General features: G+C 73.4%; 48 protein-coding genes and 2 tRNA genes (1 of these 50 only partly in view). 24 read left to right on the top strand and 26 right to left on the bottom strand.

What is annotated here, in order from left to right:
- Both KGD83_RS06470 and KGD83_RS06465 read left to right on the top strand, forming a co-directional pair.
- Positions 1-13, top strand: partial view of a DUF58 domain-containing protein gene (locus tag KGD83_RS06470; RefSeq protein WP_212642975.1) — the 3' end only. 1,292 nt of this gene lie to the left of the window's left edge; the window shows 13 of its 1,305 coding nt (coding positions 1,293-1,305); its start codon lies off the left edge, out of view; its stop codon occupies positions 11-13.
- A gap of 65 nt (positions 14-78) precedes the next feature.
- Complete coding sequence (locus KGD83_RS06465) at positions 79-2,172, top strand: tetratricopeptide repeat protein (RefSeq protein ID WP_212642974.1); 2,094 nt, start codon at positions 79-81, stop codon at positions 2,170-2,172.
- A gap of 9 nt (positions 2,173-2,181) precedes the next feature.
- On the opposite strand, the gene KGD83_RS06460 is transcribed toward KGD83_RS06465, so the two are convergent.
- The gene (locus KGD83_RS06460) at positions 2,182-2,361 is read right to left on the bottom strand and encodes a DUF397 domain-containing protein (protein ID WP_212642973.1); all 180 of its coding nucleotides are present in this window, start codon (positions 2,359-2,361) and stop codon (positions 2,182-2,184) included.
- A gap of 99 nt (positions 2,362-2,460) precedes the next feature.
- On the bottom strand, positions 2,461-3,465 hold the full coding sequence (locus KGD83_RS06455; protein WP_212642972.1) for a stage II sporulation protein M: 1,005 nt from the start codon (positions 3,463-3,465) through the stop codon (positions 2,461-2,463).
- A gap of 162 nt (positions 3,466-3,627) precedes the next feature.
- Here KGD83_RS06455 and KGD83_RS06450 point away from each other — a divergent pair, with 162 nt between their 5' ends.
- Complete coding sequence (locus KGD83_RS06450) at positions 3,628-4,485, top strand: RDD family protein (protein WP_212642971.1); 858 nt, start codon at positions 3,628-3,630, stop codon at positions 4,483-4,485.
- A gap of 58 nt (positions 4,486-4,543) precedes the next feature.
- The gene (locus KGD83_RS06445; RefSeq protein ID WP_212642970.1) at positions 4,544-4,810 is read left to right on the top strand and encodes a type II toxin-antitoxin system HicB family antitoxin; all 267 of its coding nucleotides are present in this window, start codon (positions 4,544-4,546) and stop codon (positions 4,808-4,810) included.
- Here the strand turns inward: KGD83_RS06445 and ahcY (KGD83_RS06440) are convergent.
- Positions 4,786-6,048, bottom strand: coding sequence for an adenosylhomocysteinase (gene ahcY / locus KGD83_RS06440; protein ID WP_212642969.1), 1,263 nt, complete (start codon positions 6,046-6,048; stop codon positions 4,786-4,788). The two genes, KGD83_RS06445 and ahcY (KGD83_RS06440), sit on opposite strands and share 25 nt — an antisense overlap.
- 230 nt (positions 6,049-6,278) lie before the next feature.
- The gene (gene ahcY, locus KGD83_RS06435; RefSeq protein WP_212642968.1) at positions 6,279-7,715 is read right to left on the bottom strand and encodes an adenosylhomocysteinase; all 1,437 of its coding nucleotides are present in this window, start codon (positions 7,713-7,715) and stop codon (positions 6,279-6,281) included.
- 345 nt (positions 7,716-8,060) lie between these two features.
- Between ahcY (KGD83_RS06435) and KGD83_RS06430 the strand changes: the two genes are divergently transcribed.
- Both KGD83_RS06430 and KGD83_RS06425 read left to right on the top strand, forming a co-directional pair.
- Positions 8,061-8,471, top strand: coding sequence for a MerR family transcriptional regulator (locus tag KGD83_RS06430; RefSeq protein WP_212642967.1), 411 nt, complete (start codon positions 8,061-8,063; stop codon positions 8,469-8,471).
- A 95-nt stretch (positions 8,472-8,566) separates the two neighbouring features.
- A complete protein-coding gene (locus tag KGD83_RS06425; protein WP_212642966.1) occupies positions 8,567-9,712 on the top strand; it encodes a hypothetical protein in 1,146 nt (381 codons plus the stop codon).
- Positions 9,713-9,740: 28 nt separating this feature from the next.
- On the opposite strand, the gene KGD83_RS06420 is transcribed toward KGD83_RS06425, so the two are convergent.
- The 4 genes from KGD83_RS06420 to KGD83_RS06405 form a co-directional block, all read right to left on the bottom strand.
- Positions 9,741-11,108: a serine/threonine-protein kinase gene (locus tag KGD83_RS06420; RefSeq protein WP_212642965.1), complete on the bottom strand. Its 1,368-nt coding sequence runs from the start codon at positions 11,106-11,108 to the stop codon at positions 9,741-9,743.
- 141 nt (positions 11,109-11,249) lie between these two features.
- Entirely contained in the window at positions 11,250-11,426 is a 177-nt protein-coding gene (locus KGD83_RS06415; RefSeq protein WP_013154764.1) for a Trm112 family protein, read from the bottom strand.
- Positions 11,427-11,475: 49 nt separating this feature from the next.
- Entirely contained in the window at positions 11,476-12,837 is a 1,362-nt protein-coding gene (locus KGD83_RS06410) for a phosphomannomutase/phosphoglucomutase (RefSeq protein WP_212642964.1), read from the bottom strand.
- 151 nt (positions 12,838-12,988) lie between these two features.
- Entirely contained in the window at positions 12,989-13,390 is a 402-nt protein-coding gene (locus KGD83_RS06405) for a DUF3499 domain-containing protein (RefSeq protein ID WP_150252010.1), read from the bottom strand.
- Positions 13,391-13,661: 271 nt separating this feature from the next.
- On the opposite strand from KGD83_RS06405, the gene KGD83_RS06400 reads away from it, so the two are divergent.
- Positions 13,662-14,057 (top strand): metallopeptidase family protein, encoded by a 396-nt coding sequence (locus tag KGD83_RS06400; protein ID WP_013154767.1) that lies wholly within the window; start codon positions 13,662-13,664, stop codon positions 14,055-14,057.
- A gap of 35 nt (positions 14,058-14,092) precedes the next feature.
- On the opposite strand, the gene KGD83_RS06395 is transcribed toward KGD83_RS06400, so the two are convergent.
- The 4 genes from KGD83_RS06395 to KGD83_RS06380 all read right to left on the bottom strand — a co-directional run bounded on the left by KGD83_RS06395 (position 14,093) and on the right by KGD83_RS06380 (position 21,505).
- A complete protein-coding gene (locus KGD83_RS06395) occupies positions 14,093-15,727 on the bottom strand; it encodes a DUF5719 family protein (RefSeq protein WP_212642963.1) in 1,635 nt (544 codons plus the stop codon).
- A 93-nt stretch (positions 15,728-15,820) separates the two neighbouring features.
- A complete protein-coding gene (locus KGD83_RS06390) occupies positions 15,821-19,219 on the bottom strand; it encodes a glycosyltransferase family 2 protein (RefSeq protein WP_212642962.1) in 3,399 nt (1,132 codons plus the stop codon).
- A 419-nt stretch (positions 19,220-19,638) separates the two neighbouring features.
- Positions 19,639-19,926 (bottom strand): WhiB family transcriptional regulator, encoded by a 288-nt coding sequence (locus tag KGD83_RS06385; RefSeq protein ID WP_013154770.1) that lies wholly within the window; start codon positions 19,924-19,926, stop codon positions 19,639-19,641.
- A 238-nt stretch (positions 19,927-20,164) separates the two neighbouring features.
- Positions 20,165-21,505, bottom strand: coding sequence for a hypothetical protein (locus KGD83_RS06380; protein WP_212642961.1), 1,341 nt, complete (start codon positions 21,503-21,505; stop codon positions 20,165-20,167).
- 240 nt (positions 21,506-21,745) lie between these two features.
- Between KGD83_RS06380 and cofD the strand changes: the two genes are divergently transcribed.
- The 4 genes from cofD (at position 21,746) to KGD83_RS06360 (ending at position 27,370) form a co-directional block, all read left to right on the top strand.
- Positions 21,746-22,735: a 2-phospho-L-lactate transferase gene (cofD, locus tag KGD83_RS06375; protein WP_212642960.1), complete on the top strand. Its 990-nt coding sequence runs from the start codon at positions 21,746-21,748 to the stop codon at positions 22,733-22,735.
- Positions 22,732-24,027 carry a coenzyme F420-0:L-glutamate ligase gene (locus tag KGD83_RS06370; RefSeq protein WP_212642959.1) on the top strand — a complete coding sequence of 432 codons (1,296 nt, stop codon included), beginning with the start codon at positions 22,732-22,734 and terminating at the stop codon, positions 24,025-24,027. The genes cofD and KGD83_RS06370 overlap by 4 nt, the downstream gene beginning before the upstream one ends.
- A 113-nt stretch (positions 24,028-24,140) precedes the next feature.
- Positions 24,141-25,724, top strand: coding sequence for a Na+/H+ antiporter (locus KGD83_RS06365; protein ID WP_212642958.1), 1,584 nt, complete (start codon positions 24,141-24,143; stop codon positions 25,722-25,724).
- 383 nt (positions 25,725-26,107) lie between these two features.
- Complete coding sequence (locus tag KGD83_RS06360) at positions 26,108-27,370, top strand: glycosyl hydrolase family 18 protein (protein ID WP_212642957.1); 1,263 nt, start codon at positions 26,108-26,110, stop codon at positions 27,368-27,370.
- A 328-nt stretch (positions 27,371-27,698) separates the two neighbouring features.
- On the opposite strand, the gene KGD83_RS06355 is transcribed toward KGD83_RS06360, so the two are convergent.
- Positions 27,699-30,326 carry a bifunctional FO biosynthesis protein CofGH gene (locus tag KGD83_RS06355; protein WP_212642956.1) on the bottom strand — a complete coding sequence of 876 codons (2,628 nt, stop codon included), beginning with the start codon at positions 30,324-30,326 and terminating at the stop codon, positions 27,699-27,701.
- A 237-nt stretch (positions 30,327-30,563) separates the two neighbouring features.
- Between KGD83_RS06355 and KGD83_RS06350 the strand changes: the two genes are divergently transcribed.
- On the top strand, positions 30,564-31,520 hold the full coding sequence (locus tag KGD83_RS06350) for a lysylphosphatidylglycerol synthase transmembrane domain-containing protein (RefSeq protein ID WP_212642955.1): 957 nt from the start codon (positions 30,564-30,566) through the stop codon (positions 31,518-31,520).
- A 236-nt stretch (positions 31,521-31,756) separates the two neighbouring features.
- Here the strand turns inward: KGD83_RS06350 and KGD83_RS06345 are convergent, their stop codons facing one another.
- The 3 genes from KGD83_RS06345 to KGD83_RS06335 are packed head-to-tail and all read right to left on the bottom strand — an operon-like array spanning position 31,757 to position 35,911.
- Positions 31,757-32,875 carry a glycosyltransferase family 4 protein gene (locus KGD83_RS06345; RefSeq protein ID WP_212642954.1) on the bottom strand — a complete coding sequence of 373 codons (1,119 nt, stop codon included), beginning with the start codon at positions 32,873-32,875 and terminating at the stop codon, positions 31,757-31,759.
- On the bottom strand, positions 32,872-33,807 hold the full coding sequence (locus tag KGD83_RS06340; RefSeq protein ID WP_212642953.1) for a glycosyltransferase family 2 protein: 936 nt from the start codon (positions 33,805-33,807) through the stop codon (positions 32,872-32,874). Before KGD83_RS06340 ends, KGD83_RS06345 begins: the two co-directional genes overlap by 4 nt.
- Before the next feature lie 52 nt (positions 33,808-33,859).
- Positions 33,860-35,911, bottom strand: a complete 2,052-nt coding sequence (locus KGD83_RS06335) for a hypothetical protein (protein WP_212642952.1) — start codon at positions 35,909-35,911, stop codon at positions 33,860-33,862.
- Between the two features lie 96 nt (positions 35,912-36,007).
- Here KGD83_RS06335 and KGD83_RS06330 point away from each other — a divergent pair, with 96 nt between their 5' ends.
- Entirely contained in the window at positions 36,008-36,832 is an 825-nt protein-coding gene (locus KGD83_RS06330) for a TIGR03089 family protein (RefSeq protein WP_212642951.1), read from the top strand.
- 154 nt (positions 36,833-36,986) lie between these two features.
- On the opposite strand, the gene KGD83_RS06325 is transcribed toward KGD83_RS06330, so the two are convergent.
- Positions 36,987-38,195: an amidohydrolase gene (locus KGD83_RS06325; RefSeq protein ID WP_212642950.1), complete on the bottom strand. Its 1,209-nt coding sequence runs from the start codon at positions 38,193-38,195 to the stop codon at positions 36,987-36,989.
- Between the two features lie 65 nt (positions 38,196-38,260).
- The gene (locus tag KGD83_RS06320) at positions 38,261-39,073 is read right to left on the bottom strand and encodes a helix-turn-helix domain-containing protein (protein ID WP_212642949.1); all 813 of its coding nucleotides are present in this window, start codon (positions 39,071-39,073) and stop codon (positions 38,261-38,263) included.
- Positions 39,074-39,351: 278 nt separating this feature from the next.
- On the opposite strand from KGD83_RS06320, the gene KGD83_RS06315 reads away from it, so the two are divergent.
- Positions 39,352-40,038, top strand: a complete 687-nt coding sequence (locus KGD83_RS06315) for a peptidylprolyl isomerase (RefSeq protein ID WP_249352178.1) — start codon at positions 39,352-39,354, stop codon at positions 40,036-40,038.
- Positions 40,039-40,232: 194 nt separating this feature from the next.
- Here the strand turns inward: KGD83_RS06315 and KGD83_RS06310 are convergent, their stop codons facing one another.
- Positions 40,233-41,408, bottom strand: coding sequence for a cysteine desulfurase family protein (locus tag KGD83_RS06310; RefSeq protein WP_212642948.1), 1,176 nt, complete (start codon positions 41,406-41,408; stop codon positions 40,233-40,235).
- A 165-nt stretch (positions 41,409-41,573) separates the two neighbouring features.
- On the opposite strand from KGD83_RS06310, the gene aroA reads away from it, so the two are divergent.
- Genes aroA through KGD83_RS06295 form a run of 3 tightly spaced genes read left to right on the top strand, consistent with a single transcriptional unit; the run spans position 41,574 to position 44,222 of the window.
- Positions 41,574-42,920: a 3-phosphoshikimate 1-carboxyvinyltransferase gene (gene aroA / locus KGD83_RS06305; protein WP_212642947.1), complete on the top strand. Its 1,347-nt coding sequence runs from the start codon at positions 41,574-41,576 to the stop codon at positions 42,918-42,920.
- On the top strand, positions 42,917-43,942 hold the full coding sequence (rsgA, locus tag KGD83_RS06300) for a ribosome small subunit-dependent GTPase A (RefSeq protein WP_212642946.1): 1,026 nt from the start codon (positions 42,917-42,919) through the stop codon (positions 43,940-43,942). Before aroA ends, rsgA begins: the two co-directional genes overlap by 4 nt.
- A gap of 37 nt (positions 43,943-43,979) precedes the next feature.
- A complete protein-coding gene (locus KGD83_RS06295; RefSeq protein WP_212642945.1) occupies positions 43,980-44,222 on the top strand; it encodes a hypothetical protein in 243 nt (80 codons plus the stop codon).
- A 9-nt stretch (positions 44,223-44,231) separates the two neighbouring features.
- On the opposite strand, the gene KGD83_RS06290 is transcribed toward KGD83_RS06295, so the two are convergent.
- Entirely contained in the window at positions 44,232-44,588 is a 357-nt protein-coding gene (locus KGD83_RS06290) for a winged helix-turn-helix transcriptional regulator (RefSeq protein WP_212642944.1), read from the bottom strand.
- Between the two features lie 96 nt (positions 44,589-44,684).
- On the opposite strand from KGD83_RS06290, the gene KGD83_RS06285 reads away from it, so the two are divergent.
- Positions 44,685-45,575 (top strand): NAD(P)-dependent oxidoreductase, encoded by an 891-nt coding sequence (locus KGD83_RS06285; RefSeq protein ID WP_212642943.1) that lies wholly within the window; start codon positions 44,685-44,687, stop codon positions 45,573-45,575.
- A gap of 62 nt (positions 45,576-45,637) precedes the next feature.
- Here KGD83_RS06285 and KGD83_RS06280 read toward each other — a convergent pair whose 3' ends face one another.
- Both KGD83_RS06280 and KGD83_RS06275 read right to left on the bottom strand, forming a co-directional pair.
- Positions 45,638-45,928: a DUF2087 domain-containing protein gene (locus tag KGD83_RS06280; RefSeq protein ID WP_019608133.1), complete on the bottom strand. Its 291-nt coding sequence runs from the start codon at positions 45,926-45,928 to the stop codon at positions 45,638-45,640.
- A gap of 12 nt (positions 45,929-45,940) precedes the next feature.
- Positions 45,941-46,525: a TetR family transcriptional regulator gene (locus tag KGD83_RS06275; protein WP_212642942.1), complete on the bottom strand. Its 585-nt coding sequence runs from the start codon at positions 46,523-46,525 to the stop codon at positions 45,941-45,943.
- A 379-nt stretch (positions 46,526-46,904) separates the two neighbouring features.
- Between KGD83_RS06275 and hisN the strand changes: the two genes are divergently transcribed.
- From hisN to KGD83_RS06250, 5 genes are all read left to right on the top strand, one after another.
- Complete coding sequence (gene hisN / locus KGD83_RS06270; protein ID WP_212642941.1) at positions 46,905-47,711, top strand: histidinol-phosphatase; 807 nt, start codon at positions 46,905-46,907, stop codon at positions 47,709-47,711.
- Positions 47,712-47,774: 63 nt separating this feature from the next.
- On the top strand, positions 47,775-48,290 hold the full coding sequence (locus KGD83_RS06265) for a hypothetical protein (protein WP_212642940.1): 516 nt from the start codon (positions 47,775-47,777) through the stop codon (positions 48,288-48,290).
- A 199-nt stretch (positions 48,291-48,489) separates the two neighbouring features.
- Positions 48,490-49,743: an ABC transporter permease gene (locus KGD83_RS06260; protein WP_212642939.1), complete on the top strand. Its 1,254-nt coding sequence runs from the start codon at positions 48,490-48,492 to the stop codon at positions 49,741-49,743.
- Between the two features lie 10 nt (positions 49,744-49,753).
- A complete protein-coding gene (locus KGD83_RS06255) occupies positions 49,754-50,773 on the top strand; it encodes an efflux RND transporter periplasmic adaptor subunit (protein ID WP_212642938.1) in 1,020 nt (339 codons plus the stop codon).
- Positions 50,774-51,493, top strand: a complete 720-nt coding sequence (locus KGD83_RS06250; RefSeq protein ID WP_212642937.1) for an ABC transporter ATP-binding protein — start codon at positions 50,774-50,776, stop codon at positions 51,491-51,493.
- An 86-nt stretch (positions 51,494-51,579) separates the two neighbouring features.
- Here the strand turns inward: KGD83_RS06250 and KGD83_RS06245 are convergent.
- The 3 genes from KGD83_RS06245 to KGD83_RS06235 form a co-directional block, all read right to left on the bottom strand.
- Positions 51,580-51,656 (bottom strand) — tRNA-Met (locus tag KGD83_RS06245).
- A gap of 249 nt (positions 51,657-51,905) precedes the next feature.
- Positions 51,906-51,982, bottom strand: a tRNA-Met gene (locus KGD83_RS06240).
- Between the two features lie 229 nt (positions 51,983-52,211).
- Complete coding sequence (locus KGD83_RS06235; RefSeq protein ID WP_212644293.1) at positions 52,212-55,175, bottom strand: UPF0182 family membrane protein; 2,964 nt, start codon at positions 55,173-55,175, stop codon at positions 52,212-52,214.
- A 297-nt stretch (positions 55,176-55,472) separates the two neighbouring features.
- Here KGD83_RS06235 and KGD83_RS06230 point away from each other — a divergent pair, with 297 nt between their 5' ends.
- The gene (locus tag KGD83_RS06230) at positions 55,473-55,994 is read left to right on the top strand and encodes a PPA1309 family protein (RefSeq protein WP_249352176.1); all 522 of its coding nucleotides are present in this window, start codon (positions 55,473-55,475) and stop codon (positions 55,992-55,994) included.
- Positions 55,995-56,115: 121 nt separating this feature from the next.
- Here KGD83_RS06230 and KGD83_RS06225 read toward each other — a convergent pair whose 3' ends face one another.
- A complete protein-coding gene (locus tag KGD83_RS06225) occupies positions 56,116-57,174 on the bottom strand; it encodes a YlbL family protein (RefSeq protein WP_212644291.1) in 1,059 nt (352 codons plus the stop codon).
- Positions 57,175-57,274 lie beyond the last annotated feature (100 nt).

Genomic DNA, 57,274 nt, shown 5'->3' with positions numbered 1-57,274 from the left:
GGGCAGGCTGTAGGCCCGGGCCTCCCCGCCCTCACCCTCCGGGTGCCGCCCGGACGGGGCGGCGCCCGGACGTGCAGTATGGAGGGCATGGTCCCTCCCCCCGAAGCCCATGACAACGCCTCCACCGGCGCCGTCCACGGCCAACTGCTCCAGGTGCGCGACATCCACGGCGGCGTGACCCTCCACGCGCCCGCTCCCGCGCCGCCGCCGCTCGCCGACGTGTCCCTGGACCCGCCGCGTCCGGCGACGGCCGTACGGGGACGTGGGGAGCTCCTGGAGGCCCTCGGCGGGGCGATGGAGGCCGGTGCGCCGGTTCCGCACGTGCTGACCGGGCCGGGCGGGTTCGGCAAGACCACGGTGGCGGCGGCGCTGGCCGAGCGTGCGCGGCGCGACGGGTGGACGGTTTTCTGGGTGCGGCCCGGGAGCGTGGCGTCGAGCATGGTCGAGGCCGCCGTGGAGGTGGGCGGCTCCCGGCAGGAGGCCGAACGGGTGAAGGGGGCGCGGCGCCAGGCGGCCCGGTGGGTGTGGCGGCACCTGGACGCGGCGGCGCGGCCGTGGCTGCTGGTGATCGACAACGCCGACCGGCCCGAGGAGCTGGACCCGGAGAACCGGCCCGGTGACCAGCTGGGGTGGATGCGGGCGAGTCCGGGCGGGTTCGTGCTGGTGACCAGCCGGGTGGACGACCCCGCGCAGTGGGCGCCCGCGCGGGTGCACCGGATCGGGGAGCTGGGGGGATCGGCGGCGTCCGAGGCGCTGGCCGACCACGCGGGGGCGGGCGGTGCGTCCGGGCTCGCGGGCGCGGAGGAGCTGGCCCGGAGGTTGGGCGGGGTGCCGCTGGCGCTGTCGCTGGCCGGGCGGATCCTGGCCACGCACCGGGTGCTGTTCCCGGACGCGCACGCGCTGTTGGCGCGCCTCGGCGAGGGCGTCGGGGCCCTGGACGAACTGGCTGCGCCCCTGGTCGGAGGCGTCGGAGCGGAGCGGGGGCTGCTGTCGGGGGTGTGGGAGCTGTCCCTGCGTCTGGTGGAGGAGCGCGAACCCAGGGCGGCGCCGCTGTTGAAGCTGTTGGCGGTGCTGGGTCCCGACGCCGGTGAGGTTCCGCTGCGCAGGCTGCCGCTGTCGGAGCTGGACGGCGGGGTGCTGGGCTCCCCGACCGACGCGGACCTGGCCAGGGCGGTCAACGCGCTGGTGGTGCACGGGCTGGTCTCGGTCGTCTCACCGCGGGGGGAGGCCGCGCTGCGGCTGCACCCGCTGGTGTCGGAGACCGTGCGCGCGGGGTTCACAGAGGCGGACCTGGGGCTGGTGGACGAGGCGGAGCGGCTGCTGGCCTGGAACCGCGACCGGGACCTCCGGTTCGAACTCAGGGTCCTCTACGAGATCGTCCGGCTGCGTAAACGTCTGCACTCCCACGACGAGGGCGCGGCCACGGTGACCGTGGGGAAACTGGCGGTGGCCACAACAGCCGTTCATCGAAAGGCATTCGTTTCTCTTGTGGCGGCTGCCCGAGCGCTGCTCCGCCTCGGTGCCTTTGAGGAGGCCGAAGAAACCCTCTCCGCCCTGATGGCGTTCGCCGAGAAGCAGTTCGGCCGGTACGACCGCGCTGTGTTCTCGGCCAAGCACTACCTCGCCGAGTCCCGGCTGTACCAGGGCCGGGTGGAGGAGGCGGACGAAGCTTTCCGCGCTCTGCACGAGGACAGGAGCAGGGCTCTGGGACACGAGCACGTCGAAACCCTGGATTCCCTCTACCAACTGGGCCTGATCGCACTCAGGCAGGAGCGTTGGAGCGAGGCAGCGGCCACTTTGGAGGAAGTCGGGGAGACACGGGTACGCGTTGCAGGGGAGGAGGACCCCCTGGCTCTGCTCGCCTTGCAGAACAGGGCGTACGCGACCATGCGCCAGGGTGACCCCGCCACGGCTGAGGTCGGGTTCCGGCGTGTTCACGCAGTACGGCGACGTGTCCTGGGCGCCGACCACCACATGACGGCTGACGCCGCTTTCTATGTGGCCAGAGCCGCCCAGGAAAAGGGTGACGCCACCGCAGCTCTCAGAGGATTCACCGAGGTCCTACGGGTCTGGATCATGCAACTGGGACAGGAACACCCGCAGGTGGCCATGATCGAGCAACGCATCACAGAGGCCAAGGAAATGATCGAACGAGGGGAAGCATCCTCGTGACGGGCATTCTCAACTGCGGGTCGTCGTAACCAAGAAAGCCATCCATTCCGGCGCCGCGAACTCGATAGGGCCCTCCGGGCGTCGCGAGTCACGAACTCGAACTTCGGCGGTGCTGACGGTGACCTCTAAACAGCACGTCTCAGCAGCGCTGTGACTGCTCTTGAACCAACGCGGGGATTCGATCTCCATATCCCGGATGATGGCACCGCACCGCCCACCGGAACAGCCGGTGACCGCAGGCGGCCACGCCCCCGGTCCTCGGCCCTCCGCGCTCGCGGGGACAGGCCCTCAGGCCACCGGGACGGCGGCGGGGGCGTTCTCCAGGTCTCCGGTCTCGCCCTCCTGGTAGGCCTTCTTCCCCACCGTGAACACGTAGACCAGGAACAGCGCCTCCGCCAGCACGCCGATGCCCAGCGCCACCGGGATCGGGATGACCCCGGCCGCGGCGTTGCCGGTCACCACGCCCTCGATGATCCCGGAGACGAACAGCACCGCCACCAGTCCCAGGGCCACCGCGATGGCGGCGCGCCCCTCCTCCCCCAGGGCGCGCATGCGGGTGCGGTCGCCGGGCGCGATGATCGTCCACCCCAGCTTGAGGCCCACCCCGCCCGCGACGAAGACGGCGGTCAGCTCCAGCAGCCCGTGCGGCAGCAGCAGACCGAAGAACACGTCGCCCTGGCCGTGGGCGAGCATGATCCCCGCGGCGACGCCCACGTTCACCGCGTTCATCAGCAGCACAGCCAGGGTCGGCAGCCCCAGGGCCACGCCGTAGATGATGGCCTGCGCCGACACCCACGCGTTGTTGGTCCACACCTGGGCGGCGAAAGAGCCCCGGGGGTTCTCCATGTAGTAGTTCGCGAAGTCGTGGTCGACGTACTGGGCCATGAAGTCCGGCGTACCCAGGGCGTGCAGCACGTCGGGCTCGGACACGATCCACAGGGCGGTGACAGCCGCGATCGCGACCATGCCCGCGCTGGTACCGATCCACCACCACCGCAGCCGGTACAGGACCGCCGGGAAGACGCGGGTGAAGAACCCGCCGACGTCGCGCCACGCGGAGGCGTGCGCGCCGGTCACCGCGGAGCGGGCCCGGGCCACCAGCGCGGACAGCCTGCCCACCAGCGCCGGGTCCTGCCCGGAGGAGCGCACCACCGACAGGTGGGTGGAAACCCGCTGGTAGAGCTCGACGAGTTCGTCGATCTCCTCACCGTCCAGCGAGCGGCGCCCGCGCACCAGTCGGTCCAGCCGTTCCCACTCCGGGGCGTGTGCCGCGGCGAACACGTCGATATCCACGCAAGGAACCCTATCCGTTTCGCGCTCGGCCAGGTTCCGGCGCCGGTTCGCGGGCCTACCGGTCCCGCCCGTCCGGTGCGCGCTCCCGACTCCGCTGCGAACAGCCCTCCCGTGTGCCGGGTAATGTCGGGACGACGGTTTCAGACAGCCCCGAGGGAGCGAGTGCTGGTGTCCTATCCCGGCAACGGCGACGCCCGCGCCGACGTGTACGGCGTGACACCTCTGGTCACGGGTGACGCCGTGGTCCTGGACCTGCGTCCGGCCGGTTTCGCCACCAGGGCCGCGGCTCTGGCCATCGACGCCCTGGTCCAGGTCATCGCCCTGATCGCGCTGAGCGTCCTGGTCACCTGGATCGGCAGGGACTTGGACCCCGCGATCACCGCGGCCGTGTCGCTGTCGAGCGTGATCCTGATCCTGGTCGGCTACCCGGCCGTCTTCGAGACCGTCTCCCGGGGGCGTTCCCTGGGCAAGATGGCCCTGGGCCTGCGCGTGGTCGGCACCGACGGCTCCCCCGAGCGGTTCCGTCAGGCGCTGGGCCGGGCGCTGGCCGCGTTCGTGGAGGTCTGGCTGACGAGCGGTGTGGTCGCGCTGATCACGTCCATGATCAACCGCGACGGCCGCCGCGTGGGCGACTTCGTGGCCGGGACGATGGTGGTGGAGGAGCGCGGCGGCAGGCCGCGCGAGGAGGTCGTCCCGATGCCCCCGCACCTGGCGGCCTGGGCGTCCGGGACCGAGCTGTCGCGGCTGTCCCCGGAGACCGCGGCGGCGGCGCGCCAGTACGTGCTCCGCTACGGGGAGCTGGCCGAGCACACCCGCCACGAGATGGGCGTCCGGCTGGCCGACACGGTGGCCGCGCAGATCAGCCCGCCCCCGCCGCCGGGGACCACACCGCCCTACTTCCTGGCCGCGGTGCTCGCCGAGCGCCGGCGCCGCCACGAGGCGGCCGTCCAGCGCGCCCAGCCCGGGTACCCGCAGGGCGGCCCCCAGCAGCAGTGGTACGGCCCGCACTCCTCCCGGTGAACCACGGACAGGATCGGTGAAGCGTCCTGGAGCAGGCGGCTATCGCATGGAGGTAGCGGTGAGCACGTTCGCGGTCGTCATCGAGCGGGCCGGGGACGGCGGATACGGAGCGTGGTCCCCCGGCCTGCCCGGTCGTGCGGCTTTGGGACGGACCCGAGCCGATGCCCTGGAGGAGATGGGCGAGGCGGTCAGCGGGTGTCCGGAGGTGCTCCGGGAACGGGGTGAGCCGGTTCCCGCCCCGGCGGCGGTCGCCGCGACCGAGCTGAGCGCAAGGCGGCCGGTCGTGCGCGGGACCGCCCGTCAAGCGTGCCAGGAGCGCAGGTAGGCCTCCTGCCCGGGGGTGAGCGCGTCGATGCGCACCCCCAGAGCGGCCAGTTCGAGCCGGGCCACCTCGGTGTCGGTTTCGGCGGGCACCTCCACCACGCCCGGCTCCATGCCGGAGGCGTTGCGGGCCAGCCAGGCCGTGGTCAGGGCCTGCACGGCGAAGGACAGGTCCATCACGGCGGCCGGGTGCCCCTCGGCGGCGCCGAGGTTGACCAGGCGCCCCTCGGACAGCAGGAGCAGGCGGCGCCCGTCGGCCAGCACGTACTCGTCGGCCTGCTCGCGCACGCCCCGGTTGACCTCCACGGCCCGGCCCTCCAGGGCGTTCAGGTCGATCTCCAGGTCGAAGTGGCCGGAGTTGGCCAGGATCGCGCCGTCCTTCATCAGGTCCAGGTGCTCGGCGCGGACCACGTCGCGGTTGCCGGTGACGGTGACGAACACGTCCCCGGCGGGGGCCGCCTCCTCCATGGTGGTGACGGTGTAGCCCTGCATGACCGCGTCCAGGGCCTTGACCGGGTCGACCTCGGTGACGACCACGCGGGCGCCCATGCCGCGGGCGCGCTCGGCCAGGCCGCGACCGCAGTAGCCGAACCCGGCGACCACGACCGTGCGCCCGGCGAGCAGCGCGTTGGTGGCCCGCAGGATGCCGTCGATGGTGGACTGGCCGGTGCCGTAACGGTTGTCGAACATGCGCTTGGTCGCGGTGTCGTTGACGGCGACCATGGGCAGCCGCAGTTCGCCCTCGGCGCTCATCCGGCGCAGCCGGATCACGCCGGTGGTGGTCTGCTCGCAGCCGCCCAGCACGCCGTCGAGGAGGTCGGGGCGGGCCAGGTGGGCCGTGTTGACCAGGTCGCACCCGTCGTCGAGCAGCAGGTGCGGCCGCGATTCCAGGACCGTGACCAGGTTCCGGTCATAGGCCGCCGGGTCCATTCCGGCCCAGGCGTGGACCGAAACCCCGTACTCGGTGACCAGGGCGGCGGCGGTGTCGTCCTGTGTGGACAACGGGTTGGACGCCGCCAGCCACACGCTCGCGCCGCCCGCGCGCAGGGCCCGCAGCAGGTTGGCGGTCTCGGCGGTCACGTGCAGGCACGCCGCCACGCGCAGGCCGTCCAGGGGGCGTTCGGCGGCGAAGCGCTCGCGCACGCTGCGCAGCACCGGCATGGAGCGCTCGGCCCAGTCCACGCGGCGGACCCCGGCCCCGGAGAGGCCGAGGTCCGCCACCTGGTGGGAGGGGAGTGTCATGTGCTGCCCGGCTCCTGCTCTCTCGGTCGGCTCGACCCTGGGGGTTGCGTTCGGGCGCCCACCGGGTTCCGGAGGTGCCGGAGGCGGGTTCGTGAGGAACGGGCGAACCCGCCTTAGGCGCCGAGGGTTCCTGTTCTCCGGGCGCCCGAACAGGGAAGGGGCTCCGGCCGCAGGCCGTCCGTTGGGGGTGGTGGCGGGCGAAGCGGAGCGGAGCCCCGGGTAAACGCTGCCTAGTAGCGGTAGTGGTCGGGCTTGAAGGGGCCCGCGACGTCCACGCCGATGTAGGCGGCCTGCTCCTTGGTGAGCTGGGTCAGCTTGACGCCGAGCGCGTCCAGGTGCAGCCGGGCGACCTTCTCGTCGAGGATCTTGGGCAGCGTGTAGACGTCGGTCGGGTACTCGTCGGGCTTGGTGAACAGCTCGATCTGCGCGATGACCTGGTTGGTGAAGCTGTTGGACATCACGAAGCTGGGGTGGCCGGTGGCGTTGCCCAGGTTGAGCAGGCGGCCCTCGGAGAGCACCAGGACGGACTTGCCGTCGGGGAAGGTCCACTCGTGGACCTGCGGCTTGATCTCCTTCTTGACGACGCCGGGGACCCTGGCCAGGCCCGCCATGTCGATCTCGTTGTCGAAGTGGCCGACGTTGCCGACGATCGCCTGGTGCTTCATGCGGGTGATCTGGTCGGCCATGATCACGTTGAAGTTGCCGGTGGTGGTGATGAAGATGTCACCGGTCTCCAGGACGTCCTCCAGGAGCGTGACCTGGTAGCCGTCCATGGCCGCCTGGAGGGCGTTGATGGGGTCGATCTCGGTGACGATCACACGGGCGCCCTGGCCTCGCAGGGCCTCGGCCGCGCCCTTGCCGACGTCGCCGTAACCGCACACCACGGCGACCTTGCCGCCGATGAGCACGTCGGTGGCGCGCATGATGCCGTCCGGCAGCGAGTGGCGGATGCCGTACTTGTTGTCGAACTTGCTCTTGGTGACCGAGTCGTTGACGTTGATCGCGGGGAAGGCCAGGGTGCCCTCGCGGCGCATCTCGTACAGGCGCAGGACACCGGTGGTGGTCTCCTCGGTGACGCCCTGGATCCGCTCGGCGATCCGGGTCCACTTGGTGGCGTCGCGCTCCAGGCTGGCGCTGAGCAGGCGCAGCACGACGCCCATCTCCTCGCTGTCGGCGCTGTCGGGGTCGGGGACCGCGCCCGCCTTCTCGTACTCGGCACCCTTGTGGACGAGCATGGTGGCGTCGCCGCCGTCGTCCAGGATCATGTTGGGGCCCTCGGCGCCCGGCCAGGTCAGCGCCTGCTCGGTGCACCACCAGTACTCCTCCAGGGTCTCGCCCTTCCAGGCGAAGACCGGGACGCCCTTGGGGTCCTCGGCGGTGCCGTCGGGGCCGACGACGACCGCTGCGGCGGCGTGGTCCTGGGTGGAGAAGATGTTGCAGCTGACCCAGCGCACCTCGGCGCCCAGGGCGACCAGGGTCTCGATGAGGACCGCGGTCTGGACGGTCATGTGCAGCGAGCCCATGATGCGCGCGCCCCGGAGGGGCTTGCTCTCCCCGTACTCGGCGCGGGTGGCCATGAGGCCGGGCATCTCGTGCTCGGCGAGCCGGATCTCGTCGCGTCCGAAGGCGGCCAGGGAGAGATCGGCGACCTTGAAGTCGAAAGCCATGCGTTCCTCACTCGTGATGGTCGTGGCGCACTCGATTCTAGGGCCGCGACCGGGACTGCCGTGCGAAATTGACATTTCACTGTCAGGTTCGCGCGCTTCGGTGGGGAGGTTCGGTTGGGGCGCGTGCCGTCAACGTTGCCCGTCGCGAGGGGGCACTGCGCGCGGAGCGCGTCGGTTGAGGGTGGTGGGGGGCGACGGGCGGGAGTACCCGGTGCGGCTCTCGCAAGGCCGAAGAGGGAGTCGGCCCGGGGCTGGCTGTCGACTGATGGGAACTCAGCGAGAGTTGTGCCGGGTACGCCGCGCAGCGGGGTGTGTGTCCGCGGCATATGCCCTAAGGTCGCGTGCATGGCCGCCCTCGACGACGATCCGACCCCCGCCGACCTCCGGCCGCGCGGCCCCGTGCCCATCTCCGCGGCCGCCGAACGCGTGGGCACCACCGCGCGGATGCTGCGCTACCGCGAGGGCCTGGGCCTGCTGCCCCGCACCCAGGAGCAGCCCACCGGGCGCGGGCACCGGCACCGCCGGTTCACCGAGGAGGACCTGCGCACGATCGCGGTGGGCCTGGAGCTGGAGCGCGAGTTCGACATCCCGCCCGCCGCGCTGGCCTTCGCCCTGCGGGTGCTGGCCGAGCCCGAGGTGCTGGCGCGGGTGCGCGCGCACGGGGAGCGGCTGGGCAGGCTCGCCGCGGCGCCCGCCCGCGCACTGGACTTCGAGAAGCAGAAGGCGATGCGGCTGCTGCACGGCCGCCGCCCCTGAACACCCCCGGTTTACGCTCCGACGCGTCCGGTAGCGGCCACAGGTCGGGGCCCGCGACAGGTTTTGGCCAACTGCCCACTGGCTACGGAAGACACGTGGATACCCTACGTTGCGGTGCGGACCTGGACCGGGTGCCGGCCCTGGTGCGCGAGGAACTCATGGACGTCGACCGGCTGCGGGCCATCTGGGCCCAGCACCGGCAGAGTCAGCCCCGGCAGGCCCGGGACGCGGCCCGGCGCGAGCTGACCGGCCGCCGGGTGCGGGCGCTGGGCGGCGGGCCCGCCCTGGAGGAGCTGGTGGTCTCCGCCGCGGCGGACGGGGCCTCCGGGCGCCAGTTCACCGCCGCGTTCGTCCTGGAGCTGGCCGAGCGCGCCAGGAACCTGCCCGAGGACTGCCCCGCGCGCTCCCCCCAGCACCCCGTGGACTCCGAGCAGGCGCTGCGGCTGGCGCGGGCCGCCTCGGTGCCCGCCCATCCGGTGGTGCGCGCCGCCCAGACCTACGCCGAGGGCGTGGCGGTGCTGGCCGAGCTGGATCCCGAGCGCCCCGAGGGCACGCACGCGTGGGCGCTGCCGTGGCTGCTGGCGTCCCTGGTGCTGCGGCGGGCGGACTTCCCGCCGCTGCTGCCCGACCCCCTGGCGCCGCCGTGGAGCGGACACGACGCCGACGAGCGCCTGGCCGGGATGGTCCGCCACTTCGCGCGCCTGGTGACCGGCACGCTGCTCGACGAGCTGAGCTGGACCCCCGACCACGTCCCCGAACCCCGCTCCCCCGTGACGCCGCTGGCGGCGGTGACGCGCCGCCGCGTCCTGGACTACGTGCGCTCGCGCCGCAGCTCGCTGGCCATGATCCTGCGGGCGCTGGACCCCGGGGCGCGCACGTCGGTGTACTCGGGCGGTTCGGACGACTCCGAGCCCGGGACGGCCTCGGAGGCGGTGGTGCGCAACCTGCTCACGCCGGGGGCCCCGCACTGGTGGACGGCGCTGGAGCTGACGGTGGGCGGGGCGTCCCTGTCGCTGTTCGTGGTGGTCCAGGAGGTGGGCCGCCCCCGGACGGGGGTGCTCGCGGTCACCGCGGACGCGCGCCTGACCACCCCGGAGGGGGAGCGCGACGCGCTGGGCATGTCCGGCACCGACAGTGTGATCGTGATGCCCACGGACTGCGTGGACGACCGCTGGCCCCAGGTGCGCGACCTCGTGGACGAGGCCGTGTCCCGGGCCATGAACGAGCTCACCCGCGTGTGAGCGGTCGGTGCCGCCGGCGGCCCGGCGGTCAGCCGCTGATGGCCAGCAGGAGCAGGATCAGCAGCAGGATGACGATGGTGATGAGCACCGCCGGGATCACCCAGCTCTGCTGGAGCACCGAGTTCTGCTCGACGGGGCGCGGCATGGGCTGCTGCGCCCCGGGGCGGGCGTAGGTCTGGTTGGGGTTCATGCCCGTGAGCATGGGGTTGCCGCCCGCGTGCAGGCCGTGGGGCATGCCGGGCGGCGGGGGCGGGTAGGCGGGGGCGCCCGGGCGGGGGTTGGAAGTGCCCGGGTGGCCGGGGACCCCGGGCCTGGGGTTGGATGTGCCGGGGTGGACGAAGCCGTGGCGGGGGTCGGAGCCCATGGGGTGCCCCGGCATACCCGGACGGGGGTTGGCGGCGCCGGGCTGCGCGTACCCGGCGGCGCCCGCCTGCGGGCCGCTGTGCGGCTGCTGGGGACCCGTGTGCGGCTGCTGCGGCCCGGTGTGCGGCCGGTAGGGCGTCTGGGCGCCGGTGAACAGGCCGGTCTGGGCGATCTGCTCGCCCTGTTTGACGGCGTCGTCGGTGGAGGGGCCGGAGGCCTCGGGGCCCTCGTGGCCCAGCAGGCGCATGAGGAGCGTCTGGGCGTTGGGCCGGTTGTCCGGGTTCTTGTCCAGGCAGGACTCGACGATGGGGCGCAGGGCCTCGTCCATGTCGGTCAGGTCCGGGGGCGCGCTGACCACGCGGTGGACGACCGCCGGGACGGTGTCGGAGCCGAACGGCGCCCGTCCGGTGGAGGCGAAGGCGATGACGCAGCCCCAGGCGAAGATGTCGCACTTGTCGGTGATGCCGCGGCCCTCGATCTGCTCGGGCGCCATGTAGGAGGGCGTACCGACGATCGAGTTGGTCATGGTGGCGGTGCCGTCGTCGATCCGGGCGATGCCGAAGTCGATGACGCGGGGACCGTCCGGGCCGATCAGCACGTTGCCGGGCTTGAAGTCGCGGTGGACGATGCCCGCCTTGTGGATGGCGACCAGGGCGGTGGCGGTGGTGATGGCGAGCCGCTGGAGGGTGGAGCCCTTCTGGGTGGTGCCCTTGGCGATGGTCTCCTGGAGGTCCTTGCCCGGCACGAACTCGCTGACCACGTAGGGCGGGTCGCCGTCGAGCCGGGCCTCGATGATCGCGGCGGTGCAGAAGGAGGCGACCTTCTGGGCCGCCCGGACCTCCTTCTCGAACCGCCTGCGCAGGTCGCTGTCGCGCGACCACTGGTCGTTGAGGACCTTGACCGCGTACTGCTCGCCGCCGGAGTCCTCGGCGAGGTAGACGATTCCCTGGCCGCCCTTGCCCAGCCGCCCTGTCACGCTGTACTCGCCGAACGAGGAGGGGTCGCTCGGCAGTAGCGGTTCGGGACCGGGCATCGGTGTCCTCCGGGAGATAGGGGTGAGGGGGCGCGCAGCACCAGGGTACGGGTTGCGGGGAACGCGGTGGTGCGTCCCGTCGTGCCCCGTTACCCCGGCGCAACCGTTATGACTGCTGGAACGCCCGGGGCGTTCCCGGTCTCACCCGATTTTTCGCGCCTCGTCGACCAGCAGGACCGGGATGCCGTCCCGGATGGGGTAGGCCAGGCCGCTCTCGTCGCAGACCAGCTCGTCGGTCTCGGGGTCGTGGCGCAGCGGGGCCTGGCTCTGCGGGCAGGCCAGGATCTCCAGCAGCCAGCCGTCGATCTTCGTGCTCATGTCCTCGTTCCTCTGCAATGGGGTGTCCCTCTGCCCCCATGATGCCTGGTCAGGCGCGGACGATGGCCAGGACCTCGTCGCGCAGACCGGCCATGGACGCCTCGTCGGGGGCCTCGACGTTGAGCCGCAGCAGCGGTTCGGTGTTGGAGGCGCGCACGTTGAACCACGATCCGTCGGGGAGGGAGACGGTCAGGCCGTCGAGTTCGTCGACGGTGACGCCGTCCCGCCCGGCGAAGGCCTCGCGTACCGCGGCCATCCGCCCGGGGGCGTCGGCGACCTTGGAGTTGACCTCGCCGGACCCGGCGTAGCGCGAGTAGGCCTCGGCGATCCGGGAGAGGGGGCGGTCTTCGTTGCCCAGCACCCGCAGGACGTGCATCGCGGCGAGCATACCGGTGTCGGCGCGCCAGAAGTCGCGGAAGTAGTAGTGGGCGGAGTGCTCCCCGCCGAAGATCGCGCCCGTCTCGGCCATGGTGGCCTTGATGAAGGAGTGCCCGACCCGGGTGCGGACGGGCTCGCCGCCGTTCTCGCGGACGATCTCGGGGACGGCCTGGGAGGTGATGAGGTTGTGGATGATCGTGGCGCCCGGCTCGCGCTCCAGTTCCTGGGCGGCAACCAGGGCGGTGACGGCCGAGGGCGGGACGGCGTCGCCGTTCTCGTCCACGACGAAGCAGCGGTCGGCGTCGCCGTCGAAGGCCAGGCCGATGTCGGCTCCGGTCTCGCGGACCTTGGCCTGGAGGTCCACCAGGTTGTCGGGGTCCAGGGGGTTGGCCGGGTGGTTGGGGAAGGTGCCGTCCAGCTCGAAGTAGAGGGGGACGACCTCCAGCGGCAGGCCCTCCAGGACGGCGGGGACCGTGTGGCCGCCCATGCCGTTGCCCGCGTCCACCGCGACCCTGAGCGGGCGGATGCCCGAGAGGTCGACCAGTTCGCGCAGGTAGTCGGCGTATCCGGCCAGCAGGTCGCGGTGGGTGACCGTCCCCGCGGGGCCGTCGTGGGCGGGCGCTCCCCCCTCCAGGATCTCCTCGGCCAGGCGGCGGATGTCGTCCAGGCCGGTCTCGCCGCTGATGGGCGCGGCCCCGGCCCGGCACATCTTGATGCCGTTGTACTCGGCGGGGTTGTGGCTGGCGGTGAACATGGCGCCGGGCATGTCCAGGCGGCCCGAGCCGTAGTAGAGGAGGTCGGTGGAGCCGAGCCCGGCGAAGACCACGTCCAGGCCCTGGCCGGTGACGCCCTCGGCGAAGGCGGTGGCCAGCTCGGGCGAGGAGGGGCGCATGTCGTGGGCGACCACCACGGCCTCCCCGCCGACCACGCGGGCGAAGGCGGCTCCGATCGCCCGGGCGGTGTCGGCGTCGAAGGTGTCGGGGATCACGCCCCGCACGTCGTATGCCTTGAAGATGCTTGCGAGGTCAGCCACGTCTTCTCCGGCCAGGTCGGTCCTGCTTGGGTTCGGTCCCGCGCGGCCGGGCCGCGCGCGGTACAAAACTAGCAAGGCGTCCCCGCGGACCCCCGCACCACCGCCGGTTCGGGCCCGGGCCGGCTCCCCGCCGCGGCTGGGGCGGCGCCGTCTACCCGCCGGAGTGCCGGGGGGGCTGCTGTTCGCCGCGCCCCGGATCGGATCTGACCACGCGCAGGTGCCCCCGGCGCAGCGTCTCGGTCCCCTCACCGATCTCGTCGGATGGGTCCTTGCGGGCAGGCGGGCGGGCCGCCTCACGTACGGCGTCGGCGAGGGCCTCCAGGTCGTCGCTGCCCGGGCCGCCGCCGGACGTCTCGACCGGGAGTCGGACGACCTCCCAGCCGCGCGGTGCCGTCAGCCGGTCGGCGTGCACGGCGCAGAGGTCGTAGCAGTGCGGTTCCACGTAGGCGGCGAGCGGGCCGAGGACGGCCGTCGAGTCCGCGTAGACGTACGTGAGCGTGAAGACGGCAGGCTGTCTGCAGGCGGTACGGGAGCAGCGTCGAACAGGGCTCACAGCGTTCGACTGTATGCCTTTACTGAGGGACACGCCAGCATCGTTCCATGAGCTGGCCCGTTCGCGCTCGTCGGCGGCCTCCGCGCGCCGCCCCCCGAAGCCCTCCCGGGGGTCGGCGCACCTCCTCCGGCCCCTCCCCCGCCGCCGTCCGGCGGCCCGATCCCCGGGCGCGTGAGCGCTTTCGCCTCGGGAGGGACTACGCGCGGGGCCCGTGATGGCTTAGTCTCGAAGTGTGCGACGAGTGCGCCTTTCCAGTGGCCAACCAGACCGAGTGCGGCGCCGGGACCGCCGCGGCCGAGGCATCCGCGGTCCTCTCGTGCCCTCTGACCTGCCGGTTTTCCGTAGCCGAGCGCAGGCCTTCGACGACCTTGTCCTGGACGCCGTCGAACGCCTCGAACGCCTGTGGGCGCGGGAGCTGGCCAATGTCGACTTCCTCGTGGAGGACGTCCCCCCGGTGGAACCCCGCGGCCCCCTGACCGAGGCGATCCCCTTCTCCCGCCTGGAGACCGATCCCTCCGGCCGGGCCAGGATCGTGGTGTACCGGCGTCCGGTGGAGATCCGGACGAAGGATCCGGAGGAGATGGCCCTCCTGGTCCACGAGACGGTCGTCGAGGAGGTCGCCAACCTGCTCGGCGTGGAACCGGAGTCGGTGGACCCCGAGGGCTGAGCGGCCCGCGGCGCGTCGGCCCCCGGCCGGCGCTGCTAGGGGACGACCCCCACCATGCTGTCGCGTACCACCGGCAGTTCGGTCCGCACCGGCGCGGGCGTCAGCGGCAGCACGCCCAGGCCGTCTCCGCGGCCGCGCAGCACGCGGGCGACGTGGACGGGCTCGGAGCCGTCCAGGACCTCCAGACGGACAGCGTAGCCGTCCTCGGGCTCGGTGCCCGCGGGCGCCCGCCAGCCGTCGTCCCCGCCGAACACGGTGGTGGTCCCCGCGGCGACCCGCACGCGCACGGCGTCCCCCTGGGTCGCGTCGGCGCCGATGGGGGTGGCCATGAGCGTGGCGTCGCCCCCGACCGCGGTCAGGAGCAGCTCGGTGTCGGCGTCCGCGGGGACGTCGGGCAGGACCGCGGTGGTGTCCAGCGGGAAGCCGAGCGGCGGCACCGCGGAGGTGTAGGCCGCCTCGACCACCTCGACGTCGTCCCCCTCACCGGTGACCGCCTCGGCGGCGACACCGGCGACCACGGGTGCGTCCGCCTCCACCACGACAGCGCCGGGCTCCCCGGCCAGAACGGTCTCCAGGCTGAGCCAGGCGGAGGCGGCCGGGGGCACGCTGAAGGTCAGCGGGTCGTCGGCGGTCCCGGTTCCGCGTCCCTCCCCGTCGTCCTGCGGCGCCTCCTCCGTCCCGTCCCGCGGGGCCGGGGTGACGGTGTGCACGCGCACCTGGACGGGCTCGTCGCCCGGCGCGGCCACGTGCAGGCGGCGACGGCCGTCGCCGCCGGGGACGCCGGGGACCACGTGCTCGCGCGCGGGCGCGGCCGTGGGCGGGACCCAGTCGGCGGCGCCGGAGGAGTGCTCGGCGAGCAGGGAGGCCGCGACCCGCCCCGTGCTGGTGCGCACGTGGACCCCGACGGCGCTGGTTCCGCCGACCAGGTCGGTCAGGTCCAGTTCGGCCGCCGCCCCCGCGGGGAGGGCGATGCCCCTGCTCTCCTCGGAGTAGGAGGGGCCGCCCTCGGTGTAGACGTCCACGCTGACCGTGGCCCGGGAGTCCTCGGGGTTGGCCAGGTGCACGGTGAGCGCGTCGAGCCGCATGCCCTCGATGCCGTCGCCGCCGGGGAGGGCGAACCAGGTCCCGACGGAGGGTTCGAGGCAGCGGACCTCGGTGGCCGAGCCGTCGGAGATGGTGGTCTGGGCGGCGTCGAGTCCGGAGGCAAGGGAGCCCTGCGCGCGGACGGCGGTGGGGGCGCCGGCTCCGGCGGTGTCGGTGTTCCAGACGCGGCCGGGCTCGGTCAGCTCCTCGCCGACGGCGCGGCCCCGGGTGCCGTCCCCGCCGGTTCCACCGGCCTCGCCGCCCCCGGTGTCCTCGGACTCCCCGCCTTCATCGCCGCTCCCCGCGCCGTCCCCTTCGTCCCCGGTGGCCGCCGGGACCGTCTCGGCCCACAGCTCGCCCTCGTCGTCGCGGCTCACCCTCGGCGCGAACGCGGCCACGGAGCTGTCCCCCGACTCGTGCGGGGCGGGGCACACCCGCACCGCGTGGTCGGGCCGCACGGTCCCGGGCTCGGTGACGCCCAGCTCCGCGGTGATCGGTCCGGTCGCGAACGCGACGCCGAACAGCGCGGCCAGGGCCAGCGAGACCAGCCCGAACAGCGCGAACCGGTTCTCCACGATCAGTCGCACCGCCTGCTCCTCCCGTTCGGTACCGCGCGCCCGGCGTGCCCGGCCGTCCCGGTGCCCCCGTCCGCCGCCGCCCGGCGCGTTCTCCTGCCCCGGTCACCGGCCACGGCGCCGCTCCCCCCTGCGCACGCCCCGGGTGCCCCTGCGGCGGCCCCCGCCCCGCAGGGCGGGCAGCGCGCCGGTGTCCTCCCCGGACGCGGAGCCGGGTGGGACGCCGCCCTCCGGCGTGCCCGCCGCGGCGTCCCCGTCCGCGCGGCCGCCGGGGCCCTCTCCGCCGGGCCGGGCGCGTGCGCCCCGGCGCGAGGACGCCCGGGACCTCCCCGAACGCCGCAGCCGCTCCGGCCGCCGCGGGCGGGGGGTGGGAGTGGCCTCGATCAACCGCACCTCCTCCTCGGTCCGCACACCCGGCGCGGCCAGGACGGCGACCGCCGCGAGCAGGACCCCCTGCGTGAGCAGCCAGGCCGCGTGGACGTAGTCGGTGTGCCAGACGCGCAGTCCGCCGCCCTCCACTGGCAGCTCCCAGGCCTGGGTTCCGCTCCGGGTGGTGACGGGGTCCAGTTCGACGCCGTCCAGGCTGGCGCGCCAGCCGCCGTCGGCGGCCTCGGCCAGGGCGAGCAGCCGTCCGGTACCGCCGTCGGGGACCGGGGCGCTCACCTCGTCCGCGTCCCCGCGCACCGCGAGGACCTCGGCTCCGACGCCGTCCTCGGAGACCACCCGCAGCGCGCCGGTGGGGGCGGCCAGCCGCCAGAGCGCGTAGTGCCGCGACAGCGACTGCCGCTCCAGCCCCGGTGTGCCGTCCAGTGTGTCGACCATGGTGACGTCGGCGGGCCCGCTGATCTGCGGGCGCGGGTAGAGCACGTACTGGATGCCGAGGTCGGCCAGGGTGTACATCTGGTCTCCGCCCTGGCCCACGGTGAGTTCGGCCACGGCCCGGTCCATCACCTCGCGGACCCCGCGCTCGGGCACGAGCTGCTCCTCGCCCAGCCGGGGTTCGCGTCCGCGCACGACCAGGTAGTCCACGCCGCCCTCGCCGTCGGCGGTGACCACGAGGGTGCGCGGCCGGGTCTGCGCACCGTCGGACCCGCCGCCCTCGACGGTCCCTGCTCCGACCAGCGCGCCGGGGACGACGGGTTCGGCGTGCGCGGTGACCGGTCCCCGCACCCCCTCCCACATCCACACGCCCGCGGCGCAGACGGGGGTCGCCAGGGCGATCAGTCCCACGGCGAGGGCGAAGACCCGCCTCGGTCCGCCCAGGCGCACCATGTCACCGAAGGAGCGGGCGGCGGTCGCCGCCGACAGCAGCACCGCCGTGGCGGCGAAGGCGAGGGCCGCCCCGGGCCAGACCGGCGCCGGGGGGCCGCCGTAGTAGGGCTCGACGACCACTCGGCTGGTCAGGATGGCCAGGAGGATTCCGAACAGGGCGAGCGACCACCCCGCCGCGGCCAGCATCCGGTTGCGGAGCAGCAGGAGGGAGCACAGCGCGGCCACGGCGAACCCGGCCGTGACCCAGAACGGCGGCGTCCCGGGACCGCCCGGCGAGAGCATGAGCAACTCCTGCGGGGTGGCGCCCGGCGCCGACAGCTCGGGGCGGTGCAGCCCCGCCTCCAGCAGCCACAGGCTGGGATGCAGGAGCAGTTCGAGCGTCCACGGCATCAGCAGCACGAGCGGGACGGCCAGGCCCAGGGCGACGCTGACGTAGATCCGGCGGCCCAGGTGGCCGAAGGCGACGGCCACCAGCACGCCGGTGACCAGCGACAGGAGCCACACCATCGGCACGAACGCGGTGGCGACCGCCAGGACCAGGCCCACCCCCCAGGCCGCGCGGCGCGAGGGCTTGGGCGGCATCGACACCAGCCGCACCAGCAGCAGTCCCAGCACCGGCAGCAGGACGTGGACCAGGGCGGTGCCCAGTCGGCCCTGGGCGACCGCGCCCGTGGCCACCGGCAGCAGCGCGTAGGACGCGGCCATCCACAGGCGTGCGGGGCGAAAGCCCAGCACCTCGCGGGCGAGCAGGTAGGCGGTCAGTCCGGACAGGGGCACGCAGCCCAGCAGGACGATCGTGACGGCCAGCCAGGGCTTGCCCAGGGTGAGCGTGGACAGAAGGGCGAGCAGTCCGACGTAGGGCGGGACGGGGTCGCCCGCGCCGAGCCCGCTGTCCGGGCTGCCGGACAGGTACAGGTTCCACAGGTCGCCCGCGCCGCCCGCGACCGGGGGCAGGGCGCCGCCCGCCAGGAGGCCGCCCAGGAGCAGGGAGCGCTCGGCGACCAGTGCCACCGCGGCCAGGGCCAGGACCATCAGCGCCCCGGGCCGCAGGAGCACGCTGCGCACGAAGCCGACGGTGTCCGTGGGGATCTCGTCCTCGTCCTCGGCGGCGGGCGGCGCGGTGACGGCCTGGTGGCGGCCGGGGGTGTTGCGCACGGGTTCCCCGGACAGGATTCCGGTGAGCACGTCGTGGACCTGGCGCATGGCCACGCCGCGCGCCAGGAAGGGCCGGATGGCGCTGTAGGTGCGGCGGCGGTCGCGGCGGCGCCGGAAGCGGGCGCGCATCAGCCGGAGCGGCCGCAGGTAGACCAGGGTGATCGCGGCGGCCTCGTCCAGGGCGTTGGCGGGCTGCTTGATGAGCAGGTACCCCGCGACGCGCAGCAGCGAGGCCACGGAGTTGCGCAGCAGCGCGGCCACCATGCCGCCCACGGGCAGGTTGGCAAGCAGCACGAAGACGGCGTGGCGGCGGTCCACGCGGCGCGGGTGGTTGCGGGTGGCGGAGATGGGTCGGCGGCGCCGGGCGGAGGCCTCGGCGTGGTAGGCGACAGCGTCGGTGACGAGCACGGCGCGCAGTCCGGCGCCGCCCACCCGCCAGCAGAAGTCGATGTCGTCGCGGAACAGCGGCAGGGAGGGGTCGAAGCCGCCGAGGCGGTCCCACACGTCGCGGCGCACGAGCATGCCCGCGCTGGAGACCGCCAGGACCTGGCGTGTGCCGTCGTGCTGGCCGTGGTCGAACTCGCGCTGTTCCAGGCCGGTCTCACGGCGGCCCGCGCCGTCGATGGTCACGCCCGTCTCCACCAGGAGGCGGCGGTCGAACCAGTCGCGCAGTTTGGGGCCCAGGACGGCGGCTCGGGGGTCCTGGTCGGCGGCGTCCAGCAGGTGGGCGAGGGCGTCGCGGTCCGGGGTGAGGTCGTCGTGGATCAGCCAGATCCACTCGGTGGCGTCCTCGTCGAAGCCGCGTACGGCGCTGGTGGAGCGCGGCAGTTCCAGGGCGGCGCGTACGGCGTCGCCGTACCCGGTGTCGGAGGGCAGCTCCACGACGGCGTCGGCGGGCAGGAACCGGGCCAGGACCTCGGCGCTGTCGTCGGTGCTGCCGGTGTCGGCGGCGACGGCCCGCTGCACGGGCCAGGACTGGCCGCGCAGCGCCTGCATCGTCTCGGGCAGCCAGCGGGCGCCGTCGTGGGAGACGATGACCGCGGTGACGACGTGTCGGGCGAAATCCTGGTCAGGCACGGCTGTGGTGGGTTCTCTCCGGGAGGGGGCGCGGCCCCGATCGGGTCCGCGGGTCCGGCCGGGCGGGGCCGACGGGCGCGACCGCGCTCCGGACGCGGTCCGCGCGCGGGACGTCACGGCCGACCGCGGCCCTCGTGACCTCGTCGGGGCCGGACACGGCCCGCGCGGGACATCACCCTACGCCACTCGGCACCATTACGGGCCTATTCGTCACACCCCGCCGCGGTCGGCCATATCGGAACATTCCCACCACGACGGAGAGCACTTATTCGAACAAACATACGAACAGAGTCCGATATATCCGTGCATTGCCGCCTCCGCCCACGACGCGGACGCAATCGCCGCGCGCCCGGGAAGGGACCGAACATGAAAAACGCGCGCCCGGACTCACGGCCCGGACGCGCGTCTCACACGCGGCCCTAGAGCATCTCCGCCAGGAAATCGAAATCTCCCCCGGCGGCTTTCTTCAGCCTGCGGCGCTCGCGTTCGGAGAGTCCCCCCCAGATGCCGAAGCGCTCATCGTGCTCCAACGCGTATTCCAGGCACTCCGCACGTACCTCGCACGACTGGCAGACCTTCTTGGCTTCCCGGGTCGAGCCGCCCTTCTCGGGGAAGAACGCCTCCGGGTCGGTCTGCGCGCACAGGGCACGCTCCTGCCAGCCCAGATCCTCATCCGAGCCGTGCGCCAGCGGGATGACCTCGCTCATGCGCACCTCCTGTTGCCCCCCATAGATGTCCCCGGCCCTTTTCGTCCCCCGGGCCGGGTGGAATCCCACCTTGAAATTACACGTGGGTCGCCTGCTGAGAGTCAAGCGCCCTGCGTGGTAATCCACTGAATATCATGTAACGAACCGCCAACGGCAGCCGGGTGATGTCCGTTCTGCGGATTACCACGCAATTCACGACCTTCCGAGGCGGTGGGGAGGACGGGCCGAGGGAGCCGGGTCAGCGCTTGTCCTCGCCGCCGTACCACCCCTGCTGGTCACCGGTTCCGCCCTGTCCCTGCTGGTCAGAGCCGTATCCGGTGCCCGCTCCGTACTGACCCCCGTACGATCCCCCGCCCTGGCCGGGCGTCTGGTTACCGTTGTTCTCACCGGAGTTAAAGAAAGGATCAAGTTTGCCGTCGGCCGGGGTGTCCTGGGCCTGCTGCCCCTGGTCAGCGCCCTGGTACCAGCCGTACTGGATCGCGTCCTGGGCGGCCTGCTCACCGGAGGCGGGCTGCTGCTCGGTGCCCTGCGGGGCGTACTGGGAGGGGTCGTAGGCGTACTCGCCGGGCTGGCCGTAGGCGGCCTGCTGCCCGGAGGCGTCGGTGCCGTACTGCTGACCGTAGGCCTGCTGCGCGCCCGTGCCGTACTGCTGCTGCACGGGGTCGGTCCCGTACTGCTGGCCGTAGGCCTGCTGGGCCGGGTCCGCTCCGTACTGCTGGCCGTACTGCTGCGAGGCGTCGTAGCCCTGCTGGACGGGCTGCTGCCCGGAGGCGTCGGTGCCGTACTGCTGACCGTAGGCCTGCTGCGCACCGGTCCCGTACTGCTGCTGCACCGCCGGGTCCGCGGCGTACTGCTGGGCCGGGTCGGCCCCGTACTGCTGACCGTAGGCCTGCTGCGCACCGGTCCCGTACTGCTGCTGCACCGCCGGGTCCGCGGCGTACTGCTGGGCCGGGTCGGCCCCGTACTGCTGACCGTAGGCCTGCTGCGCGGGGTCCGCGCCGTACGGCTGGACGGCGCCCTGGGTCGGGTCGGCGGGCTGGCCCGGGTAGGCCGGCTGGGCGAAGGACTGCTGCGCGCCGGTGGCGGGCGGGAACTGCTGCGGGTAGGCGTTCTGCGGCCGCACCACCCTGGGGACCAGGGTCGGGTCGTTGAAGGCCTTGAGCGCCGCGAAGCCGAAGATGCCGAGCACCGCGCCCTGGGCGACGGTCCCCAGCATCCGGGCGAAGCCGTGGCCGATGTTGATCGCGTCGATGAAGCCGCAGATCACCGTGATCAGGCAGAAGAGCAGGCCCACACCGGTGACGATCATCGCGGTCAGCACGACCGGGGAGGCACCCGCCCTGGTCCTGTCACCGGTCAGCACGAGGGCCACCGCGACGGCGACCAGGACCGTGATGGTCACACCGAAGAAGTTGGCGGAGCCCGCGTCGTACATGGCCGTGGCGAAGGACGTCTCCGAGCGCCAGCCGCTGGACCGGACGATCACCTGGATGAGCCCGGAGAGCATGAGCACGCCCGCGGCTGCAAGCAGGACCCAGGCCGCCGGAAGGCGCAGGCGTTCTAGCGTTTCGTTCTTCAAGAGAGGTTCCCCATCTACTGCTGCTTCGCCGTCGGGTCGTTGGGAACGGCGTCGGGCTGTCACGTGTGGATCGGCCGCGTCCGGGCATGGATGTGGGGACACCGGGCGGGGCCGAGGAGTGGGATGGCGACCGCAGCCACGGAGTTCACGGACCTCCGATACCGGAACGGTCACGCACGGATCGTGCCCACGGCGGGGCAGACGACCCATACACGCCCCCAGACTGCCAGACTTGGACGCATGCGGATAGTCGTACCGGCTGGCGGTATCGGCGGCGCGCGGTTCCTCCGCGGCCTCAGGGCGGCGCTCGGAACCGTGGCGTCGGCCACCGAAGAGCACACCACAGACAGCAGCGTCACCGTCATCGGCAACACCGGTGACGACATCACCCTGTTCGGGCTGAGAATCTGTCCGGACCTGGACACGGTGATGTACACCCTCGGCGGGGGCATCAACGAGGAGCAGGGCTGGGGCCGGACCGACGAGTCCTTCACCGTCAAGGAGGAGCTCGCCGCGTACGGGATGAAGCCCACCTGGTTCGGCCTGGGCGACCGCGACACCGCCACGCACATCGTGCGGACGCAGATGCTCGCCGCCGGCTTCCCCCTCTCGGCGGTCACCGAGGCGCTGTGCGACCGCTGGCGGCCGGGCGTGCGGCTGCTGCCGATGACCGACGACCAGGTCGAGACGCACGTGGTCGTCGACGACGGCGAGGGGCGCCGGGCCATCCACTTCCAGGAGTGGTGGATCCGGCACCGCGCGGCGCTGCCCGCCGAACAGATCGTGAGCGTCGGCGCCGAGACGGCCAAGCCCGCCCCCGGTGTGCTGGAGGCGATCGCCGAGGCCGACGCCGTGATCCTGCCCCCGTCCAACCCGGTGGTCAGCGTGGGTTCCGTCCTGGGTGTCCCGGGGATCCGCGAGGCCATGGCGGCAAAGACCGTGGTGGGCGTCTCCCCCATCATCGGCGGCGCGCCGGTGCGCGGCATGGCCGACGCCTGCCTGGCCGCGATCGGGGTGGAGACCAGCGCGGGCGCGGTCGCCGCGCACCTGGGCGCCGACCTGCTGGACGGCTGGCTGGTCGACGAGGCCGACGCGGGCACCGAGGTGGAGGGGATCGAGGTGCGCTCGCGTCCCCTGTACATGAGCGGCCCCGCCGCCACCGAGGCGCTCGCGCGTGCGGCCGTGGACCTGGCCTTGGAGCTGGCGCAGAGGCGGGGAGGCGGCGAATGAGCGCCGAACTGAGCGTGCGCGGTCTCGGCGGCATCCCCGAGGTGCGTTCGGGCGACGACCTGTCGGCCCTGGTGGCCGAGGCTGTGGCCGCCTCCGGGGCCGCGCTGGCCGACGGGGACATCCTCGTGGTCACCTCCAAGGTCGTGAGCAAGGCCGAGGGCCGCGCCCGCCGTATGGACCGGGAGGAGGCCGTCGCCTCCGAGACCGTCCGGGTGGTGGCCCGTACTGGCAGGACCGGGATCATGCAGACCCGGCAGGGGCTGGTCATGGCCGCCGCGGGGGTGGACGCCTCCAACGTCGAACCCGGGACCGTGCTGCTGCTGCCCGAGGACTCCGACGCCTCCGCCCGCGCGCTGCGCGCCGGGCTGCGCGAGCGCCTGGGCGTGAACGTCGGCGTGATCGTGTCCGACACCTTCGGGCGGCCGTGGCGGGTCGGGCAGACCGACGTGGCCATCGGCGCCGCCGGGCTGTCGGTCGTGCAGGACCTGCGCGGCACCGCCGACACCCACGGCAACCTCATGGAGGCGACCGTCAACGCGGTGGCCGACGAGATCGCCGGGGCGGGCGAGCTGGTCAAGGGCAAGACGAACCGGGTCCCGGTCGCGGTGGTCAGCGGCCTGGGCGGCCTGGTCACCGAGGAGGACGGCCCGGGGGCGGTGGCACTGGTCCGCTCGCCCGACGCCGACCTGTTCCGGTACGGGTCGCGGGACGTGGTCCCCGCCCGGCGGACGGTGCGCTCGTTCACCGACGCGCCGGTGGACCCGGCGCTGGTGCGGCGGGCCGTGGCCGCGGCGGTGACGGCCCCCGCGCCGCACCACACCACGCCGTGGCGCTTCGTGCTGGTGGAGTCGGCGCACACGCGCAAGCGGCTGCTGGACGCGATGCTCGCTGCGTGGGTGGCGGACCTGCGCGGGGACGGGTTCAGTGAGGAGCAGATCGCCCGGCGCACGCGGCGCGGCGACGTGCTGCGCGGCGCGCCGTACCTGGTGGTGCCCTTCCTGGTGGCCGACGGGGCCCACCCCTACCCGGACGCGCGCCGGGCCGGCGCCGAGCGGTCGATGTTCCTGGTCGCGATGGGCGCCGGGGTGCAGAACCTGCTGGTGGGGCTGGCCGTGGAGGGACTGGGGTCGGCCTGGGTCTCCTCGACCATGTTCTGCGCGGACGTGGTGCGCGAGGTGCTGGAGGTGCCCGAGGAGTGGCAGCCGATGGGCGCGGTGGCCGTGGGGTACGCGGCCGAGGCGCCCGGGGACAGGCCGCCGCGCGACCCGGAGGACTTCGTCGCCGTGCGCTGACCCGCTGACGCGGTGGTCGCCGGGCCCGTCCCCCGGCGACCGGCGCGTCAGGGAGACCGGCGGGCCCGGCGGCGCCATGCTGGTGCGTGCGGGGGTCGGCGGGGAGGTGCGGGGTGTCCGTCGAGGGGTACGTGGTCGCCACGCTGGTGATCGTGGTCGCGGTGATCTGCGGCCGACTGGTCGCGGGGCGTCTGCGGGTGCCGGGGGCGGTCGTGCTGGTGCTGCTGGGCATGGCCCTGGGGCTGGTGCCCTGGCTGCACTCGCTGTCGATCTCCCCCCAGGTCATCCTTCTGGTGTTCCTGCCCCCGCTGATCTACAACGCCGCGTTCTTCTCCTCGCCCAAGGACATGCGCGAGCTGGCGCGCCCCATCGTGGTGATGGCGGTGGGGGTGACGCTGCTGACGGCGTTCGGTCTGGCGGGGATCGTCCATCTGCTGATGCCGTCGGTGGGGTGGCCCGCGGCGATCGCCCTGGGCGCCGCCGTCGCGCCGACCGACGCCGTGGCGGCGTCGGCGATCCTCAAGCGGGTGGGCACCCCGCGCCGGGTTCTGACCCTCCTGGAGGGCGAGTCCCTCATCAACGACGGGGTCGCGCTGACCCTTTTCAGCCTGGCCGTGACAGCCATGGCGCACCCGCTCACGCCCCAGGAGGGCCTGGTCGAGCTGGTGAAGGTCGTGGTCGGCGGCCTGGTCTGCGGCGCCGCGGTGGCCCTGGCGGTGTCGTGGTCGCGGACCCGCATGCGGGATCCGTCCCTCCAGCTGATGGTCGTGCTGGTCACGCCGTTCGCGGCCTACATCCCGGCGGAGCTGGCGGGGTTCTCCGGGGTGCTGGCGGCGGTGGTAGCCGGGTTCTACCTGGGCACGCGCGGCGAGGGCCTGCTGCCGCCCCGGGTGCGGGTGAACGGACAGACGATCTGGGGTGCCCTCGTGGGGCTGCTGGAGTCGATGCTGTTCGTGGTGCTGGGGTTGCAGCTGGACTCGGTGGTCACGGCGGTGCGGGACCAGTTCGCCTTCCTGGACCTGGTGTGGGTGGCGCTGGCGACGACGGCCACGGCGGTCGCCCTGCGGATGGGGCTGATGCTGGTGATGATCCCGCTGCACCGGATCCCGCCGTTCTCGAAGCTGGAGGGCGCCGACCTGCGGGAGCGGCTGGTCATCGGGTGGAGCGGGATGCGGGGGGCGGTGTCGCTGGCGATTGCCCTGTCCCTGCCCGCGACGCTGGGCGGTGAGCCGTTCACCGAGCGGGGCGCGCTGGTGTTCGTGGCGGGGGTCGTGGTGCTCGGGACCCTCGTGGGGCAGGGGATGACGCTGCCGCTGCTGCTGCGCAAGCTGGGCATGGCGCGTGAGGGCGCGCGGCGGATGGAGTTCCTGCGGGCGGACGAGCAGATGAGCTGCGCGGCGCTGAGCAAGGTGGACGAGCTGCTTCGGGAGGGCGAGGTGGACGACCGCACCGCCGACTCGCTGCGCGCGGTGTACACGCGGCGCGTCTCGCAGGTGCGGGGGCTGATGGACGCCGAGGACGGGCGGGCGCGTGAACGGGTGGACAGCGGCAGGGCCGTGCACGCGCAGATCACGCAGGCGCGCAGGGACGCGCTGGTGTCGATGTACCGGGAGGGCGACATCGACCACGCCGTGTTCCAGGAGATGAGCCGGGACCTGGACATCCGGGACACGGGAGCGGGTCCGTACGGCTCGTGAGTCGCGGGGCGGCCGGGCGCGGGCCCGCAGGTCCCGTGAGGCCCGGAACGGCCGGGGCCGGGTCCGCCCTCTCCGTGGGGGCCGGGAGCCCGCCGGGACCGTCCCGCACGCCGCGTGTGAATGTGTGGGAACCGGAGCACGCGGTGCGCGAACGTCCGCTCGGGCGCGCACGGATCGTGACGAACGGTACGCGCGGTGGTCGTCTTTCCTGGTGCTGGAGGGGCTCTTGAGACCTCAGAAAGGCACTGAGGCCACCAGAAAAACTACAAACTTTCCTTACCGTTTTCGTTGACGCAGCCGCGTGACAACTTTAAAGTTTCCTAACAATTAGCGGCTCACAGAGCCCCTTCGTCTCCCCCGCTCGACGACAGGAGCAACCCCCGATGCCCGAACACCGCCTCAGGAAAGCCCCCCGAGCCGCGAAGGCCGCCCTGACCGGCGCCCTCGCCCTCCTGACCGCCGGACTCCTCGCCGGCTTCAGCCAGCTCTCCCCCGCTCCCGCCGAGGTCGAGACCGTGTCCGACAGCGACTCCGCCCGGGTCCAGCAGACCGGCCAGTGGCTCACCGGGTACTGGCACAACTTCGACAACGGCTCCACCGTGATGCCGCTGTCGGAGGTTCCCTCCGAGTACAACCTGGTGGCCGTCGCCTTCGCCGACAACCACCCCACCCTCGACGGCGGGGTCACGTTCAACCTGGCCAGCCAGGAGCTGAACGGCTACACCGACCAGCAGTTCCGCGACGACATCGCGGCCGTCCAGGCCGAGGGCCGCAAGGTCGTCATCTCCGTGGGCGGCGAGCTCGGCCACGTGAGCGTCACCAACGCCGCCCAGGCGAACAACTTCGCCGACACCGTGCACCAGCTGATGCAGGACTACGGCTTCGACGGGGTCGACATCGACCTGGAGCACGGCATCAACGCGCAGTACATGTCCCAGGCCCTGCGCGACCTGAGCGGCCGGGCCGGATCGGACCTGATCATCACGATGGCTCCGCAGACCATCGACTTCCAGGGCCCCGACCGGGAGTACTACAAGCTCGCCTCGAACATCTCCGACATCCTCACCATCGTCAACATGCAGTACTACAACTCCGGCTCGATGCTGGGGTGTGACGACCAGGTGTACCACCAGGGCACCCCGGACTTCGTCGCCGCGCTGGCCTGCATCCAGCTGGAGATGGGGCTGAGCCCGGACCAGGTGGGCCTCGGGCTGCCCGCCGTGCAGTCCGCCGCCGGAGGCGGGTACATGGCGCCCGGCCAGATCGTGCGCGCCCTGGACTGCCTGGAGGCCGGAACCAACTGCGGATCATTCTCCCCCGCCACCCCGTACGGCCCCATCGGCGGTGTGATGACCTGGTCCGTCAACTGGGACGCCACCAACGGCTACGCCTTCGCCGAGACCATCTCGGCGCGCCTGGCCACCGGCCCCGGCGACGGCGGCGGTCCCACCGAGGAGCCGACCGAGGAGCCCACCGAGCAGCCCGGCGACTGCACCGCCGCCGCCTGGACGGCCGACAGCGTCTACACCGGCGGCGACGTGGTCTCCCACGGGGGCTCGGAGTACCGCGCCCAGTGGTGGACCCAGGGGGAGGAGCCGGGCACCACCGGCGAGTGGGGCGTCTGGAGGCTCGTCGGCACCTGCTGATCCGAGGCCGCGTGGGAGGACCCCCGCCCCTTCCGCCACACGCGGCTCCCCGGCGGCCCGTCACACACTCCCCACAGGTGACGGGCCGCCAGCCCCATGGAGGAGGGGCGGAGCGCCGTCCCCGGCGCTCCGCCCCTCCTCCGACGTCTAGGGTCTGTTTCCGAACCGGTCTCAGCTTGTGGGGGTTGGTTCGGGCGCCCACGGGGTTCTGGAGGGGCCGGAGGTGGGACTGCGGGGAACGAGCCGTCTCACCGGAGGCGCCGAAGGTTCCCGTTCTCCGGGCGCCCGAACACGGACCGAAGCGAAGCGGAGGTCCAAAAAACACCGCCTAGACCAGCGGCAGCGAGGGGCGCCGGACGCTGGGGGCCACGCCGTCGCTGGCCTCGGCCGCGCGCTGGCGCTCCCCCGGCACCGGACCGTAGGTCGTGGTGCGCTGGCGGACGGGGCGGCCCGTCGGCTCGACCAGGGCGCGGATGTCGCTGATGGTCTTGAACGACCCCTGCCCCGACCCGGCCATCCGGCTGATGGTCTCCTCCATCAGGGTGCCGCCGACGTCGTTCACCCCGCCCGAGAGCAGCTGGCGGCAGGTGTCCTCGGCGAGCTTGACCCACGAGCACTGGATGTTGTCGATGTGCCCGTGCAGCAGCAGCCGGGCCAGGGCGTGCACGGCGCGGTTCTCCCGGACGGTCGGCCCGGTGCGGGCCAGCCCGGCCAGGTAGATGGGCGCGTTGGTGTGCACGAACGGCAGCAGGACGAACTCGGTGAAACCCCGGCGGCCGTTGCGCTCCACCGACCGCTCCTGGAGGGAGCGCAGCAGCTTGATGTGCGCCACCCAGTGCCTGGGCGAGTCCACGTGCCCGTACATCATCGTGGACGTGGTGGGGATGCCCAGGTCGTGGGCGGACGTGATGACGTCGATCCACTCGGCCGCGGGCAGCTTGCCCTTGGTGAGGATCCAGCGGACCTCGTCGTCGAGGATCTCGGCGGCGGTGCCCGGTACGGAGCCGAGCCCGGCCTCGCGGGCGCGCAGCAGCCACTCGCGGACCGGCAGGTTCGTGCGCGCCGCCCCGTTGACCACCTCCATCGGGCTGAACGCGTGGACGTGCATGTCCGGGACGCGCTCGCGCACGGCGGCGGCGATGTCGAAGTAGGCGGTGCCCGGCAGGTCCGGGTGGATGCCGCCCTGCATGCACACCTCGGTCGCTCCGGCCCTCCAGGCCTCCTCGGCGCGGTCGGCGACCTGCTCCAGGGAGAGCGTGTAGGCGTCGGCGTCGGTGCGGCGCTGGGCGAACGCGCAGAAGCGGCAGCCGGTGTAGCAGACGTTGGTGAAGTTGATGTTCCTGGTCACGACGTAGGTGACGTCGTCGCCGACCGCGTCGCGGCGCACCCGGTCGGCCAGGTCGGTCAGCGCCTCCAGTTCGGCACCGTCGGCGTGCAGCAGGGCGAGCGCCTCGTCGTCGGACAGCCCCGCCGGGTCGGACTCGGCGCTGCGCAGGGCCGCCGCGACGTCGGGGTCGAACCTGCGCGGCACGGCCCCCTCGCGGTCCACGCCCGAGCGCAGCTCGTCCCAGTCACCGTAGACGGCGTCGAAGTCGCCGCGGCGGTCGGTCGTGCGCCCCTCCGCGTCGATCCCCGTGTGCAGGTCGGTGCGGCCGGAGGAGACCAGCACCGCCTCGGGCTCCTGCCAGGGGCGGCCCACCACGGGCGCGTCCTCGCGGGCCAGGCCGGTCTCGGGATCGGCGAGGGCGGCCACGTGCCCGGCCACGCGCGGGTCCAGCCAGGGTTCCCCGGCCAGGACGTACTCGGGGTAGACGGTAAGCCGCTCGCGCAGGGCGAAGCCGTGGGCGGCGGTGCGCGCGGCCAGGTCGTCGATCTGCGGCCAGGGCCGCTCCGGGTTGACGTGGTCGGGGGTGAGCGGGGAGACGCCGCCCCAGTCGTCGATGCCCGCGCGCAGCATCAGAGCGTACTCGTCCACGCCCCCGTGCTCGGCTCCGATGAGGTTGGGCGGCGCCTGCACGTGCGCCCTGGGCCCCATGACCAGGCGGGTGACGGCGATGGCTGCGGCCATCTCCTCGCGTTCGGCGTCGGGCCGGTGCATCATCGCGGTCGCGGGCTTGGCCCGGAAGTTCTGCACGATGACCTCCTGGACGCCGCCGTAGCGCCGGGAGGCGCCGCGCATCGCGAAGATCGACTCGGCGCGCTCGGCGGTGTTCTCACCGATGCCCAGGAGGATGCCGGTGGTGAAGGGGACGCTGGAGCGCCCGGCGTCCTCCAGCACGCGCAGCCGCACCGCCGGGTCCTTGTCCGGGCTGCCGTAGTGGGCCTGGCCCTTCTCGGTGAACAGCCGGGTGGAGGTGGTCTCCAGCATCATCCCCATGGACGGGGCTACGGGCTTGAGGCGCTGGAGGTCGGCCCAGGTGAGCACGCCCGGGTTCAGGTGCGGAAGCAGGCCTGTCTCCTCCAGCACCATGATGGCCATGGCCCGCACGTAGGACAGCGTGTCGTCGTAGCCGTGGGCGTTGAGCCACTCGGCGGCCTGCTTCCAGCGGTCCTCGGGCCGGTCGCCGAGCGTGAACAGGGCCTCCTTGCAGCCCGTCTCGGCGCCCCGCCGGGCGATGTCCAGGACCTCGTCGGGCGACAGGAACGGGGCGTCGAGGCGGCCCGGCACCGTGGCGAACGTGCAGTAGTGGCAGCGGTCGCGGCACAGGCGGGTCAGGGGGACGAACACCTTGCGGCTGTAGGTGACGACACCGGGGCGGCCCGCGGCCTCCAGCCCCGCGTCGCGCACCCTTCCGGCGTGTTCGAGGAGGACGTCCAGGTCCTCGCCCCTGGCGTGCAGGAGCACCTCTGCCTCGGTGACGTCGAGGGTCTTTCCGTCCCGGGCGCGGGCCAGGGCCCTGCGCATGGCGGACGGGGTCGGGGAGGGGACGGGGGCCGGGTCGTTCGCACCACTCATAGGGCGCAACCCTACGCCCCGCTCCTTGTGCGCGTGCGGACGCACCACCGGTGGCACCGCGCGTGTGCGGTGCGTCACCGCCGCCTTCCGCCGCTGGTCGGGGTGTGGTCGGGGCCTCGGTGGCGTGGTGGGGCCTGTGGATCGGTCGTGCACGCTGTGGCCCGCTGATCCGGGCGTCCACGGGACCCGGCGCGTGCGCGGGCGGCGTAGGGTCGGCACGTACGGGAGGGAGGCCACGTGCTGAGTCGGCTGCGCAGTAGCCCGTGGGTGCGGTTGGCGCTGTTGCTGGTGGTGTGCGTGTGCGTGGGGTTGGCCCTGCACGCGAACTGGGAACAGGCCCGGGACGCCGCGGCGGCGCTGCCCCTGTGGGTGCTGCCCGCGGCGGTGCTGACGGGCATGGCGGGGCTCACCGCGCAGATGCTCGCCTGGCGCGCGCTGCTGGCCGGGACGGGCTCCCCCCTGCCCCGTCGCACGGCGGCCCGCGTCATGTTCGTGGGGCAGCTCGGCAAGTACCTGCCGGGTTCGGTGTGGGCCTTCGTCGCCCAGGTCGAGCTGGCCCGGGACTGGAACGTGCCGCGCACGCGCGGTGCGGCGGCGACCCTGCTCGCGGTGGGTGTGACGGTCGCGACCGGGCTGGCGGTCGCGGCGGTGGCCCTGCCGCTGTCGTCGGCGGAGGCGGCCCGCCGCTGGTGGTGGGCGCTGGCGCTGGCGCCCGTGCTGCTCGCCGCGCTGCACCCGCGCGTGGTCGGCTGGGGGATCAGGCTGGCGGCCCGCCCCTTCTCCCGGTTCCGCGAGGTCGCCGGGGCCGGGCCTCTGGACGTGCGCGGACGGTCCATGGCCGCGGCCGTGGGGTGGACCCTGGTGGCCTGGGTGCCCCTGGGCCTGCACGTGTGGCTGCTGACCTGGGCGGTGGGCGGCGAGGCGCTGCGGTCGCTCGGCCCGGCGGTGGGCGCCTACGCGCTGGCGTGGACGCTGGGGCTGCTGGTGGTGTTCGCCCCGGCGGGCCTGGGAGTGCGCGAGGCGGTGCTGGTGGTGGCGCTGTCACCGGTGGTGGACGCCGGGGCCGCGCTGGTGGTGGCGGTGCTGTCGCGGCTGGTGATGACCGTGGCGGACGTGGCCTGGGCGGGGTTGTCGGTGCTGCTGTCCCGGCGGGCCGTGCCGGGGCCGGAGGCCGTGCCCGGACCGCGTCCCTGACGGGCGTCGTCTCGTTCCCCGGCCGCTCCCGCGGAGGTGGTGGGCCCGGGGCGGGGGTGGCGGCCCTGGGGGCACCACCGCGCTCGCCCGCGACCCGGCCGCCGCTCTGGCGCACCTGTCCGAGGACGACCGCGGCGCCCTGCTCCTGAGCGACCGGGGGAGCTGGCCTACGGGGAGACCGCTCTGGTGGCGTCCCCGTGGGCGCCGCGCACTCCCGTCTCCGGCGCCGGAGACCCTCAGGCCCCGAGCAACCGCTCGGTGTAGGCCCGCCAGTACGGGTCGGCCTCCACCGGGCGGACCCCGGAGCGCAGCCGCTCGGGCTCCCCCGGGGCGTAGAACTCCCCCAGCGCGCGGGCCAGGTCGGCGGCGTCGCCCGGCGCGCACAGCAGGCCGTCGACCCCCTCGCGCACGTGGTCGGGGAGGGTTCCGGCGCGGGTGGCCACCACCGGGACCCCGTGCTCGTGCGCCAGCCACACGTTCTGGGTGGCGGTGGCGGTGCGGTAGGGCAGCACCACCGCGTCGGCCGAGGCGAACAGTTCCGGCAGCTCACCGGCGGGGACGTACCCGTCCCGCAGCCGCACCCGGTCGGCGACCCCCAGCCCGGCGGCCAGTTCCTCCAGCTCCGCCGTGCCGCCCCAGAACTCCCCGGCCACGGTGAGCGTCACGTCCTCGGGCGCACCGTCGGCCAGGGCCCGCAGCAGCAGGTCCACCCCCTTGTAGGGGCGCACGATGCCCAGGAACAGCAGATGCCGCCGCTCCCCCGGCGCCGGGGGAGCGGCGCCGCCGGTCTCGGGCAGGTGCGGTGGCATCTGGGCTACCACGGGCCTCCGCGCACCGGGCCCCCTGAGCCCCTCGGCCAGGCGCGCCTGCTCGGGCGAGTGGGCGACCACGCCGTCCACCCGCCGCAGCAGGGCCCGCACGAGGGACACGTCAACGGCGCGGCGCTCGTGGGGCAGCACGTTGTGGCACAGCGCCACCACCCGCGCGCCCCCGGAACGCCGTACGGAGCGCACCCCGGCGAGGACGCCGAGGTAGGCGGGCACCTGCACCGGTGAGAACAGGGTGAGCACCACCAGGTCGGCCTCGCTGGCCAGGCGCCGTCCGGTCCGCCACCACCCGTCCGGCCGGTACCAGGCCAGCTCGTGGCGGGTGCCGGGGTGGGGTTCGCCCTCGGGGTCCTCGATGGTCTGCCGACCGGGGTAGAGGGCTGCCGGGTACTGCGCCCGCCAGGACTCCACGGCCGTGGGGTGGCCCAGCGCGCTCAGCCGGTGCGCCAGCTCGGTGGTGTGCCGGGCGCCGCCGCCCTTGTAGGGGTGGGCGGGCCCGACCAGGGCCACCCGCGCCGCCGGGCTCACGCGCTGTCCCTGGAGCGCACGATGAGGTCGGCCAGCAGGGCGATCGCCGCGATGATCAGCCCCGTCATGAGGATCATGACGGTGTTGTTGGGGATGTAGAGCGGGTTGCGCACCTGGTCGAAGACGAACTTGGCGGCGCCCACCCCCAGCAGCACCAGCGCGGGCGGCATGAGCACCTTGAGCGGGTTGAAGTACATCACCATGCGCAGCACCTGGAGGATGTAGCGGTAGGCGTCGCCCACGAAGTGGAACTTGGACGTGCCCGCGCGCTTGGCGTACCCGATCGGCACGTACCTGACCGGGTGCTGGTTGGACAGGAAGGCCAGCGTGATGGTGGTGACGCAGGAGAACCCGGGCGGCAGCAGCCGCAGGTAGGGGCGGGCGACCTCGCGGCGGAACACGCGCAGCCCCGAGTTGAGGTCGGGGATGCGGGTGTTGGTGAGGCGTTCGGCGATCTTGCGGATGACCCACTTGGCGGGCACCCTCAGGGCCTTGTGGCTGCCCATCTCCTGGGTGCGCGCGCCCACGACCTGGTCGGTCCCGGGGTCCTCCTCAAGCATGCGGACCAGCTCGGGGATGCGCTCGTTGGGATAGCTCATGTCGGCGTCGGTCCACACGACGAACTCGCCGCGGGCCCGCTGGCTGCCGATCCGGCGGACGGTGCCCGCCCCGCCGTTGTGCCCGAACGCGATGACGCGCATGTGCGGGTACACGGGCTCCGCGTCGCGCAGCCGGGCCAGGGTGGCGTCGGTGGAGGCGTCGTCCACGGCCAGCAGCTCGTAGGAGTACCCGGAGGCGTCCATGGCGCCGCAGATCCGTTTGACCTCGTCGACGACGTGGTCCTCCTCGTTGTAGCAGGGGAGCACGATGGTGACGCGGACCGGCCGGTCCTCGCCGTGCTGCCTGGTTGCGTCGTCGCTTCTGTGGCTCATGGGTTCTTCTTCGGCGGGATGGGGTGGGTTCGGGAGGGGCCGGGCCGGGCGCTCATCCCCCGTCGGGGAACACGGACACCCACACGTTTCCCCTGAAGGCCCAGGAACCGGTCGGCGGTTCCATGAGGGTACTCGGGTCCATCCGGGCGTTCACGTGGAAGGGTCTCTCGGGCTCGGCCTCGCCGCCCGTGAGGTCCTCCAGGACCTGCCAGTCGGAGGCGGCGAGCACGGCGTCGCGGTCGCGCTCGTGGATCTCGGAGACCACGCGGTCCACGTCCCCGGGGGTCGGCTCTTCCATGGACGCGGTGGGCACCCCGCAGACGTTGCGCAGCAGCGGCATGTAGTTCCCGGCCGTGTCGGAGTCGACCACGACCACCGAGGCGTCCTCCGACAGCGCCCCGCAGAGCCGGTGCGTGGCGGCGACGCTGCCGACGTCCTGTCTGTACCCCGTGGTCCCGGCGGCGGCCGTGAACGCGGTGGGGACGAGCAGCGCCGCCGAGGCGCTGGCGGCGACCACGACGGGGAGGGCGCGGGCCGCCGGAGTGCTCCGGCCGGAGTGGGCGGCGACGGCGCAGTAGCGGGTGAGCCAGGCCAGGAACCAGACGGCGAACAGGATGAACGCCGGGATGACCAGGGCGATCAGCCGTCTGCTGGCCCAGGGGTGGTCGGGGGTGATGGCGGGGCGCAGCAGGGTGGTGCCGACCGTCCACACCAACAGCATGGCGGGCAGCAGCCACTGGAGGTCGCGGCGCTGGAGGAGCCGGCGCAGCACGTGGGCGACGCCTAGCGAGGCGAACAGGACCGTGGCCAGTCCCACGTACCAGCCCACCCAGTACAGGCTCATGTCGTAGTAGGTGCGGCTGCCCTCCACGGGCAGGCCCTCGCGCTGCTGGACGTAGGCGACCCAGCCGTCGGTGAAGTCGCTGCCGTGCCCGTAGTCCGGCCACAGCAGGGGGCGGACGGCGAACAGCGCCATGGCCGACAGGGCGAGCGCGGCCACCGCGTCGGGCAGCCGGGGCACGCGTTCCACGCGCGGGACGCCGTGGCGCCACAGGGCGGCGGTGGCCGCGACGGTTACGGCGATGACGACCGCGCTGATGAGGAGCAGGGGGTTGAGGGAGTCGGAGAGGTACTCCAGGTAGGGCAGGGACAGCCCGTACCCGGCGTACAGGCCCAGCCCCACGCCCACGGCCAGCCCGCCCAGCAGCGGCAGGGCCTGCCCCCGGCGGGCGAGCAGCAGCAGACCGACGAACCCGACCACGGGCAGCAGGTCGCGGATCGCGTCGATACGCACCACCAGCCCCAGACCGAACGCCAGTCCCGCCACGGCGGCCAGTGTGTGCGCGGACGACCACCGGTCGGTGATCCGGGTCCGCCGCGCGAGCGCGTCGTAGGCCAGGACCAGGCCGCCCAGCAGCAGGATCTGGGTGACCGGCTCGCTGTAGGTGAAGCGGCTGACCCACTGCTGGGGCAGGCACACGGCCAGGACCAGGGCGGCCAGGGGCGCCCACCGGATCCCGACCAGGCGCGCGGTGAGCCCGGCGAAGGTGAGCACGCCCAGCGCGCCCAGGACCGGCGTCGTGACGAGCATCCCGTCGAGCCCGCCCAGCCAGTAGCCGATGGAGGTCACCAGGGGCGCACCGGCCATGAACTGCGGCCAGATGACGTCGCCGCGCTGGTAGTGGGCCAGGCTCTGGTAGCTGAGCGAGGGGTCGTCGCCCGCGATGAGCTCGCGCTGCTGCGGGATGGGCAGGAACCCGTTCTCGGCGATCCACGCCGTGTACATGGCGTAGGAGGCCGGGTCACGGCGGATGACCAGGGCCTCGGCGTGGTAGGCGATCTGCACGGCGGCGAAGGCGACCGTGATCAGCGCGACGAGGACGACCGGCCACCAGGGCGCGTCCTCCTGGTCGGGCGGGTCGGGGATGAGCCGGGGCACCAGGAGGCAGGCCGCGAGCACGGCGGGCGTTCCGAGGACGGCTGCCGTCAGCGGGGTGAGGGAGCCCAGGGCCAGGAGGGGGAAGGCCACCAGGAGCCAGGCCGAGACGGCGATCGCGGGGAGCGCGGTGGCACGGGCGAGGAACCGTCCGGGGAGCGAGCGCATGGGGCAACTCTGACAGCTCCCCGGCACCAACGCACACCCGCGGCGGCCCGCGCGGGGGTCCGCGCGCAGCCCCCGTGACGCCCTAGAGTGGCGGTCATGTCCGAAACTCCCGCGCAGCTGTGGCGCGCCCTGGTCTCCGACGACCCGTCCCGACCGTTCGTGACCTCCTACGACGCCTCGGGCGGCCGGGTGGAGCTGTCGCGCGCCACCTTCGACAACTGGGTGTCCAAGACCGCGAACATGCTGGTGGACGGCCTGGGGGCCCAGCCGGACGACCGGGTGGTGCTCGCCCTGCCGGTGCACTGGCAGTCGCTGGTGTGGCTGGTCTCGTGCTGGTCGGTGGGGGCCGTGGCGGAGTTCGCGCGGCTCGGCGCGGACCTGCCCGAGGGCGCCCAGGTCGCCGTGGCCGACGCCGACCGCCTGGAGGCCGCCCTGGACAGCGGCGCCGAGGAGGTGGTCGGCACGTCCCTGCACCCGCTGGGGCTGCCGCTGGCCGAGGTGCCGCCCATGGTGCTCGACTACTCGGTGGAGGTGCGCGGGCACGGCGACCACTTCTCGCCCTACCCCGTGGACCCGGGGGCGCCCGCGCTGCGCGGTTCCGGCGTCCGGACCGGCGCGGAGCTGACCGCCGCGGGCCGCGACCGGGCGCGCCGGTGGGAGCTGGACGCCGGGGACCGGGTCGCGCTGTTCGCCGAACCCGACGCCCCGCTGACCCTGCTCGGGGAGAACGCGGAGCTGCTGCTGGCCCCGGTCGCCGCGGGCGCGCCGCTCGTCCTGACGCCGCTGGCCTCAGCGGGCCCGGACGAGGTGCTGCGCAGGACCGGCATGGAGAAGGTCACCGTGGCGGTCCGAGGGGCGGAGGGGGCCGGTGGCGCCGCGCTCCCGGGCGGGGCCCCCTTCCGGACGGTGGAACTCTCCTAGAGGACGTGTCCCGAGGGCTCCCGGCCCCTTCCCTTCTCCGTGGCGCCTCCAAGTCGGCTGCGGGCCGACGCGCCTGGTCAGCCCGCAGCCCGACCGCTGTCCGGCGGCAGCGGAGCGCCCGGGAACCCCGCGGACCGGGGACCCGGCCGACCGTTCAGCCTTCGCGGTAGTAGGCGTCGAGCACGGTGCGCTCGCGTGTGGCCTCGTCGTAGGTGTAGACCTCGCGGCCCTCGACGAACACGCGCAGGGCGCGGCTCATCACGTCCAGCGGGTCGCCCGACCACACGACCACGTCGGCGTCCAGGCCCGGCTTGAGGGAGCCGACCCGGTCGGAGATGCCCATGATCTCGGCGGGGTTGACCGTGAGGGCGCGGATCGCCGAGCGCGGGTCCATGCCCTCCTTGACGCACAGGGTGGCCTGGTGGACCAGGAACTCGATCGGGACGACCGGGTGGTCGGTGGTCAGGGCGACCTTGACGCCCGCCCGGTCGAGGATGCCGGGGTTGGCCAGGGTCTTGTTGTTGACCTCCACCTTGGAGCGGCTGGTCATGAGCGGGCCGGTGATGACGGGGACGCCGCGCTCGGCGATCTCGTCGGCGAGCAGGTGGCCCTCGGTGCAGTGGTTGATGATCAGCCGGTAGCCGAACTCGTCGGACAGGCGCATCGCGGTGTGGATGTCGTCGGCGCGGTGCGTGTGCTGGCACCACGGGAGTTCGCCGTCCAGGACACGGACCAGCACCTCCAGGGTGGTGTCCCGCTCGAACGGGGTGCCCTCCGAGGCCGCGTGCTCTCGCCTGGCCCGGTAGTCCTGGGCCCTGGTGAAGGCGTCGCGGATGACGGCGGCCACGCCCTGGCGGGTGGAGGGCAGCTTGTCCTTGTTGCCGTAGACCCGCTTGGGGTTCTCGCCCAGGGCGCTCTTGACGCTGGCCGGGTGCCGGATCAGGCGGTCCTCCATACTGCGGCCCCAGCACTTGATCGCCACGGTCTGGCCGCCGATGGGGTTGCCCGAACCGGGCTTGACGACCGAGCTGGTGACGCCTCCGGACAGGGCGTCGGCGAAGCCGCGGTCGGCGGGGTTGATGGCGTCCAGCGCGCGCATGCGGGCGCCGTTGGGGTCGGTCATCTCGTTGGTGTCGTCACCGGCCCAGCCGATGCCCTCCTCGTCGATGCCGATGTGGCCGTGGGCCTCCACGAAGCCGGGGAGCACCCACTTGCCGGAGGCGTCGACGACGGCGGCCCCCTCGGGGACCGTGACGTCGGCGCCGACGGCGGCGATCCGGCCGTCGGAGATGAGGACGGTGCCCCCGTCGATGGGGTCTCCGTCGACGGGGACGACGTATCCGGATGTGATCGCGATATCCATGGCGGGCAACCTAGCCCATCACGGGGCGTATCCCCAAGCCCCGCGGGGCTCGGGCGGGCGGCCCGCTACGCCGCCGGCCAGCGGGCGGTGAGCAGCGCCGACCCCGGCGTGAGTTCCTCGGTCGCGGCCTCGATGGCGTCGCGCACCGTGGTGCAGCGGCCCACCTGCTCGGGTTCGGCGGTCAGGTCGCCGCCCTGGGCCGCGAACGCGTAGACCATGCTGGGGCGGTCGGCGAACTCCATCAGCCGGAAGGCGCCGCCCAGGCCGGGGTGGTTCGGGGTCTGCTCGGGGATGACGCCCATGGCGACGATGCCCGCCTCGATCAGGTCGGCGAGGAAGTCGCGCTGGGCGTTGAGGACGGCTGCCCCGCCCTGCGGGCGCTGGAGGGCCGACTCGTTGAGGACCACCCGCAGCACGGGCCCCTCCGTGCCGGTCATCGAGGCCCGGTGGGCCATCTCCTCCTCCACCATCTCCTCGACCTCGTCCGGGGACAGGTCCGGGTGGCGCGGGCGCAGCACGGCGCGCGAGTACTCGCGGGTGCGCAGGAACGCCGGGACCGCCATGGGCTGGTACTCCCACAAGTGGGCGGCGTGGACGCCCAGCTCGCGCTGGTCGCCGAACTCGTTGGGGAAGGCCTCGGCCTGGAGGGTGATCGCCCAGGCGTCCACGAGCTGGTGTTCGGCGCCCAGGGCCGTGTCCACCCGCTCGACCAGCGAGCGGGCCGGCCTGCAGTGCGCGCTCTCCACCTCGCGGAGCTTGTCGTCGCTCACCCCGACCGTCGCGGCGAGTTCGGCGCGTGAGAGCCCCCTGTCGGAGCGCGCGCGCAGTACCCTCGCGGCGAAGGGGAGCCACATCGCGGACGGCAGTGCGGTGTTCAATCCACTTCCCTCCCTCCAGCGCCGGGCGGAGCCTCGCCCCCGGCACACCGCCGGCGCCCCGCCCCGTCCTCTTCCGACCTTCTCCCGTGCCGGGGTCGCCGGTCAAGCGACCGGACGGGTACGGCGATCCGTGACAAGTCATCGGGCGGCCGGAGCGGCCGCGGGGGCGGACCGTGGTCGCGCCATGACGGAAAGCCAACCCGCCGACGGGGGCACTTCCCCCGGCCGAGTAGCCTGTGTGCCGCCCAGCCGCGATCCTCATTCCCGGAAGTGAACCGATGAAGCTTCTGCCCCTCCCGGCGACAGCCCTCCTGGCCTGCACCGCCCTTCTCGCCGTCTCCGCCTGCGCCGACGGCGCCGCAGCCCCGGCCGACCAGGGCGGATCGGAGGGCGGCGGCACACCGGAGGAGACCGCCTCCGAGCAGACCGGCAGCCCCGCCGAGGTGGACGTCACCGGAGTCGAGGGCGCCACGCTGCACACCAGCGAGGGCGACATCGAACTGGAACTCTTCCCCGAGGAGGCGCCGGTCACGGTGGCCAACTTCGTGGGCCTGGCCGAGGGCGAGGGCGCGCCCAACCCGGCGACGGGCGAGGCCGCGTTCTACGACGGCACCGTGTTCCACCGGGTGATCGACGACTTCATGATCCAGGGCGGTGACCCGCAGGGCACCGGCCAGGGCGGCCCGGGCTACACCTTCGAGGACGAGTTCGACTCCGGCCGCGAGTTCTCCGAGCCGGGCGTGCTGGCCATGGCCAACCGAGGCCCGGACACCAACGGCTCGCAGTTCTTCATCACCGTCGCGCCCACCCCGCACCTGAACGGCATGCACACGATCTTCGGGCACGTCGCGGACGAGGCGTCCATGGAGGTGGTGAACGGCATCGCCAACGCCGAGACCGACATGAACGACCGTCCCGCCCAGGACGTGACCATCGAGTCCGTCACCGTGCACCGCGCGGAGTAGACGGCACGTTGTCCGGGGCCGCCGCGTCCTCCTGGGCCGTGTTCCTCGGATCACTTCGGGCTCGCGACCACCGGGCTGCCTCTCGCTGCGCCGGTTTCGCTTGAAAGGCCGACCAGGCCGACCCGCGCGAACCGTCTTGCGAGAGATTGCCCGGACGGCCGCTCGCTGATCCGAAAGCCTCCGCGGAACACTCCCTAGCGGCGTCTGGCGCGGGCGGCCCTGGCCCGTTCCACGGCCGGTCCGATGGCCCGCCCCAGCGCCGCCACGTCCTCCCGGGTGGAGGTGCGGCCCAGCGACAGGCGCAGGCTGCTGAGCGCGGTCCCGGCGTCGGCGCCCATCTCCAGCAGCACGTGGCTGGGCTGGGCCACGCCCGCCGAGCAGGCCGAGCCGGTCGAGCAGGAGATGCCCTTGGCGTCCAGGAGCATGAGCAGCGCGTCCCCCTCGCAGCCGGGGAAGGAGATGTGCGAGATCCCCGGCAGCCTGCGCGCGGGGTCGCCGTTGACGACCGCGTCGGGGACCGCCTCGCGGACCCGCTCCTCCAGCTCGTCGCGCAGGTCCGACAGGTGCTTGGCGTGCTCCTCGCGTTCGGCGACCGCAAGATGGACGGCCGTGGCCAGTCCGCGCAGCAGCGGCGGGGACAGGGTGCCCGAGCGGATGTCGCGCTCCTGGCCGCCGCCGTGCAGGACCGGCACCGGGGCAAGGCCGCGCGCGACCAGCAGCGCGCCCGCGCCCACCGGGCCGCCGAGCTTGTGGCCGCTGACCGTCAGCGCGCTCACCCCGCTCCCGGCGAAGTCGACCGGTTCCACGCCCACGGCCTGGACGGCGTCGGTGTGGAAGGGGATGCCGTACTCGGCGGCGACGGCGGCCAGCTCCCGGACCGGCTGCACCGTGCCCACCTCGTTGTTGGCCCACATGACCGACACGAGCGCGACCGCACCGGGGCCGGAGCCGCCCTCGATCGTCTCCCGCAGGACCCCGGGGTCCACCCGGCCCAGCGCGTCCACGGGCACCTTCTCGTGCACGGCCCCCTGGTGCTCGGCCATCCAGTGCGCGGGGTCGAGGGCGGCGTGGTGCTCGACGGCACTGGTGAGAATCCTGGGCCTGCGGGCGTCCGGCGTGTTGCGCGCCCAGTACAGGCCCTTGACGGCGATGTTGTCCGACTCGGTGCCGCCCCCGGTGAAGACCACCTCGTGCGGGGTCGAGCCGAGCGCCCCGGCAAGGCGCTCGCGCGCCTCCTCCACCGTGCGGCGCGCGGCGCGCCCGTGGCCGTGCAGGGACGACGGGTTCCCGAGGGCGCCGAGCTCGGCCGCGACCTCGGCGGCGACCTCGGGGCGCACGTCGGTCGTGGCAGCGTGATCCAGATACACCATGGCCTGACAAGGATACGTCCGTCCCGGGTCGTCCTGCCTCTCCGGGCCCGTGGCCGCACGCGCCGCCGGGCCGACCGCCGGACCGGCCGCCGCCCCCTCCGACGCGTCGTCCACAGGCGGGAAGGCGTTCCCCTGCGGCCGCGCCGCTCCCGATAACCTTGTGTCATGCCTGAGTCCGCGTCCTCGCAGCCCGTCCAGTCCGGCCAGAACCCCGGCACCGCACCGTCCCCGAGCCCGGCCGGGGCCGCCGGCGGGCACTGGCCCGCGCCCACGGCCGAGCGGCCGGTGCGCGCCCGGCTGTCACTGCCGGGGTCCAAGTCCATGACCAACCGCGCGCTGGTCCTGGCCGCCCTGTCGGAGACGCCGTGCCTGGTGCGCCGCCCGCTGGTCAGCCGGGACAGCGAGCTGATGGCGGGCTCCCTGCGCGCCCTGGGTGTGGGGATCACCACCGAGGGGGAGGACATGGCGGTCACCCCCGCCCCGCTGCGCGGTCCGGCCTCCGTCGACGTCGGCAACGCGGGCACGGTGATGCGGTTCGTGCCGCCGGTGGCGGCCCTGGCCTCGGGCACGGTGGAGTTCGACGGCGACCCGCGCGCCCGCGAGCGGCCCGTGGGCGAGCTGCTGGCTGCCCTGCGCGCCCTGGGCGCCGACATCGACGACGGCGGCCGCGGCGCGCTGCCGATGGCCGTGCACGGCACCGGCGCCGTGCGCGGCGGCGAGGTGACCCTCGACGCGTCCGGCTCCTCCCAGTTCGTGTCGGCGCTGCTCCTGAGCGGCGCCCGCTTCACCGAGGGCGTGCACGTGCGCCACTCCGGTCCCCCCGTGCCCTCCCAGCCGCACCTGGACATGACCGTGGAGATGCTGCGCGCGGCCGGGGTCACCGTGTCCACCGCCGACGACTCCTGGAGGGTCGAGCCCGGACCGGTCAAGGTCTCCGACATCACCGTGGAGCCCGACCTGTCCAACGCCGCGCCCTTCCTGGCCGCCGCCCTGGTCACCGGGGGCGAGGTGACGATCGAGGGGTGGCCGGAGCACACCACCCAGCCCGGCGACGAGCTGCGTTCGCTGTTCACCCGGATGGGCGGCGAGGTCTCCCGCTCGCCCGAGGGGCTGCTCACCCTGCGCGGCACCGGCCGGATACTGGGCATCGACGCCGATCTGCGCGACGTGGGCGAGCTCACGCCCACCGTGGCAGCCGTGGCCGCGCTCGCCACGACTCCCTCCCGGCTGACCGGCATCGCGCACCTGCGCCGCCACGAGACCGACCGCATCGCCGCGCTGGCCGCCGAGGTCAACCGGCTGGGCGGCGACGCCGAGGAGCTGCCCGACGGGCTGGTCATCAACCCGCGCCCGATGCGCGCCGGAGTGTTCCACTCCTACGACGACCACCGGATGGCCACCTCGGGAGCGGTGATCGGGCTCGCGGTGCCCGGGGTGGAGGTGGAGAACATCGCCACCACGCGCAAGACCCTGCCCGACTTCCCGGGCCTGTGGGCGGAGGCCCTGGCATGAGCCGCACGCGGGGCGGGGGACGCCACCTGGACGAGGACGACATCCGCGTGCGCGCCCGGGGCGGTTCGCGCCCCCGCACCCGCAACCGGCCCAAGCACGAGAACGCCGTGGAGGGCCTGGTCACCGCCGTGGACCGGGGCCGGTACCGCTGCCTGGTCAACGGCGTTCCCGTCGTGGCGATGAAGGCACGCGAGCTGGGCCGCGGCTCGATCGTGGTCGGCGACCGCGTCGACGTGGTCGGCGACCTGTCCGGCAGACCGGACACCCTGGCCCGCGTCGTGCGGGTCAGGGAGCGGGCGTCCGTGCTCAGACGCACGGCCGACGACACCGACCCGGTCGAGCGGGTGATCGTGGCCAACGCCGACCAGCTGGCGATCGTCTGCGCCCTGGCCGACCCCGCGCCGCAGCCGCGCTTCGTGGACCGCTGCCTGGTCGCCGCCTACGACGCCGGGCTCTCCCCCCTGCTGTGCCTGACCAAGGCCGACCTGGCCTCCCCGGACGAGCTGGTGCGGGTGTACGCGCCCCTGGGCGTGCCCTACGAGGTGCTCGACCCCGAGAGCGGCCTGGACGGCCTGCGCGCCCGTCTGGCCGACCGCACCACCGTGCTCGTGGGTTCCTCCGGGGTGGGCAAGTCCACCCTGGTCAACCGGCTCGTCCCCGGCACCGACCGGGCCGTGGGCCACGTCAACGCCGTCACCGGACGGGGCCGCCACACCTCCACGTCCGCCGCCGCGCTGCCCTTCGAGGGCGGCTGGCTGATCGACACCCCGGGCGTGCGCAGCTTCGGCCTGGCCCACATCGACCCCGAGGACATCGTCGAGGGCTTCGCGGACCTGGCCGAGGCCGCCGAGGACTGCCCCGCCGGGTGCTCACACCAGCCCGACGCCCCCGACTGCGCGATCCAGGCCGCGCTGGAGCGGGGAGAACTCGACCCGGACCGCGTGGCCTCCCTGCGCCGCCTGCTCACCAGCCGCGAGGGGGACACCGGGGAGGTCGCGAACACCGACGAGAACGAGTCCTGACCGGCACCATCCCCCTGTTTTCCCGGAGGAACCCCCCATGAAGGACGACGACAGACGTGTGAGCGCGGTGACCGTCGCGGGAGCCGCCAGCGCCCTCCTCGTGACAGCGGCGGTACTCCTGGACATATGGATGGGGAACGGCGGGCCGGACCTGACGGTCCTCGCCTACGCGCTCCTCGGGCTCGCCGTCGTCGCGCTCGCCTGGCAGACGGTCCTCCTCGTACGGCCCCTCCGGCGTCGGGGCGCCCTGGGAAAGCACTCCGTCGAACGGGGCGAGTAGACCGGGGCGTCAGCGCCGGTGTGCGTCCACCGGCCCGGCGGCATCGATGACGTGCGCGCGGCCCCAGGCGCCGAGCGGGGCCAGGGCCTCGTTCAGGGACTCCCCCACCGCGGTGAGCGAGTACTCGACCCGGGGCGGCACCTCGCCGAAGTCCTCCCGGTGCACGATCCCGTCCTCCTCCAGCTCGCGCAGGTGCGAGGCCAGGACCTTCTCGGTGACGCCGTCGAGCATCCGGCGCAGCTCGCCGAAGCGGCGCGGCTCCTCGTCCAGCGCCCACAGGATCAGCACCTTCCACCTGCCGCCGATGACGTCCATCGCCGCGTCGATGCCGCAGTGGTACGCGCCGGGCCTCCGTACGCCGACCATCGCCCCGTCCTCCCACCAGCACACTTACCCCGGAGTGCGCACGCACTTCGAAGTGCGTACTTGTCGGGGCCCTGACGGGCGACGAGCCTAGTCCACATGAACGCACACGACACCGAGAAGCCCCGCGTCGCCCTGCTCGGGCTCGGGGACATGGGCACCGCCCTCGCCCGTGCCTGGCTCGCCGCCGGGTACCCGCTGACCGTCTGGAACCGGACCCCGTCCCGGGCCGAGCCGCTGGCCCGGGAGGGCGCCGACGTCGCCGCGACGGCGGCCGGGGCGGTGGCCTCCGCCCGCCTGGTGGTGGCCTGCCTGCTCGACGACGACTCCGTGGGCGCGGCGCTGGCCGACGCCGACCTGGCGGACCGGGACCTGTTCAACCTCACCACCGGGACGCCGGACCAGGCGCGTGCCCGCGCGGGGTGGGCGCGCGGGCGCGGCGCCCGCTTCGTCAGCGGCGGCGTCATGGCCGTTCCGCCGATGATCGGCGCCCCCGGCTCGGGCGGGTACGTGTTCTACAGCGGTTCCGAGGAGGCCTTCGCCGAGCACGAGGCGGCTCTGTCCGCCGTGGCCGGGACCGTGTTCGTCGGCGGGGACGCCGGGCTGGCCGACCTGCACGACGTGGCCCTGCTCAGCGCGATGAGCGGCATGTTCGCCGGGGTCGCGCACGCCTTCGCCCTGGTCCGCGGCGAGGACGTGCCGCTGAAGGGATTCGCGTCCCTGCTGGCGGACTGGCTGGGCGCGATGACCATCGGCGTCCACACCGCCGCGGAGCAGTTGGAGAGCGGCGACTACACCAGGGGCGTCGTGTCCAACCTCGCCATGCAGGTGAGGGGGAACCGGACCCTGCTGCGCACCGCCGAGGAGCAGGAGGTGAGCGCCGAACTCCTCGCGCCGTACGCGGAGCTGATGGAGCGCCGCCTCGCCGGGGGCCACGCGGACGAGGACGGCACGGGGGTGGTGGACCTGCTCGCCGCGCCCCGCCGCTGAACGCGGTCGGGCCGCGCCCACCGGGCAGCCGCACCGGCTTCCACCGACTGCGGCCGCCCGGGTCAGACCTCCACGGTCCCGCCGCAGCGCCAGTACCGGGTGCGGTCGCGCTCCATGAACCCCTCGTCGACCAGGCCGCGGCGCAGCACCGCCACGTTCGCGCTGAACCCGCTCAGGACCGCGTTGACCTCGGCCTCGCTGTAGCGCACCCCCGGTTCGAAGGCCCGGGCGACCTGGTCGAGCAGGACCAGCCGGGCGGTGCGGCGGACCGGGATCGCGGTGATCCGCCCGTCGGCCATGCAGGCGCGCAGCACCTCACGGCGCTCGCTCTCCGTCAGCGGACCCTCCACCACGGCGCCACCCCCTCAGCGGCCGACCGTCAGCATCCCGTGCACGACCGTCTCGACCCTGCGCGCGGCCTCGTCGGGATCGATGGGCTGCAACGAGTAGGACACCGTCAGGCGCAGGGCGACGTCGGCCGCGACCTCGGCGGCGGAGTCGGCCAACTCCGGGTAGCGCTCCCCCAGCAGGGCGGTGATGCGCTCGCCCAGGACGTCCAGCAGCGGTTCGGCTCGCGTGGTGAGCACCGGCAGGAGCCCGTGGTCCCCGGTCACCACCGCGCGCAGCAGCGGGTTGTCGCGGGCGGACAGCAGCACCAGGCGCGTGGCCCTGCTCACCGCGTGCGGCGGGTCCGCGCCCTCCTCGTCCAAGAGGCGCACCACCCGGTCCAGCAGCGCGTTCACCTCGCGCACCACGACGGCCTGGAGCAGGCCCTCCTTGCTGCCGAACACGTTGTACAGGGTCTGGCGCGACACCCGGGCGACCGCCGCGATGTCGGCCATGCGCCGGTCGGACCAGCCGCCCGAGACGACCTCGGCGTAGGCGGCGTCCAGCAACCGCTCCCGCGCCGAGGTGCCCTCGGCGCGCCCCTGTCGGTTCGCGGTGTCCATACTCCCCATCCTCGCATCCGCCGCCGCGGACGACACCCCTGACGCTCCCCTCCACCGGGCCGCCGTTCCCGCGGACCAGGGCTGCCGGGAACCAACACTCCGATCCACGCGCGTGCGCCCCTGCGGTCGATCGCCGACCCGTTCCCGGTCCCCGCGCCGTCCGGGGCGAGCCTGCGTGACCGGCTCACCGGCCTCGCCCCTGAGGAGCGGGTCGGTATCCGGCCGCCCGACCCGCTGGCGCGCCCGGCCAACGCTGCCCGTGGTCGGTACGTGCTGACGCGGTGGCCCGGCCCGTCCGGCACGGACGCGGTGCCAGCGTGGCCCCCGGGGGCCACTGGCCACTTCTGATCACCGTTCAGGAACGGTAGCGTTACCGGTCATGATGTCCTTTGACGATGATCTGCGGCTGGCCCACGTGCTCGCCGACGCTGCCGACGACATCGCGCTCAAGCGCTTCCGGGCGCTTGACCTCGTCGTCGACACCAAACCCGACTTCACCCACGTCACCGAGGCCGACCGGATGGTGGAGGAGACGCTGCGCGGCGTGCTCTCCCGCGCCCGGCCCCGCGACGCGGTGGTGGGCGAGGAGTACGGCAAGACGGGCAACAGCAACCGGGTGTGGGTCATCGATCCCATCGACGGCACCGCGAACTACGTCCGCGGCGTCCCGGTGTGGGCGACCCTCATCGCCCTGCTGGAGGGGGACCGTCCCGTGGTGGGCGTGGTCTCGGCCCCGGCGCTGTACCGCCGCTGGTGGGCCTCCCGGGGCGGCGGCGCCTGGCAGGGCCGCAGCCTGTCCAAGGCCTCGCGCTGCCACGTGTCCAAGGTGTCGGAGCTGTCGGAGGCCTCGCTGAGCTTCTCCTCTCTGACCGGCTGGGAGAAGCAGGACCGCCTCGACTCCTTCCTCGGCCTGACCCGCTCGGTCTGGCGCACCCGCGCCTACGGCGACTTCTGGTCGCACGTGATGGTCGCCGAGGGCGTCGTGGACATCTCCGCCGAGCCCGAGTTGTCGCTGTGGGACGCCGCGCCGCTGCCCGTCATCCTGGAGGAGGCGGGCGGCCGGGCCACCAATCTGCGCGGCGAGGGCTTCGAGGACGGCGGCCCCCTGGTGTGCACCAACGGGGAGATCCACGACCAGGTGCTGACCTGGCTCAACGGCGGCCCCACCCCGCTGCGCCGCACCTGACCCCAACCCCGACCGCGACAACGGGTACACGAGTCACCACCGTACGTAGTAACGTGCGGTGGTGTGCTGACCACGACACCCCTGCGGGCCGTCCTGTGCGCGGCCGCGGTCCTGCTGGCCACCGCCTGCGGCGGCGGCCACGGGCACACCCCCGAACAGCTGCGCGAGATGATCGCCGACACCGTGCGCGCCTCCGTGCGGGGCGAGGGCCCCGGCCTGGGCGTCCCCGACACGGCCTTCGACCCCGCCAGGTACCTGTGCGTGCCCGCAGTGGACGACCGGACCGCCCGCCTATGGCGCGCCGAGGCGCCGCGCACGGCCGCGGACGGCCCCGTCGAACTGGGCGCCCTGGCGCCGGAGGGCGCGGACACCGACTCGGTGACCGTCTCCGTCATCGGACCCCGCGGCGGTACCGCCGCCACCGAGGCGCCGGTCTCCCCCGGCGAGTGGACCCGGGTGCGCTACCCGGACGACTTCGAGGGCGCCGAGGACCACCCCTCCGCCGGGGCGCACACGGTGGTCTGGTCGGACACCGGCTCCGGGGCGCCGCTCACCTGCGACGGCTTCGAGGCGGTCTGAGGCTCCGGCCGCGCGGCGGCCCCGTCCGCCCCTCTCCCCTGCGCACAGCCCGAAACGGCAGTCCGGAATCCGCGCCGTCGGGCTGAACCGAAACCGTCCCCTTCCACGATGAGTCAGGTGAAACCCCGCCACCCCCGCGGGTATCCCGCCGCCGCCGTCGCGGCGTCCGGATCTCACAGACATCACGGGAAGGGGCCGAATGCTGCGTTCCCTCACAGCCGGGATCGTGCTGGCCTTCGCCGGTTCACGGGCCAACGTGGCCCGGACCATCCTGTCCTGCGCGGGCATCGTCGTCGGTGTCGGCGCGCTGATCCTCGTGGTCAGCGCCAGCGACTTCGGCCAGCGCTTCGCCACCGCCTACAGCGAGGCCAACGCGGGCCGCCCGGCGACCCTGGAGGTCACCGTGCAGGGCCGGGTCACCGACCGCGCCGCCTTCGAACAGGACCTGGTCCGGGCGGGCGGCCAGGACATCTCGATCTACCACAGGCCCTCCCAGGCCCCCTCGATCCGCTCCGGCGGCACTCCCCTGCCCGAGGTGGAGTTCCTCGGCGTGGACCCCACGCTGGGCGACATCCGGCGGATGAACCTGGCCGAGGGCCGATGGTTCACCGAGGCCGACACCGAGTCGCTGGCCCCGGTCATGGTCGTCAACGAGGAGCTCGCCGGCGCGCTGGGCGACCTCACCCGCGTCCAGGTCGGCACCGACCGGTGGACGGACGTGCGCGTCATCGGCGTCCTGGAGGGCTCCGCGCTGGACACGGGCTGGTACAGCGCCTACCTGCTGCGCGCACCCGCCTCCGAGGAGCTGCTCTTCGGGACCGCCACCGGCGCCCGGGAGGAGGAGTCGGCCGACTCGTTCCTCATGGGCGACATGACCACCTACCAGGTGCGGATCGACCCCAGCGACCCCGCGGCGCGGGACCCGTGGGGCGAGGTCTTCTCCGAGCGCCTGGCATCGGTGTCCTGGCGCTGGGGCGTGGAGGAGCAGGAGGCCGTCATGGCCTACCGCACGGACTACGCCGAGGAGATCGGCCAGGTCATCACCTACATGTCCTGGGGCCTGACCGGCATCGCCGCCGTCACCCTCACCACCGGCCTGCTGGGCGTGCTCAACGTGGGACTGGTCACGGTGCGCGAGCGGCGCCGGGAGCTGGCCACCTACCGCGCCCTGGGCGCGAGCCGGTTCACCCTGTTCGTGGCGGTGGTCATGGAGTCGGTCGTGGTGTCCCTGGTGGCCGGGCTCATCGCGCTGGCCGCCTGCTGGGCCCTGCTGACCGCCGTCGGCGCGGTGCTGGGCGGCCTCGTGCCGCTGCCCGCCGACGTCCCCCTCGTCATCCCCTCGTCCGGAGTACTCGTCGGCCTGGGCAGCGCCGCCCTCGTCGGGATGCTGGCCGGGATCATCCCCGCGATGCGGGCGCTGCGCGCGTCCGTGGTCGCCGGACTCCGGGAATAGGAGACATCACGTGAAGAAGTGGATCATCATCGGCGCGGTCCTGGTCCTCGTGGGAGGACTGACCGGCGCCGGCTACCTCCTGGTGTCCCGCCTGGGCGGCCCGGGCGCCGGAGAGGACAGCCGCACGCAGGAGGCCGCCCTGGACGTGGGCGGGTCCCCGGTCGAGGTGGTGCTGGGCGAGGTCAGCTCCGTGCTGGTGCTGGACGCCGTCGTCCGGGCCGAGCCCGGCGAGCCGGTCGAGGCCCGCAACGGGGGCACGGTCTCCCACCTGTGGGTGGGCGAGGGCGCCGAGGTCGGCCAGGGCGCCCCGGTGGTCAACGTGAAGGCGCCCGCCCGGGGCGAGCCCGTCGTCGGAGAGGACGGCCGGGTCCCCGACGCCCTCACGACCGAGGAGGTCACCCTGTACGCGCCCGCCGCCGGAACGGTGTCGGGGCTGGATGACGTCATGGTCGGCGACGTGTTGGAACCCGGTGCGGTGGTGGCCGCGGTCGCCCCCGAGGAGTTCCGCGCCGTCGCGTCGATCCCGCCCAACGACCTCTACCGGTTCTACGAGGACCCCCGGGACATCCTGCTCCAGATCGACCAGGGGCCGCCCGCCGCCGCGTGCGAGTTCCTGTCCCTGGGCGCGGCCGAGGGCGGCGCCCCCGTTCCGGAGGACGGGGGCGGCGAGGGCGCCGGGGACGGCGGCGGGGCCGAACTGGCCTGCCGCGTGCCCGCCGACCTGGAGGTCTTCGAAGGCGTCCGGGGACAGCTGTCGGTCAGCACAGGCACGGCCGCGAACGCGCTCGTCGTCCCCGTGACCGCGGTGCGCGGCACCGCCGGGTCGGGCGAGGTCGTGGTGGTGGGCGAGGACGGCACCGAGGAGACCCGCGAGGTGGTGCTGGGCGTCTCCGACGGATCGTCCGTGGAGGTCACCGAGGGGCTGAGCATCGGTGAGACGGTCCTGGACCCGATCCCGCTCGACCCCCGGTTCGACGTGCCCGGCGCGCACGACCCCGAGGACGGGTTCGCCGAGGAGGGTGAGGGCTAGATGTCCGTCGACGCACCGGCCCCCGGGGCCGCGCCGCGCCACGCCCGCCCGGCGCCGCTGCTGGACGTGGCGGGGATGACCCGGCACTTCACGGTGTCGGGGACCCGGATCGACGTGCTGCGCGACTGCACGTTCCGGGTGGGGCGGGGCGAGGTGGTGGCGATCGTCGGCCAGTCCGGCTCGGGCAAGTCCACCCTGCTCAACGTGCTGGGCCTGCTCGACCGGCCCAGCGGCGGCACGTACACGTTCGACGGTGTGGACACCACCCGCCTGGGCGAGGGCCCCAGGTCGCGACTGCGCGGCGAGGGGATCGGCTTCGTGTTCCAGCAGTTCCACCTGCTGGAGCGTCGGACCGCCCTGGCCAACGTCGGCGTGCCGATGGTGCTCGGCGGCGTGCCGCTGCTGCGCCGCCGGGCCCGGGCCCGCGAGCTGCTGGAGGCCGTGGGGCTGGGGCACCGGCTGCACTCGCAGCCGCACCAGCTCTCCGGCGGTGAGCAGCAGCGTGTGGCCCTGGCGCGGGCGCTGAGCCGGGAACCCGCCCTGATCCTCGCCGACGAGCCCACGGGCGCCCTGGACGCCGCCAGCAGCACCGTGATCATGGACCAGCTGCTGGAGCAGGCCCGGCTCCGCGACGCGGCGGTGGTCGTGGTGACCCACGACCCCAAGGTGGCCGAGCGGGCCGACAGGGTGGTCGAACTCGTGGAGGGCCGCACCCGCTGAGCGCGCGCCGCCCGGGAGACCGGGCGGCGCACCGGCCGCACGGGCACACGAAAAACGCCGGGCGCGAAATGCGCCCGGCGTTTTGCTGGTAGCGGGGACAGGATTTGAACCTGCGACCTCTGGGTTATGAGCCCAGCGAGCTACCGAACTGCTCCACCCCGCGTCGTGATCTCTATTTTAGGGGGCCAGCCCCCTGGTGGCAAATCGGTTTTCCCTGCGTTTCCGCGTGGAAAACCGGTGGAGATCCCACCCTGCGGCAGTCGGTTTCCCGACCGCCTTCGGCAATCCTACCAGCGCTTGCGCCCTGGTCCGACCACCCGGACTTCCCCGGGGAAGCCCGTCCTCCGTTCTCCTCCGCAAAAGGAAGGAGCCGGAAAACCGACGGACCCGGGATTTCTCCCGGGTCCGGGTCTGGTAGCGGGGACAGGATTTGAACCTGCGACCTCTGGGTTATGAGCCCAGCGAGCTACCGAACTGCTCCACCCCGCGTCGTTGTGTCTACACAGTAGCGCGCCCTGAACCAAAACCCAAATCGGCGGACCGGGACGCGCCAGAGGGCCCTGGACCCCCTTCGCGGGCGCCGCTCCTCCCGTTGCCGGAAAACACGCGCCCGGGGATCGCGGAGGCCCCCCGGACACGGCCCCCCGGGAGCGCCGAGGGGGCGGGGGCCCGAGGACCCCCGCCCCCTCACGGAGCGGTCACCGCCGGAAGGCGGGGCTCAGTTCTCGTCCAGCTGCTGCTGGATGTCCTCCAGCGCCTCACGCAGGCGGTCGTTGGCCTCCTCGTTGGACTGCTGGGCCTCCTCCCAGGCCTCGACGGCCTCGTTGAGGGACTCGGTGAGGTCCTGGTCGCCCCCGCCGCCGTCTCCGCCGCCGCCACCGGCCTCGGACTCGGACTCCTCCTCGGGAGTCTGCTCGGCGCCGCCCCCGGGTGCCGCGCCCTCTCCGTCGAAGAGGTTGCTGAGCGCGTCCGGCAGGCTGTTGCCGATGGCCACCTCGTCACCGAAGCCGACCATGACCTGCTGGAGCAGCGGGAAGGAGGCGGCTCCGCCGCCGCCCGCCTGCACGTACAGCGGCTCGACGTAGAGCAGGCCCCCGGCGAACGGCAGCGTGAGCAGGTTGCCCCGCGTCACCTCCGCGTTGGACTGCTCCAGCGGCAGCAGCACCTCGCGGACGTCGGCGTCGGCGTCGAAGGCGTTCTGCACCTGCCCCGGGCCGAGGATCACCGTGCTCCGCGGCAGCTCCAACAGCTTGAGCTGGCCGTAGTCCTCCGAGCGCGGATCACTGTCCACCGCCATGAAGGCCGCCAGGTTCTCACGGCCGCGCGGCACGAACGTGCTGGTCAGCGAGAAGGTGGACTCCTCGTCCGGGTACTGGATGGTCTGCCTGTAGGGCGGCTCGGGAGCATCGGTCTCGCTGGTCGGGTCGCTGGGAACCGACCAGAAGTCCTGACCGCCGTAGTAGGCTGCGGCGTCCGTCACGTGGTACTCGCGCATGATCTGGCGCTGCACCTTGAACAGGTCGTCCGGGTAGCGCAGGTGGTCGACGAGCTCCTCGCTCATCTGGTCCCTGTCGACCACGGTCCCGGGGAAGGCGTCCATCCAGGTCTGCAGGACCGGGTCCGCCTCGTCCCACGCGTACAGGGTGACCGTGCCGTCGTAGGCGTCGACGGTGGCCTTCACCGAGTTGCGGATGTAGTTGACCTCGTTGCCCGGCAGCGCGCCCACCTGCTGGGCCGAGCCGTCGGTGAAGGTGTCGGTCACCGCCTGGGTGAAGTCGATCCGGTTGGCGTACGGGTAGCCGTCGGACGTGGTGTAGGCGTCCACGACCCACACGACCCGGCCGTCGACGACCGCCGGGTAGGGACGGCTGTCCGTGGTCAGGTACGGGGCCACCTTCTCCACGCGCTCCACCGGGTCGCGCTCGTAGATGATGCGCGAGTCGTTGGTGATGGCGCTGTTGAGCAGGATGTTGGGTTCCTGGTACTTGATCGCGTACAGGATCCGGTCGAAGAAGCTGGCCAGCTGGACGCCGCCGTCACCGTCGTAGCGGTTGTAGGCCTGCGAGTCGCTGCCCTCCTCACCGCCGCCGGCGCCCTCGCCGCCGCCCTGGCCCTCGCCCTCGGCGGGCGCCTCCTCGGCGGTCTGCTCCGCGGCCTCCTGGTCCGCGTCGGCCGGGGCGCGGGCCTCGTCCGGGCTGGGGGAGACCTCCGGCTCGACCGCGTCCTCCGGGGTCGGGACGTCGCCGGTGTCCTCCTCCGCGTCGAGGGGGTAGTCGTACTCCTCCTCGGCCTGCACGATCGCGTAGTCGGCGCCCTCGCGGCCGTAGTAGATGCGCGGCTCGTACTCGCCGACGACGTCGCTCAGCTCACCGCGCGGAGGGATGTTGTACTCGGTGAAGACCGGGCGTCCCTCGGCGTCGATCTGGGTGCCCGCGGCGGCGACCATGCCGTAGCCGTGGGTGTAGATCAGGTGCCGGTTGAGCCAGTTGTCCTGGTCGGCGGGCGGCCCGTCCAGCTCGCGGACGGCCACGATCGTGTCGATCAGGTTGCCATCGGAGTCCGGGTAGCGGTCGACCTCCAGCACCTCGGGGAACTGGTAGAAGCCGCGGACCTGCTGCATCTGCTGGAAGGTCTGCGACACGACGGAGGGGTCGACCAGGCGCACGGTGGTGTCCTGGGACTCCTCCACCAGGTCCTGGGCGCTGAGCTCGGTGGTGGCGTCGTAGGCCTGAACCTCGGCGTCGTCGATGCCGTAGGCCTGGCGCGTGTACTCGATGTTGCGCTCGATGTAGGGGCTCTCCAGGCGCTGTTCGTTGGGCGCGACCTGGAAGCGCTGGACGATCTCGGGGTAGGCCACGCCGACCAGCACCGCGGACAGCACCAGCAGTCCGAGGCTGGCCATGGGCACCATGATGTTCTTGAAGTAGATGTTGGCGAAGAACAGCACGGCGCAGATGACCGAGATGACCGTGAGGATGAGCAGCGCGGTCTTGACCGCGTTCACGTCGGTGTACGAGGCGCCGAAGGTGTAGCCGCGCTCGGAGAAGACCAGGCCGTAGCGGTCCAGCCAGTAGGAACCGCCGCGCAGCAGCACGAACAGGCCCAGCAGCACCGACAGGTGCACGCGGGCCGAGGGGGTGGCGCGCTGGCCGGAGTCGTTCTGGAGGCGGACCCCGCCGTACAGGTAGTGCACGATCACCGCGGCGATGAACGCCAGGATGACCGCCGCGTACAGGTAGCCGAGCAGGATGCGCAGGAACGGGTAGGTGAACGCGAAGAAGGCCACGTCCATGCCGAACTCGGGGTCGTTCACCCCGAAGTCGGTGCTGTTCACGAACTGGAGGTAGGACCGCCAGTCACCGCTGGCCGCGGCTCCGGCCAGCAGCGCGAGGGCGCCCACGGCGATCCAGAAGAACAGTTTGCGGTGCGGGTCGATGGACTGCCGGTAGCGGTCCAGGCCCTGCTGCTCCAGGCTCATCGGCCGGATGCCGGGCCGGGAGCGGTAGGCGAAGAAGATGCTGGCGCCGACGATGACGGCCATCACCAGTCCGGCGACGGCGAACAGCAGCACGCGGGTCCACAGTTCGGTCAGGAAGACCGAGGTGTAGCCGACGGACTCGAACCACTTGAAGTCGGTCCAGAAGTTCGCGGCGAGCATCAGGCCCGCGATGATGACGACCACGGTCGCCGCGACTGGCGCGAGCAACCTTGATCGGCGAGGCATACGCGCAGGTGGTGCGCCGGGCGATCGGAAGCTCACGCCTCCCCCTCGTTCTGGCTTGGTAGGTGCGTATGGGTGCGCGTGTGGCGCTCTGTTACTGAAAACTTAATCGGTGGCCCCCGGGTTCCCGAAACGGCCCTCGTCCGGGTGACAAGGCTGCATCGTTGCTGTATCGGAGTCGCATCCGGAAGGCCACGTGGCGACCCTACTGTCCGAAAACCGGGGCGGCGCGCCTCCCGCATCGGTCACTATGGAAACGTGTCGAACATTCGCGAAGCCGTCATGGACCTCGAACGCCACGCAGCCGAGCAGGGCTGGGACCGGCCGCTGGGCCTGTACGCCCTGGTGCCGACCGCGGAACTGCTGCGGGCGGAGCCCGCGCTGGCCGGTCTGCTGGGCATCGACTCCCCCGCCGACCCGGACGAGCTGACCCCCGTCGAGCAGGAGCAGCTGCCCGCCGACGTCCCGCTGGAGGAGGCGCTGGGCCGCATCCTGTGGCCGGAGGGCGTGGCCGGGTGCGCGCTGGTGATGGAGCGCCTGGTGGTCAAGGGCACGGACGAGACCCTGGCCCCGGACGAGCAGCCGGGCTCCTCCGGCCGCGAGACCGAGGAGATCCGCATGGTCGCCGGGGTGCTGCGCGACGGCTCGCGGCACTGCGCGATGCGCATGCGCAGCCACGACAGCGAGTCCGAGGTGCTCAACGGGGCGGACCTCATCCCGGCGCTGACCTCCGCGCTGGCGCTGACCCTGGACCTGGACGAGGAGTCCGGGCAGGGCTGATCGGGGCCGCGGGGTCGCGCGGGACCCGGCGCGCGCCCGCGCGAGGCGGGGTGCGCGCCCGGGGCCCCCTCCGCCGCGGATGTCCGGGCACGGGCCGGAACCCGGGACGGACGCCGCGCCCCTACTCGCAGCGCGGCAGCTCGCCCTCTCCGGTGCGGATGGTCTCCAGCGCCCCGACCGCGTCGTCGAGGGTCTCCACCCGGACCACCTCCAGTTCGCCGTAGGCGGCCGACTGGGAGACCTGGGAGCAGCTCTCGGCGGCCACGAGGAAGTACTCGGCGCCGTCGCGCCGGGCGCTGACCATCTTCTGCGGGATGCCGCTGATCCCGCCCACCCGGCCGTCGGCGGTGATGGTGCCCGAACCGGCCACGTCCGCGCCGCCGGTGAGGCCCTCCTCGCTGAGCCGGTCCATGATCCCGAGCGCGAACATCATGCCCGCGCTGGGCCCGCCGATGTCGCCGATCGTGATCTCCACGTCCACGGGGAAGTCGGTCTCGTCGGCGATGAGCACGCCGATCGCCGCGCCGCCGGAGTCGCCCTCCTCGCTGGCGACCTCCACCTCCACGGTCTCGCCGTCGCGCTCCAGGGTGAGCCCGACCGGGTCGCCGGGCTCGCGGTCGCCGACCATCTCCACGACCGCGCCGCTGCCGGCGGGGACGTCGGGGTCGCCGCCCCGGGTGGGCACCGGGTCGCCGTCCACGGCCACGACGGCGTCGCCCGCCTCCACCACGCCGTGCGCGGGCATGCCCTCGACGGTGCCGCTGACGACGGGGACCGCCTCGTACTCCATGCCGAGATGGGTGAGCGCGGCGGCGGTGGCGTCGGTCTGCGAGTCGTTCATCTGCACCGTCTGGCGCTCGGTGACCTCCTCGGGCGTGCGCCCGGCGGGGAAGAGCAGTTCCTCGGGCAGGACCGCCTGGGTGGGCGAGAGCCAGGCGGTGACGACGGTGAGGAAGTCGAGCCGGTGCTGGGGTCCGCCCGCGTACTGCACGGTCACCATGGACAGGGTGCCGTCGTGCTCGTAGTTCTCGGCGCCCTCGATCTCGATGACCGGACCCCGGTCGGTCTGTCCGACCGTGTTCACGGTCAGGCCCGGCGCGGCGACCAGGTAGGGCACGGGCAGGTAGAGGCTGCCGATTCCGAGCCCCACGAGGAGGACGAGCGCGACAACGAGGGTCATGGCACGACGGAGCATGCCCCCAGCCTATTGCCGCGTCCGGACCGGCGGGGGTCCGCCCTCCCTCCGGCCCGCCCGGCCGCCGTGGGCGGTCAGGGGGCGG

It is taken from the genome of Nocardiopsis akebiae, from assembly GCF_018316795.1.
Lineage (GTDB): Bacteria > Actinomycetota > Actinomycetes > Streptosporangiales > Streptosporangiaceae > Nocardiopsis > Nocardiopsis dassonvillei.
This window is presented reverse-complemented; position numbering and strand designations above follow the sequence as displayed.

Coding starts and splice junctions, on each gene's coding strand:
- KGD83_RS06465 (WP_212642974.1), top strand. CDS start 79: ATGGAGGGCATGGTCCCTCCCCCCGAAGCCCATGACAACGCCTCCACC.
- KGD83_RS06460 (WP_212642973.1), bottom strand. CDS start 2,361: ATGGAGATCGAATCCCCGCGTTGGTTCAAGAGCAGTCACAGCGCTGCT.
- ahcY (WP_212642969.1), bottom strand. CDS start 6,048: ATGACACTCCCCTCCCACCAGGTGGCGGACCTCGGCCTCTCCGGGGCC.
- ahcY (WP_212642968.1), bottom strand. CDS start 7,715: ATGGCTTTCGACTTCAAGGTCGCCGATCTCTCCCTGGCCGCCTTCGGA.
- KGD83_RS06430 (WP_212642967.1), top strand. CDS start 8,061: ATGGCCGCCCTCGACGACGATCCGACCCCCGCCGACCTCCGGCCGCGC.
- KGD83_RS06420 (WP_212642965.1), bottom strand. CDS start 11,108: ATGCCCGGTCCCGAACCGCTACTGCCGAGCGACCCCTCCTCGTTCGGC.
- KGD83_RS06415 (WP_013154764.1), bottom strand. CDS start 11,426: ATGAGCACGAAGATCGACGGCTGGCTGCTGGAGATCCTGGCCTGCCCG.
- KGD83_RS06385 (WP_013154770.1), bottom strand. CDS start 19,926: ATGAGCGAGGTCATCCCGCTGGCGCACGGCTCGGATGAGGATCTGGGC.
- cofD (WP_212642960.1), top strand. CDS start 21,746: ATGCGGATAGTCGTACCGGCTGGCGGTATCGGCGGCGCGCGGTTCCTC.
- KGD83_RS06370 (WP_212642959.1), top strand. CDS start 22,732: ATGAGCGCCGAACTGAGCGTGCGCGGTCTCGGCGGCATCCCCGAGGTG.
- KGD83_RS06360 (WP_212642957.1), top strand. CDS start 26,108: ATGCCCGAACACCGCCTCAGGAAAGCCCCCCGAGCCGCGAAGGCCGCC.
- KGD83_RS06355 (WP_212642956.1), bottom strand. CDS start 30,326: ATGAGTGGTGCGAACGACCCGGCCCCCGTCCCCTCCCCGACCCCGTCC.
- KGD83_RS06340 (WP_212642953.1), bottom strand. CDS start 33,807: ATGAGCCACAGAAGCGACGACGCAACCAGGCAGCACGGCGAGGACCGG.
- KGD83_RS06335 (WP_212642952.1), bottom strand. CDS start 35,911: ATGCGCTCGCTCCCCGGACGGTTCCTCGCCCGTGCCACCGCGCTCCCC.
- KGD83_RS06330 (WP_212642951.1), top strand. CDS start 36,008: ATGTCCGAAACTCCCGCGCAGCTGTGGCGCGCCCTGGTCTCCGACGAC.
- KGD83_RS06325 (WP_212642950.1), bottom strand. CDS start 38,195: ATGGATATCGCGATCACATCCGGATACGTCGTCCCCGTCGACGGAGAC.
- KGD83_RS06315 (WP_249352178.1), top strand. CDS start 39,352: ATGAAGCTTCTGCCCCTCCCGGCGACAGCCCTCCTGGCCTGCACCGCC.
- KGD83_RS06310 (WP_212642948.1), bottom strand. CDS start 41,408: ATGGTGTATCTGGATCACGCTGCCACGACCGACGTGCGCCCCGAGGTC.
- aroA (WP_212642947.1), top strand. CDS start 41,574: ATGCCTGAGTCCGCGTCCTCGCAGCCCGTCCAGTCCGGCCAGAACCCC.
- rsgA (WP_212642946.1), top strand. CDS start 42,917: ATGAGCCGCACGCGGGGCGGGGGACGCCACCTGGACGAGGACGACATC.
- KGD83_RS06295 (WP_212642945.1), top strand. CDS start 43,980: ATGAAGGACGACGACAGACGTGTGAGCGCGGTGACCGTCGCGGGAGCC.
- KGD83_RS06290 (WP_212642944.1), bottom strand. CDS start 44,588: ATGGTCGGCGTACGGAGGCCCGGCGCGTACCACTGCGGCATCGACGCG.
- KGD83_RS06285 (WP_212642943.1), top strand. CDS start 44,685: ATGAACGCACACGACACCGAGAAGCCCCGCGTCGCCCTGCTCGGGCTC.
- KGD83_RS06275 (WP_212642942.1), bottom strand. CDS start 46,525: ATGGACACCGCGAACCGACAGGGGCGCGCCGAGGGCACCTCGGCGCGG.
- hisN (WP_212642941.1), top strand. CDS start 46,905: ATGATGTCCTTTGACGATGATCTGCGGCTGGCCCACGTGCTCGCCGAC.
- KGD83_RS06260 (WP_212642939.1), top strand. CDS start 48,490: ATGCTGCGTTCCCTCACAGCCGGGATCGTGCTGGCCTTCGCCGGTTCA.
- KGD83_RS06250 (WP_212642937.1), top strand. CDS start 50,774: ATGTCCGTCGACGCACCGGCCCCCGGGGCCGCGCCGCGCCACGCCCGC.
- KGD83_RS06225 (WP_212644291.1), bottom strand. CDS start 57,174: ATGACCCTCGTTGTCGCGCTCGTCCTCCTCGTGGGGCTCGGAATCGGC.